The 57,671-nt window shown below is 54.3% G+C and carries 45 protein-coding genes, 1 tRNA gene and 2 pseudogenes (2 of these 48 only partly in view); 25 read left to right on the forward strand and 23 right to left on the reverse strand.

Going from position 1 to position 57,671, the window contains the following annotated elements:
* On the reverse strand, nt 1–471 hold the start of the coding sequence (gene gabD / locus IYV58_RS05310; RefSeq protein ID WP_004129222.1) for an NADP-dependent succinate-semialdehyde dehydrogenase. 978 nt of this gene lie to the left of the window's left edge; the window shows 471 of its 1,449 coding nt (coding positions 1–471); its start codon is at nt 469–471; the stop codon falls past the left edge of the window.
* 297 nt (nt 472–768) lie between these two features.
* On the opposite strand from gabD, the gene IYV58_RS05315 reads away from it, so the two are divergent.
* Entirely contained in the window at nt 769–978 is a 210-nt protein-coding gene (locus IYV58_RS05315; RefSeq protein WP_232391403.1) for a hypothetical protein, read from the forward strand.
* 40 nt (nt 979–1,018) lie between these two features.
* Here IYV58_RS05315 and foxA read toward each other — a convergent pair whose 3' ends face one another.
* The 5 genes from foxA to uxuA form a co-directional block, all read right to left on the reverse strand.
* On the reverse strand, nt 1,019–3,127 hold the full coding sequence (gene foxA / locus IYV58_RS05320; protein WP_195729463.1) for a ferrioxamine B receptor FoxA: 2,109 nt from the start codon (nt 3,125–3,127) through the stop codon (nt 1,019–1,021).
* Nucleotides 3,128–3,248: 121 nt separating this feature from the next.
* Nucleotides 3,249–4,241, reverse strand: coding sequence for a helix-turn-helix transcriptional regulator (locus IYV58_RS05325; RefSeq protein ID WP_049115082.1), 993 nt, complete (start codon nt 4,239–4,241; stop codon nt 3,249–3,251).
* A gap of 154 nt (nt 4,242–4,395) precedes the next feature.
* Nucleotides 4,396–5,172, reverse strand: coding sequence for a Uxu operon transcriptional regulator (gene uxuR, locus IYV58_RS05330; RefSeq protein WP_142469810.1), 777 nt, complete (start codon nt 5,170–5,172; stop codon nt 4,396–4,398).
* Nucleotides 5,173–5,309: 137 nt separating this feature from the next.
* Nucleotides 5,310–6,785, reverse strand: coding sequence for a fructuronate reductase (locus IYV58_RS05335; protein WP_142481789.1), 1,476 nt, complete (start codon nt 6,783–6,785; stop codon nt 5,310–5,312).
* A 76-nt stretch (nt 6,786–6,861) separates the two neighbouring features.
* Nucleotides 6,862–8,046: a mannonate dehydratase gene (gene uxuA / locus IYV58_RS05340; protein WP_004129234.1), complete on the reverse strand. Its 1,185-nt coding sequence runs from the start codon at nt 8,044–8,046 to the stop codon at nt 6,862–6,864.
* A 583-nt stretch (nt 8,047–8,629) separates the two neighbouring features.
* On the opposite strand from uxuA, the gene IYV58_RS05345 reads away from it, so the two are divergent.
* The 5 genes and pseudogenes from IYV58_RS05345 (at nt 8,630) to IYV58_RS05360 (ending at nt 12,537) form a co-directional block, all read left to right on the forward strand.
* Nucleotides 8,630–8,887, forward strand: a complete 258-nt coding sequence (locus tag IYV58_RS05345) for a YjhX family toxin (RefSeq protein WP_004129235.1) — start codon at nt 8,630–8,632, stop codon at nt 8,885–8,887.
* A 10-nt stretch (nt 8,888–8,897) separates the two neighbouring features.
* Entirely contained in the window at nt 8,898–9,449 is a 552-nt protein-coding gene (locus IYV58_RS05350; protein ID WP_142446300.1) for a GNAT family N-acetyltransferase, read from the forward strand.
* Nucleotides 9,450–9,562: 113 nt separating this feature from the next.
* Nucleotides 9,563–9,940, forward strand: a pseudogene (locus IYV58_RS28245) (class I SAM-dependent methyltransferase); the annotation flags it as partial.
* A 408-nt stretch (nt 9,941–10,348) separates the two neighbouring features.
* On the forward strand, nt 10,349–11,095 hold the full coding sequence (locus tag IYV58_RS28250) for an SAM-dependent methyltransferase (RefSeq protein WP_117085590.1): 747 nt from the start codon (nt 10,349–10,351) through the stop codon (nt 11,093–11,095).
* Between the two features lie 395 nt (nt 11,096–11,490).
* Nucleotides 11,491–12,537 (forward strand): LacI family DNA-binding transcriptional regulator, encoded by a 1,047-nt coding sequence (locus IYV58_RS05360; RefSeq protein WP_004129248.1) that lies wholly within the window; start codon nt 11,491–11,493, stop codon nt 12,535–12,537.
* A gap of 43 nt (nt 12,538–12,580) precedes the next feature.
* Here the strand turns inward: IYV58_RS05360 and IYV58_RS05365 are convergent, their stop codons facing one another.
* The 6 genes from IYV58_RS05365 to IYV58_RS05390 form a co-directional block, all read right to left on the reverse strand.
* On the reverse strand, nt 12,581–13,000 hold the full coding sequence (locus IYV58_RS05365; protein WP_049115076.1) for an RbsD/FucU family protein: 420 nt from the start codon (nt 12,998–13,000) through the stop codon (nt 12,581–12,583).
* Between the two features lie 47 nt (nt 13,001–13,047).
* Nucleotides 13,048–13,812: an SDR family NAD(P)-dependent oxidoreductase gene (locus IYV58_RS05370; protein WP_049115075.1), complete on the reverse strand. Its 765-nt coding sequence runs from the start codon at nt 13,810–13,812 to the stop codon at nt 13,048–13,050.
* Between the two features lie 119 nt (nt 13,813–13,931).
* Complete coding sequence (locus tag IYV58_RS05375; protein WP_112165893.1) at nt 13,932–15,806, reverse strand: TRAP transporter large permease; 1,875 nt, start codon at nt 15,804–15,806, stop codon at nt 13,932–13,934.
* Between the two features lie 70 nt (nt 15,807–15,876).
* Complete coding sequence (locus tag IYV58_RS05380) at nt 15,877–16,920, reverse strand: TRAP transporter substrate-binding protein (RefSeq protein ID WP_112165891.1); 1,044 nt, start codon at nt 16,918–16,920, stop codon at nt 15,877–15,879.
* A 696-nt stretch (nt 16,921–17,616) separates the two neighbouring features.
* Nucleotides 17,617–18,957, reverse strand: coding sequence for a carbohydrate porin (locus IYV58_RS05385; protein ID WP_195729464.1), 1,341 nt, complete (start codon nt 18,955–18,957; stop codon nt 17,617–17,619).
* 122 nt (nt 18,958–19,079) lie between these two features.
* Nucleotides 19,080–20,477: an MFS transporter gene (locus IYV58_RS05390; RefSeq protein WP_077259729.1), complete on the reverse strand. Its 1,398-nt coding sequence runs from the start codon at nt 20,475–20,477 to the stop codon at nt 19,080–19,082.
* Between the two features lie 437 nt (nt 20,478–20,914).
* Here IYV58_RS05390 and IYV58_RS05395 point away from each other — a divergent pair, with 437 nt between their 5' ends.
* The 4 genes from IYV58_RS05395 to IYV58_RS05410 all read left to right on the forward strand — a co-directional run bounded on the left by IYV58_RS05395 (nt 20,915) and on the right by IYV58_RS05410 (nt 25,521).
* Entirely contained in the window at nt 20,915–21,946 is a 1,032-nt protein-coding gene (locus IYV58_RS05395) for a LacI family DNA-binding transcriptional regulator (protein WP_004129304.1), read from the forward strand.
* Between the two features lie 251 nt (nt 21,947–22,197).
* On the forward strand, nt 22,198–23,127 hold the full coding sequence (locus IYV58_RS05400) for a dihydrodipicolinate synthase family protein (protein WP_004129307.1): 930 nt from the start codon (nt 22,198–22,200) through the stop codon (nt 23,125–23,127).
* Nucleotides 23,128–23,270: 143 nt separating this feature from the next.
* On the forward strand, nt 23,271–24,119 hold the full coding sequence (locus IYV58_RS05405) for a fumarylacetoacetate hydrolase family protein (protein WP_154902340.1): 849 nt from the start codon (nt 23,271–23,273) through the stop codon (nt 24,117–24,119).
* A gap of 112 nt (nt 24,120–24,231) precedes the next feature.
* Nucleotides 24,232–25,521: an anaerobic C4-dicarboxylate transporter family protein gene (locus IYV58_RS05410; protein WP_142469181.1), complete on the forward strand. Its 1,290-nt coding sequence runs from the start codon at nt 24,232–24,234 to the stop codon at nt 25,519–25,521.
* Nucleotides 25,522–25,736: 215 nt separating this feature from the next.
* Here the strand turns inward: IYV58_RS05410 and IYV58_RS05415 are convergent, their stop codons facing one another.
* Entirely contained in the window at nt 25,737–25,964 is a 228-nt protein-coding gene (locus IYV58_RS05415; protein WP_195729465.1) for a hypothetical protein, read from the reverse strand.
* A gap of 347 nt (nt 25,965–26,311) precedes the next feature.
* On the opposite strand from IYV58_RS05415, the pseudogene IYV58_RS05420 reads away from it, so the two are divergent.
* The 7 genes and pseudogenes from IYV58_RS05420 (at nt 26,312) to IYV58_RS05450 (ending at nt 38,391) form a co-directional block, all read left to right on the forward strand.
* Nucleotides 26,312–26,924: pseudogene (locus tag IYV58_RS05420) on the forward strand (TetR/AcrR family transcriptional regulator).
* A 74-nt stretch (nt 26,925–26,998) separates the two neighbouring features.
* The gene (locus tag IYV58_RS05425) at nt 26,999–28,108 is read left to right on the forward strand and encodes an efflux RND transporter periplasmic adaptor subunit (RefSeq protein WP_195729466.1); all 1,110 of its coding nucleotides are present in this window, start codon (nt 26,999–27,001) and stop codon (nt 28,106–28,108) included.
* Nucleotides 28,105–31,194 (forward strand): efflux RND transporter permease subunit, encoded by a 3,090-nt coding sequence (locus tag IYV58_RS05430; protein ID WP_195729467.1) that lies wholly within the window; start codon nt 28,105–28,107, stop codon nt 31,192–31,194. Before IYV58_RS05425 ends, IYV58_RS05430 begins: the two co-directional genes overlap by 4 nt.
* 1,096 nt (nt 31,195–32,290) lie before the next feature.
* On the forward strand, nt 32,291–33,856 hold the full coding sequence (locus tag IYV58_RS05435) for a carbohydrate porin (RefSeq protein WP_139529279.1): 1,566 nt from the start codon (nt 32,291–32,293) through the stop codon (nt 33,854–33,856).
* Nucleotides 33,857–34,198: 342 nt separating this feature from the next.
* Nucleotides 34,199–36,067: a beta-glucoside-specific PTS transporter subunit IIABC gene (locus tag IYV58_RS05440; protein WP_004129330.1), complete on the forward strand. Its 1,869-nt coding sequence runs from the start codon at nt 34,199–34,201 to the stop codon at nt 36,065–36,067.
* 5 nt (nt 36,068–36,072) lie between these two features.
* Nucleotides 36,073–37,533 (forward strand): glycoside hydrolase family 1 protein, encoded by a 1,461-nt coding sequence (locus IYV58_RS05445; protein WP_195729468.1) that lies wholly within the window; start codon nt 36,073–36,075, stop codon nt 37,531–37,533.
* A 24-nt stretch (nt 37,534–37,557) separates the two neighbouring features.
* Nucleotides 37,558–38,391 carry a PRD domain-containing protein gene (locus IYV58_RS05450; protein WP_004129338.1) on the forward strand — a complete coding sequence of 278 codons (834 nt, stop codon included), beginning with the start codon at nt 37,558–37,560 and terminating at the stop codon, nt 38,389–38,391.
* Between the two features lie 852 nt (nt 38,392–39,243).
* On the opposite strand, the gene IYV58_RS05455 is transcribed toward IYV58_RS05450, so the two are convergent.
* The 7 genes from IYV58_RS05455 to proB form a co-directional block, all read right to left on the reverse strand.
* Nucleotides 39,244–39,960 (reverse strand): glutamine amidotransferase, encoded by a 717-nt coding sequence (locus IYV58_RS05455; protein ID WP_128349302.1) that lies wholly within the window; start codon nt 39,958–39,960, stop codon nt 39,244–39,246.
* A 1-nt stretch (nt 39,961) separates the two neighbouring features.
* Nucleotides 39,962–41,656 (reverse strand): assimilatory sulfite reductase (NADPH) hemoprotein subunit, encoded by a 1,695-nt coding sequence (gene cysI / locus IYV58_RS05460; RefSeq protein ID WP_112165881.1) that lies wholly within the window; start codon nt 41,654–41,656, stop codon nt 39,962–39,964.
* Nucleotides 41,657–41,913: 257 nt separating this feature from the next.
* A complete protein-coding gene (locus tag IYV58_RS05465) occupies nt 41,914–42,291 on the reverse strand; it encodes a helix-turn-helix domain-containing protein (protein ID WP_004129346.1) in 378 nt (125 codons plus the stop codon).
* Between the two features lie 232 nt (nt 42,292–42,523).
* A complete protein-coding gene (locus IYV58_RS05470) occupies nt 42,524–42,718 on the reverse strand; it encodes a helix-turn-helix domain-containing protein (RefSeq protein WP_224326421.1) in 195 nt (64 codons plus the stop codon).
* 214 nt (nt 42,719–42,932) lie between these two features.
* Nucleotides 42,933–43,005 (reverse strand) — tRNA-Thr (locus IYV58_RS05475).
* A gap of 112 nt (nt 43,006–43,117) precedes the next feature.
* Nucleotides 43,118–44,371 (reverse strand): glutamate-5-semialdehyde dehydrogenase, encoded by a 1,254-nt coding sequence (gene proA, locus IYV58_RS05480; RefSeq protein WP_004129420.1) that lies wholly within the window; start codon nt 44,369–44,371, stop codon nt 43,118–43,120.
* 10 nt (nt 44,372–44,381) lie between these two features.
* The gene (gene proB / locus IYV58_RS05485; RefSeq protein WP_004099297.1) at nt 44,382–45,485 is read right to left on the reverse strand and encodes a glutamate 5-kinase; all 1,104 of its coding nucleotides are present in this window, start codon (nt 45,483–45,485) and stop codon (nt 44,382–44,384) included.
* 290 nt (nt 45,486–45,775) lie between these two features.
* On the opposite strand from proB, the gene phoE reads away from it, so the two are divergent.
* Nucleotides 45,776–46,828: a phosphoporin PhoE gene (gene phoE / locus IYV58_RS05490; protein ID WP_172880598.1), complete on the forward strand. Its 1,053-nt coding sequence runs from the start codon at nt 45,776–45,778 to the stop codon at nt 46,826–46,828.
* A 53-nt stretch (nt 46,829–46,881) separates the two neighbouring features.
* On the opposite strand, the gene IYV58_RS05495 is transcribed toward phoE, so the two are convergent.
* Complete coding sequence (locus IYV58_RS05495; RefSeq protein ID WP_004099299.1) at nt 46,882–47,445, reverse strand: C40 family peptidase; 564 nt, start codon at nt 47,443–47,445, stop codon at nt 46,882–46,884.
* A 329-nt stretch (nt 47,446–47,774) separates the two neighbouring features.
* Here IYV58_RS05495 and IYV58_RS05500 point away from each other — a divergent pair, with 329 nt between their 5' ends.
* A complete protein-coding gene (locus tag IYV58_RS05500; RefSeq protein WP_195729469.1) occupies nt 47,775–48,719 on the forward strand; it encodes a LysR family transcriptional regulator in 945 nt (314 codons plus the stop codon).
* Here IYV58_RS05500 and IYV58_RS05505 read toward each other — a convergent pair.
* Complete coding sequence (locus IYV58_RS05505; protein WP_195729470.1) at nt 48,716–49,783, reverse strand: ABC transporter substrate-binding protein; 1,068 nt, start codon at nt 49,781–49,783, stop codon at nt 48,716–48,718. The two genes, IYV58_RS05500 and IYV58_RS05505, sit on opposite strands and share 4 nt — an antisense overlap.
* 222 nt (nt 49,784–50,005) lie before the next feature.
* On the opposite strand from IYV58_RS05505, the gene IYV58_RS05510 reads away from it, so the two are divergent.
* From IYV58_RS05510 to IYV58_RS05520, 3 genes are read left to right on the forward strand one after another with little or no spacing between them, the layout of a single operon-like run.
* Nucleotides 50,006–51,574 (forward strand): ABC transporter permease, encoded by a 1,569-nt coding sequence (locus tag IYV58_RS05510; RefSeq protein ID WP_004129431.1) that lies wholly within the window; start codon nt 50,006–50,008, stop codon nt 51,572–51,574.
* Nucleotides 51,571–52,314 carry an ABC transporter ATP-binding protein gene (locus IYV58_RS05515; protein ID WP_004129433.1) on the forward strand — a complete coding sequence of 248 codons (744 nt, stop codon included), beginning with the start codon at nt 51,571–51,573 and terminating at the stop codon, nt 52,312–52,314. The genes IYV58_RS05510 and IYV58_RS05515 overlap by 4 nt, the downstream gene beginning before the upstream one ends.
* 23 nt (nt 52,315–52,337) lie before the next feature.
* Nucleotides 52,338–54,125, forward strand: a complete 1,788-nt coding sequence (locus tag IYV58_RS05520) for an aryl-sulfate sulfotransferase (RefSeq protein WP_123828426.1) — start codon at nt 52,338–52,340, stop codon at nt 54,123–54,125.
* A 7-nt stretch (nt 54,126–54,132) separates the two neighbouring features.
* Here the strand turns inward: IYV58_RS05520 and IYV58_RS05525 are convergent, their stop codons facing one another.
* Nucleotides 54,133–54,930 carry an AraC family transcriptional regulator gene (locus IYV58_RS05525; RefSeq protein WP_004129436.1) on the reverse strand — a complete coding sequence of 266 codons (798 nt, stop codon included), beginning with the start codon at nt 54,928–54,930 and terminating at the stop codon, nt 54,133–54,135.
* 100 nt (nt 54,931–55,030) lie between these two features.
* On the opposite strand from IYV58_RS05525, the gene IYV58_RS05530 reads away from it, so the two are divergent.
* From IYV58_RS05530 to IYV58_RS05540, 3 genes are all read left to right on the forward strand, one after another.
* A complete protein-coding gene (locus tag IYV58_RS05530) occupies nt 55,031–55,840 on the forward strand; it encodes a sulfite exporter TauE/SafE family protein (protein ID WP_004129438.1) in 810 nt (269 codons plus the stop codon).
* 409 nt (nt 55,841–56,249) lie between these two features.
* Nucleotides 56,250–57,119: a DMT family transporter gene (locus IYV58_RS05535; protein ID WP_195729471.1), complete on the forward strand. Its 870-nt coding sequence runs from the start codon at nt 56,250–56,252 to the stop codon at nt 57,117–57,119.
* Nucleotides 57,120–57,213: 94 nt separating this feature from the next.
* Nucleotides 57,214–57,671: the 5' portion of an HAD family hydrolase gene (locus IYV58_RS05540; RefSeq protein WP_195729472.1), read on the forward strand. Its footprint extends 205 nt past the window's final position; only the first 458 of its 663 coding nucleotides appear in the window; its start codon is at nt 57,214–57,216; the stop codon falls past the right edge of the window.

Here is a 57,671-nt window from a genome sequence, read left to right on the forward strand (position 1 = left end):
ATTCCACGGGGTGATAGCGGCGGTCACGCCGATCGGCTGCTTAATCACCAGCAGCCGCTTATCAGCCTGATGGCCGGGAATGGTGTCGCCGTAGATGCGTTTGCCCTCTTCCGCGAACCACTCGATAAAGGAGGCGGCGTAGCTGATTTCACCTTTTGCTTCCGCCAGCGGTTTTCCCTGTTCCAGCGTCATCAGGCGCGCCAAATCGTCCTGATGTTCCATCATCAGCTCAAACCAGCGGCGCAGGATGCTGGAGCGTTCTTTGGCGGTAAGGGCGCGCCATGCGGGCAGCGCGCGGGCGGCGGCATCGATAGCCTCATGGGTTTCCCCGGCGCCCATTTTGGGCACGCTGCCCAGCTGCTGGCCGTTGGCGGGGTTCGTGACCACAAGGGTCTCTTTGCTGCTGGCGTCGCGCCAACGTCCATTAATCATTGCCTGCTGGCGAAAAAGGGTAGGGTCGTTAAGTTGCATGGTTGCGTCCTGTCTTAATCTGTTTTAGCAGTGAATGCGTCCGGCTCGGCGGGGGCTGCCATCGATTGATACTCCCGGCAGACCCAGCGGCGTCAAACATCTGTCCCTGCTTAGTGTAGTCGAACGCGTTCAGGAAGCCGGGGGTTCTACGGCTGCAATAACCATCATTAATTTACGGTTATTTGAACTGGCGGTACGTTATTGTGCAAAAAATGCGGTATTTTTTATGCTCAACTGGCAAGAAAGGAGCGCTCTATGTCACAGCAAGAAAGGTTTTGTCAGGCCTGTGGAATGCCGATGTCCGCCGAAGGTGCGAAAAGCGCAAGCGACGATTATTGCGCTTGGTGCTGCGATAGCGAGGGGAAGCTTAAGTCATGGGAAGATGCCGTCTCCGGCCTGGCTGAGTTCCTCGATTCCTGGCAGAAGGTCGGGCCCGTGGAATCACGCAAGCGGGCGATGCGTTATTTAACCGCCATGCCCGCGTGGGCCCATAAAGCGGAAGATTAACCGGCTGCCCGGAGCCAAAAACTCCGGGCTTTTAACGTTATCAGAACTTCCAGGAGACGCTGCCGACGATGCTGCGCTCCGCGCCAAAGTAGCAGTAGGAGAGCGAGTTACAGGCGGCAATGTAGCTCTTGTCGGTCAGGTTATTGACGTTCAGCTGGGCGCTGAGGCCTTTAATTCCCACCTTCGACAGGTCATAGCCAATCGCCATATCCACCAGCGTATAGGACGGTAGAGTGTGCGTATTCAGGCGGTCGCTGGTAATGCCATTGACGTAGCGCATACCGGAACCCAGCGTCAGACCATCCAGCGGGCCGCTTTTCACATCATAGCTCAGCCAGGCGCTGGCCTGATTGCGCGGCGCGTAAACGGCACGCTTACCTTGCTCTTCAGGGCTGCTTTTCTTATAGCGAATGTCGGTGTAGGTATAGGCGGCCTGCAGGCGGAAGCTGTCCGTTAGCTGGCTAATCGCTTCCAGCTCCACCCCTTTCGACTCAATTTCACCAATCGAACGATACGGATCGGTCGGCTCTTCTTTGGTGGCGATATTGGTCTGATTGATGCGGAATACCGAGGCGCTGAACTGGCTATTCATTCCTTCCGGCTCATACTTCAGCCCGGCTTCCCACTGCTTGCCTTTCATCGGATCCAGCACGTTGCCGTTTTCGTCGGCGAAGCTGGTGGGCGTAAAGGCGGTGGAGTAGCTGATGTACGGGGCAAACCCGTTATCGAACAGATACAGCAGCGCGGCGCGGGTGCTGAAGTTGTTCTTATCCAGATCGCTGCGCGTTTGATTGAGCTTATCGATATTCGACACGCTGACCTGGTCGTAGCGCCCGCCGAGGGTGAAGCGCCAGCGCTCCCAGGACATCTGATCCTGCAGATAGTAGCCGGTCTGACGCAGCTTGTGCTTCTCGCGGCTGTACATGGTGATGTAATCCGGCTTCGCGCCGTAGACCGGATTAAAGGCGTCGATGGCCGGAAATGCGCCATAGTAGCCGGTAGTGTCGTTGCTGCGGTCCTGATAGTCGATCCCCATCAGCAGGCGATGGTTGACGGCCCAGGTATCGACGCTGCCGTCGAGCTGGTTATCAAGGGTGATGGCGTTCATCTTTTCGTCCGAGCCAGAATAGCCGCGGTTCAGCTCGCTTTCGTTCAGCCAGCCCGCGGCATAGACCTGATTCAGCTCGACTTTGGTGTGCAGGTAGCGCAGCTTCTGCCGCACCGACCAGCCGTTATCAAACATATGCTCGAAGTTGTAGCCGACCATGTTTTCGCGGCGGTCATACTTATCGTAATCATCTTCGCCCTCAAAGAAGGTGTTAGCGATTTTTTTACCGTAGTGCGGTACCACGGTGCCTTCATAAGGGAGGCCAGAGTGGCTGCCGCCTTCCGGGTCGCGATGCAAATAGGCCATTAAATCAAGCCGCGTCTGGTCGGTGATGCGCCAGGTCAGGCTGGGCATAATCGCATAGCGCTGCTCTTTTAAGGTATCAAACTGTGAGTCCGCATAGCGGGTCATGCCGCTTAAGCGCGCCGCCACGCGATCGTTATCGTCCAGCGCCCCGGTGACGTCAAACGCCGCCCCGCGCTGGTTGTTATTCCCGGCAAACAGCTTGATTTCACCGCCGGGATCGAATGAAGGTTTACGCGAGGTGAGGGCGACGATGCCGCCGGGCGAAGAGCGGCCGTACAGCACTGAGGCCGGGCCGCGCACCACTTCGATATTTTCGAGGAACCACGGATCGACCACCAGCGAGCTATGGGAGTTGGTATCGCCCATCATTTTCAGGCCGTCAAGATAGACGTTATCCAGGCTGCCGTCGGAGAAGCCGCGCAGGACGATATAGTCAAAGCGGTTGGAGGCGCCAATCTGGTTGCTGTAAACCCCGGGGGTATAGCTCACGGCCTGGCGGACGCTGATTGCGCCCTGTTCTTCAAACTGCTCGCGCGTGATAATCGACACCGACTGCGGCGTCTCAATATCCGGTGTGGCAATTTTGGTCGCGCCGCTCTGCATCTGCGAAGTGACCACGATGGTTTCATTCTTAGTTGTTTCCTGGGCCAGCAGCGGGAAAGCGACGCCGCCGGTCACCCATCCTACCAGTAGCGCCAGGCGAGTTTTCGCAAACATGAACATCTCCAAAGGCATTTCTAATTGTTAATAAGAATTATTACCTTTTTGATGCTCTCTATAACTATGCGCAATGCCAGGATACGTATGCGCGCTGCCAAAGCCGCTGACTATTTTTCGCAAAAAGAGGAAAAATGGATTAGCCCGCCTTTTGCACATCGCAGGGCGAGATGCCGTAGCGCCGACGAAAAGCGGTCGAGAAGTTGGTGGCGTGCTGATAGCCCGACATCCAGGCCGCCTGCTGTACGCTATAGCCCTCAAGCAGATAGCCTCTTGCCCGTGCCAGGCGGCAGTCGCGCAGGTAGTCGAAGACCGAGCAGCCGTATGCCTGGCGAAACTTACTGCGTAAGCTGCTGGAGCTCATCGCCGCCCGCTGGGCCAGCTCGTTCAGGGTGTAGTCGTTTTCCGGCGCCTGTTCCAGCAGGCGGCGAACCCTTTCCAGCCGCTGCCGTTCGCCGCCCGCCGGGGCGATATGCTTCGTGCTTTCGTCCTGGCATACGCTCAGCCCGTGACCAAACAGCTGAAGAATCAGCCCCTCCAGCATCAGCTGGCGGGAAACGCGGCCAGGCGAACTCTGCTGCGCGTACTCTAGCCCGCTCAGCAGAAAACCCGGTATCTGCCAGATCAGCGTTGGCGTCTGGCATCTTTCCCATTCGCGCATCAATGAATTGAGCAGGCCGTCGCGCCACGCGCCGTCCGGGTAGAGTCCGAGGGAGAGCGTACGTAGTCGACTGTCGGCATCGTGGCGGGCGCGCATCGTCTGCTGTTCGCTAAGACGCGAAGTGAACGCCATCCCGGAACGGACGAGGTGCTGCTCCCCGTTGAGGGTCAGGGCGACACAGCCTTCCAGCACCACCAGCATATAGAGCGGGCTGCTGTGGCGGGAGGTGGTCTCATAGGGCTGCAACACGTGAACATCAGAATGGGTGACGCACATTCCGCAGGGCAGCGTCATCTCTTCCACTTCTCCCCGCAGCACAGGGCTGGCGTACGAGGGCTCTGGCGTTTGCCGCAGCAGCGGGAAGCGGTAGTCGATACCGTATCGTTCACCAAACGCCATAAACTCGCTGACGGAGAACGTTTTTCTCGGCGCCTGGCGGGCGGGTTCGTTGTGCGTCGTTGTCTTGTTCATGCGGTTGTCGGCACCGGAGAGGGGGCGTCATCAGATAGGGTAACTTTACCATTACGCGGGCAGAGCGACAATAAAATGAGAATCATTATCAATGATTGCGGCGTCGCGGCAAGGGGCGCGTGGATGGGCGATGTCCGCGCGCTTGTAGAAGAGGTCAGGCGTCCGCGTTGTCCAGCGGCCAGGAGTCAAAAAGGTAGCCGTCGAAGTAAATATCGTCGACGTTGGAGAACTCCAGCAGGCGCCGTTTAACGTTTTCCAGATGTTGCCACATGGCGAGCTTGGCCGCCCGGGCGTCTTTTTTGATTAAGGCGGCGAGGATCCGTTTATGATCCACCAGCCACTCCTGGCGGTAGTGAGTATCGCCGAGATGGCGGTGCAGCTGGATCCACATGGGATTATTCTCCCGCCACTGCCATGACTGGCGGAACAGCTCTACCAGCATACTGTTATGAGTCGCTTCGGCGATGGCGAGGTGAAACTGCATATCGCCGCTTTCGGAGCCGCCCGGCGCGCTGCTGGCCAGTTCGCGCTCTTCCAGCTGTAAGGCCTGGCGCATTTTGATGATATCTTCCCGGGTCGCCTGCAGGGCGGCAAACTCGGCGATATTGCTTTCCAGCAGCTGGCGGGCCTGCAGCAGTTCAAACGGACCGGCGTCATTGCAGTGGTTCATGTCCGCGCTCTCCGCCGCACCTTCTCCGGCGGCGTTATCGAGCACGTAGATCCCGGCGCCGCGGCGCACTTCGATCAGCCCTTTAATTTCCAGCATGATCAGCGCTTCACGAACTACGGTACGGGTGACGTCCAGCATCTCGGCGATCTCGCGCTCCGGCGGTAAGCGATCGCCGGGGCGATAGGGCGTCTTGATGATCAGATCGCGGATCAACGCGCCGACTTCCTGGTAGGGTCTGTGCTGAGAAGTTTGTGATTTCATGATGTTATGTTGTGAGATGCGATAGCCCGGTGGCTGACTATAGCATCTGGCCGCCGGGTTGGCATCTCTCTGCGCTGAGAGAGGGAAAACGGGTCAACCACGCTGTTGTTCAGTTGACCCGTGACAGGGAGAGGTGATTACAGGCCGGCGCCGAGCGTCGCCACGCACGCGCGGGCGCCGCGTTCGCACAGCTGCTGGTACGCCTGCGCCACCGCCGCCACGAAATCGCTGTTGTCCGGCAGATCGTGGGCAAAAATTCCGCTTAGCGCTAGCAGCGCCGGGACGCGTTCCGCGCCCTGATAACGCTGGTTGATCGATTGGATATCCGCCAGCAGCGGGTCGACGACATCAATCGGCTGCCCCTGTTCGTCGATCGCCTGGGTGTAGCGCATCCAGCCCGCCACGCCGAGCGCCAGGTGACGCCAGCTGCTGCCGTTTTGCAGATGCAGACGGATTGGGTCAAGCAGGCGCTGCGGCAACTTCTGGCTACCGTCCATGGCGATCTGCCAGGTACGATGGCGCAGAGACGGGTTGCTGAAGCGGGCAATCAGCAGGGTGGCGTAGGCCTGAAGATCGGTGCCTTCCGGCATCGACAGCGTCGGAGCCTGCTCCTGCATCATCAGGGCGAAAGCCGCTTCGCGGTATGCCGGGTTGGTCATGGTCTCGGCAATGGTTTCATAGCCGCCGAGGTAGCCAAGATAGGCGAGGAAAGAGTGGCTGCCGTTGAGCATCCGTAGCTTCATCATTTCAAACGGCACCACGTCTTCAACGAACTGGGCGCCGACTTTGTCCCACTCCGGGCGGCCGTTGACGAAACTATCTTCAATCACCCACTGGCGGAACGGTTCGCAGGCGATAGCGCACGGATCGTAGACGCCAAGCTGGTCGGCAATCTCCTGTAGGGTTTCGGGCGTCGCTGCGGGCACGATGCGGTCAACCATGGTGCACGGAAAGGTGGCATGGGCTTCAATCCACGCCGCCAGCTGCGGGTCGCGCGCCTGGGCCAGGCCAAGCACCGCCACTTTCGCCACGTGGCCATTCTCGCGGACGTTATCGCAGGACATCACCGTAAAGGCCGCAAGCCCCTGCTCGCGGCGCAGGCGCAGCGCTTCGACGATATAGCCTATGGCGGATTTCGGCGTCGCCGGATGGGCGAGGTCGTGTTGAATCAGCGGGTTGTTGAGATCGAGCTGGCCGCTGGCCGCATCGGTGCAGTAACCTTTTTCCGTTACCGTCAGGGAGACGATAGCCGTGTGCGGGCGCGTCATGGCACGCAGTATGCCCTCGCAGCCGTCGATTTCCGGATGCAGCGCCTCTTTCATCGAGCCGATAATTTTCAGCGCGGTGCTGTCAGCGCCTTTCTCCGCCACGGTATAAAGCAGATGCTGATTTTTCAGATTCTCAATCAGGACACGGTCGTTGCCCGGCATCAAGTTGACTTCGCAGATGCCCCAGTCGCTGTCGCTGGTTTCCAGCAGATGATGGGTGTAAAGCGCTTGATGCGCGCGGTGAAACGCGCCGCAGCCCAGGTGTACGATGCGGGATTCCAGGCGAGAACGATCCCACGCAGGGCGTGTAACCGGCAGGTTGCTGTCGGCAAGGGTGGCAGTCATAGCAAACTCCAGGATGGGCCGCAACAGGCGACCGAAGGGATAAAGGCGGGGCGCTGTCGGCCCCACCAGTCAGGAATTAGCGGCTAAAAAAAGCGCGCTGAATCGCCAGCTCAACGCCGCGGACCTCAGCCAGCCCTTTCAGGCGCCCAATCGCGGAATAGCCGGGGTTGGTTTTCTTTTTCAGGTCGTCGAGCATCTGGTGGCCGTGGTCAGGACGCATCGGGATAAGATCCTCTTTGCCTTCCGCTTTACGGCGGTGCTCTTCTTCAACAATCGCCTTCACCACTTCGTACATGTCCACGTCGCCATGCAGATGCGCGGCTTCGTGGAAGGTTTTCGGGTTCTCTTCGCGCAGCGTAGATCGCAGGTGGGTGAAGTAAATGCGCGGGCCAAACTGCTTAATCATATCAACCAGATCGTTGTCGGCGCGGACCCCGTAGGAGCCGGTGCACATGGTAAAGCCGTTCGCCATGCTGTTCACCGTATCAACCATCCACTGCATATCTTCAATGGTCGAGACGATGCGCGGCAGGCCGAGAATCGGGCGCGGCGGATCGTCCGGGTGTACCGCCATACGTACGCCAACCTCTTCGGCGACGGGGATAATCGCCTTCAGGAAGACGGCGAAATTCTCGCGCAACGCGGCTTTATCGATATCTTTATAGGTCGCAAGGTGCTGGCGGAACTGGTCGAGGGTATAACCCTCTTCCGCACCCGGCAGACCGGCGATGATGTTGCGGGTCAGGCGCGCTTTATCTTCATCGCTCATGGCGGCGAAACGCTGATTCGCCTGGGCGACTTCTTCGGCGGTGTAGTCCGCTTCCGCGCCCGGACGCTTGAGGATATGCAGCTCAAAGGCGGCGAATTCAATCTGATCGAAGCGCAGGGCTTTGGAGCCATCCGGCAGGACGTACTCAAGGTCGGTACGGGTCCAGTCGAGGACCGGCATAAAGTTGTAGCACACGGTGCGAATACCACACTGGGCCAGATTGCGCAGGCTCTGCTGATAGTTAGCGATCCACTGCGCGTAGTTGCCGGTATGGGTTTTGATCTCTTCGTGAATCGGTACGCTTTCGACCACCGACCATACCAGGCCGGCTTCTTCCACGATGGCTTTACGCTTGAGGATCTCGTCAACCGTCCACACTTCGCCGTTCGGAATATGGTGCAGGGCGGTAACCACCCCGGTCGCGCCTGCCTGACGGACGTCAGCTAAAGTGACTGGATCGTTAGGGCCATACCAGCGCCATGTCTGTTCCATGCTTAACCTCTTCACGTTGTTGACCTGCTTCAGGCCGCTGCTTTGATGGGAGCGTCGGTTCCGGTCAACCATCGTAACGGAGGAGAAACCAGACGATATGGCGTATAAGTTCCTCCAATTGGTCGAACAAGTCAACCGTGTAAGGTGAATTGGTAAACCAAAATGTGATGGAGATTCGCTAATGGCATAGGTGAAGGGCCCGACGTCATTTCAGACCCGTTGAGTAGCGCCTATAGATCCTGCTGAAGCTCAGAAAGGTATAGGGCCCCGCGCGTCATGCCTGTATAAATGGTTAACCAATGGCGTCAACATGTCGACCATAAGCGCCAGGAAGCGTACGGGCTCGCTGCAGATCACACTTTTTGACTATAACGATTTCCATATAAAAACTGCGTGTTATTATTTCGCTGGTAAATACCTTTTCAACTCTCACCGAGGCTTTGATGCTGGAGAATGTCATCATCAGATAATCAGCTTCCCGACCTTTTCAGGCCGGACTGGTTATCGCTGCGCTTAAACCTTACGCGAACACCTGCGGGTGTTGGCTCGTTTTTACGCATGATGATTAACAGGTTTCTTCAGTATGAATCTATCCCGTCAGGAACAACGTACCTTACACGTTCTCGCTAAAGGTGGCCGGATCGCGCACGTTCGCGATACATCAGGCCGCGTCACCTCTGTTGAATGCTACAGCCGCGAAGGGCTCCTGCTCAGCGACTGCACGCTCGCCGTTTTCAAAAAACTCAAAACCAAAAAGCTGATTAAGTCCGTCAACGGACAGCCCTACCGCATCAATACCACCGGGCTGAACAACGTCCGCGCACAGCTGGACAATCGCTAAGGAGCCTCTGATGACAAACCACAGCTTCACTTTTCATGTCGCCTCTGAAGGCGATACCGATGACATTCTCAATGTCGAAACCCGGGCTTTCGGCTACAGCAAAGAGGCCAGGCTGGTGGCCTCTTTGCTCAACGATGAGAGCGCCTGCCCGACGTTATCGCTGCTGGCCAGGCATAACGGAAAGGCGGTTGGGCATATTTTATTCACCCGGGCGATGTTCAAAGGGGAGCCGGACTCGCCGATGATGCACATCCTTGCTCCCCTGGCGGTGGTGCCGGAATACCAGGGCGCGGGCGTTGGCGGAGCGCTTATCCGGCACGGCATTGAGCAGTTGAAAGCCATAGGAAGCCAGACGGTATTTGTTCTGGGCCACGCCACTTACTACCCCAGGCACGGGTTTGAGCCATGCGCGGGAGATAAAGGCTATCCGGCGCCTTATCCGATTCCCGAGGCGCATAAAGCCTGCTGGATGCTACAGCGGCTTTCGTCTCAGCCGCTGGGGCGAACGGGCCAGATACAGTGCGCCCGGGCGTTAATGAAACCCGAGCACTGGCGCGAGTAATCAATAAGGAGATGATGATGACTATTGGCACGATTATTACAGGTTCCAGGCATATCACGTTGTCATCCCAGGAGCGCAAAATCCCCTGGGATGAACCGGCGTTTAGCCAGCGTATGCTGGAGAACCATCTGTCGCAGGAGCACGACTGGGCCAGCCGCAGGCAGGCGGTTATAGAACAACAGGTGGCGTGGATTGCCGGACAGCTGCCCGCCGGCGCCCGCATTCTCGACCTCGGCTGCGGGCCGGGTCTTTACACGCGCCTGCTGGCCGAGCGCGGCTTCTGCTGTACGGGCGTGGATTTTTCACCAGCGTCGATCGCCTGGGCCCGGCAGCAGGCGCAGGCGGCCGGGCTTGATATTGTCTATCACCAGCAGGACGTTCGCGACTACGCGCCGGAAACACAGTTTGATTTCATCATGATGACCTTCGGTGAACTGAACGTGTTCAGCGCAGCTGAGGCTCGCTCGCTGGTCAACCGCTGCGCGCAGTGGCTGGTTCCGTGGGGAAAGCTGCTCATCGAGGTTCATACCTATGCGGAAGTTAAACGTCAGGGAATGGCCGAGCCCGGCTGGCAGCGCTGTCCGCAGGGGCTGTTTCTGGATATTCCGCACCTGCTTCTGACCGAGCACGCCTGGGATCCGGCGGAGCAAACCAGCTCCACGCTGTTCATGGCGATTGAAGAGAGCGGCAAGGTGACGCGTTTCGGTAGTCAGATGACCGCATGGCGTGATGATGCTTATCTCGATCTGCTGCGTACGGCGGGTTTGACCACCATTACCCGTCCGGATGAGGCGGAATGGCCGGTCAGCGAAACCTTTGCCGGTAAGCTGTACGCGCTGCTGGCCGAAAAAAACGTTCCCGGTTCTCTTTCCGCAACACCCATAAAAGGAATTCAACCATTGGATATCCCACGTATTTTCACCATTAGTGAAAGCGCTCACCGCATCCATAACCCGTTTACGCCGGAAAAATATGCCGCCCTTGGCCGCGTGCTGCGGATGAAGGCCGGAACCCGCATACTCGACCTCGGCAGCGGATCGGGGGAGATGCTCTGTACCTGGGCGCGCGATCACGGCATTCGCGGCATCGGCGTCGACATGAGCGCGCTGTTCAGCCAGCAGGCTAAGCTGCGGGCAGAAGAGCTCGGCGTTGCTGACCGCGTGATGTTTATTCACCAGGACGCCGCCGGTTATGTGGCCGAGGAAAAATGCGACATCGCCGCCTGCGTGGGCGCGACCTGGATCGGCGGCGGCGTCGCCGGGACTATCGCGCTGCTGAGCAAAAGCCTCAAGCCCGGCGGTATGCTGCTGATCGGCGAACCGTACTGGCGGCAGGTACCGGCAACGGAAGAGATAGCACAGGCCTGTGGCGCCTCTTCGCTCGCCGACTTTCTGACGCTTGCCGATCTGGTCTCCTCTTACGATGCGCTTGGCTATGACCTCGTCGAAATGGTACTGGCGGACCAGGAAGGTTGGGACCGCTACGAAGCGGCGAAATGGCTCACCATGCGCCGTTGGTTAGAGGAAAACCCCGATGATGACTTTGCGTCAGAAGTCAGGGCGGAGCTGACGATGGCGCCAAAACGCCATGCGACTTATACGCGTGAATACTTTGGCTGGGGCGTGTTTGCGTTAATCAAGCGGTAGTTGAAAGACCCGGCATAGCAGGAAGGCTATGCCGGGGTATCGCGCTTAATGTTGCGGATGTTCTTTAATAAACAATGTCTGTACGAAGAAAATTGCCCCAAAAGTGATAATCAAAGCGACTCATGGCGTGAAGGGATGAGTCATCCGTAAGCTCTGCAAAAAGCGAATGAACTTCGTGCGGAATGATGGCGGACTCGCCCATCGACGATCCGCCTGTAAGCAAGTTTGAAGAGCATATGGCCTGGTATAACAGAATTTTTCTCCCGTCCAGGCAATAGCATTGACAGCATCGTCTGTAACGTTACACTAAACCGTTGTAGTGCATAATTTATAATAAGATGGCAGCGTTGACCGTTATGCCTGATGCCATTCATTCATTGCCGTAAAGGAGAGGTATGGCGAATATTCGTGATGTCGCAAAACACGCAGGCGTATCCGTGAGCACCGTATCCAATGTGCTGAACGGTCGTACCGATCAAATGCGGGCTGAAACGCTGACTCGCATCCAGCAGAGCATGCAGACGCTGAACTACTTTCCGAATCGTGTGGCGCAACAGTTAAAGACCGGCCAGGCCAAAATGATTGGTTTACTGGTGCCATCGATAGTTAATCCGAGTTTCGCGGCGCTGGCGCGTGAAGTGGACCTGGCAGCGAAAGAGCGGCACTATCGAGTACTGATTGGTAATACCTATCGGCAAATCGAAGAAGAAGAAGCATTTCTGGATGATATGTTCTCCCATGGCGTTCGGGGGATTATCGTCGCCGCATGCGATATCGAAAAACCGCATTTTGCTCGCGCGGTAGAGCAGGGCATGGTGATGGTGAACTATGATGGCCGTATGCCTGCGCGGGCACAGACGGGTAATTTTTCCCTCGACAGCATCTCAATGGACAATATTGCTGCGGGGCGAATGGCCGCAGAACATCTTATCGCGCAGGGGTGTCGTCGTCTGGCGTTTGCCACCGTGGCCGGAATGACGCCGAGCCGCGCACACAAAATAGAAGGGTTTCTTTGCGCGGTAAAAGAGCAGGGGTTATACCGCGATGGGATGATCGTGGAAGGACAGGCGATGGCGGCCTATGGCGACACAGAAATGACAGAGCTGGGGCGCGCGCTGGCGTTAAAAATCAGCCAGCAATCCAACCTCCCGGATGGTATCGTGGCGATTAACGATGCGCTCGGTATCGGACTGATGACCGGCCTGCACCAGGCGGGAATCAATATACCCCAGCAAATATCTATTGTAGGCATCGATAACATCTCACTTTCCGGGCTGATTTTCCCAGGGCTCACTTCTATCATGCCGCCGCTGAAAACGATGGCAGAGGTGATGGTAGACCGATTGATTATGCGGATAGATAACGCATCTATCCCGCCTGCCGAGTTTTTATTCCCTCCATCGCTGGTTTCCCGGCAATCTGTGCGTAGTGCAGATACCTGAGGTTAGTACGACAAGAGAAGAACAGCCTGTTCTTCTCTTTATTTCATACCAGCGTTGGGGCGACAGTCAGCAGAATATTGGCGAAGCGGCGCGTTTCACCGGAAGCGATGACCAGGATCGTGTCCGACGTTTTCGCCTGTAAATAAAATGCATTGCGCTCAACATGTTCAAATTCGATAGTTGCTGCTAGCAGGCTCCGATACTCACGCTCGATAGTATTATCGAAATCCGCCGGACTATTCATCAACGTAGCTTTTTCAACATTTATATACTGGAGGATTTTCTCGAGAATAATCACGCTACCAATCAGTCCCGGTGAAAAATTAAGCCATATAATACGTGCCTGCGCGGAGGTATTGGTTAAAAAAGAGTAGTTAGCGTCAGCGATTAAAATGTTCGCCTTATGCCCGCATTGTGCCAGTGCCTGTAATAAATCAGGATGAATAATATCTGCCTTGATCATATACCCTACCTTTTATACGCTGGCGGGTATGCATACCCGCCATATTTTTAAGCCCGATAAACCCCGCCATTGATATCGATGGTCGCGCCGGAAACAAAACCACCATATTCGGACGCGAGGAAGCAAATGACCCTTGCCACATCTTCCGGCGTGCCCGCCCGTCCCAGAGGGATCTCCTGAATTGTCCGATCGGCTGAGGCCTGGGTCGTATGCTGGTTATGAAAACGCGTTCCCAGAATTAACCCTGGCGCAACGGCATTAACGCGTATGCCATATTCACCTAATTCCGCGGCCAGCGAGCGTGTCCATGTCAGTACGGCACCCTTGGTAGTGGAATAAACCAGAGAGCCGGCATGCCCGCCAGAACGTCCGGCCAGGGAAGCCAGGTTAACGATACTTGCGCCCTCAGGGGCCGCTTTCAGCCAGGGCAGCGCCTGTTGGGTGACGTTCATCATCGTTGTCATATTCACATCGATAACTGTACGCCAGAAATGCGGTTCAATCTCTCCCAGCCATTTGCGGGCAATAATACCGCCGACGTTATTGACCAGAATATCAATGCCTCCCAAAAATTCCGCCGCATTCGCCACGCAGCGTGCGGCATCTTCCTCATTGGTTAAATCAGCGAAACCGCAGGCCGCGCGAGAACCCTGCTGTTCGGCTAAAGCGATTAACTCCTGTGGGCCCTCTTCACCACTGAAATAATGTATATAAATATCACATCCGGCCTCGATCAGTTTTCTCGCACTCTCTTTGCCAATACCTTGTTCGGCACCGGTAATAAAGGCTTTCTTACCCGTTAATATTCCCATTGTATACTCCCGTTATACAGCGTTAGACGGTGCCAGATTTTTTATCTGGCATGGTGTTAGCGTTTTATTTGCATGGGTGTCCCTGCCATCTGAGCGTGGCAAATAGCAGGATCTAATAATTAATAGCCGGCGAGCCCTGGCAACCAGGTGGTTAAAGGAGGGGCCATGGCGACAATAATGATGCCGACAAAAACCACCGCCAGATATTTCGCCATGGGTTTAATCACATGTTTCATCTCCACGCCGCAAATAGCGCAGGTGGTATATAACCCCAAGCCGATAGGCGGGGAAAACAAGCCAAAACCCATCGCCATGATCATCACGATGCCAAAGTGCAAGGGATTAAAACCAAGCTGAATGGCAATAGGCACCAGGATGGGAGCGAAGATAATCAGCGCTGGCGCGCCTTCGAGAACTGCGCCAAAGATAATCAGAATCACAATGGTTAATATCAGGAACAGCCAGGCACCTTGCTCCATACCAATTCCGACCAGCAGTTCAGCGATCTGCTGGGGGATCATTTGTATCGTCAGGGCATAGGACAAGCTGGTAGCGCAGGCCACGATGAACAGTAAGACACCCGACATCGCTGCAATATCAACAAACATTTTTATCGTCGCTTTCAGCGTCAGCTCACGAAACGCCAGTCGGCCCACTACAATGGCGTAGATGACGGCAAAAGCTGAAATTTCCGTTGATGTGGCAATCCCCATCATCACTCCGCGACCAATCATGAATATCATAACCAGACCGACGGCGGCGCCGAGATAAAGCTGGGTGCGCGGGCGCAATACCGGGTACGCTTCGCTGACGTTGATTTTCCCGCCAAAGCGGTTGGCGGCCACCATTAACAGCACCAACAGGCAGGCTGCCGGCACCAGACCGGCGATAAACAGCGCGCCGATAGAGATATTGGCGACGAACCCCATTACAATCAGGTTCACACAGGGTGGAATGGTTTCTGCCATTACCGCAGATGCAGCAAAGACCCCGGCGGCCTCTTCACCGTCTTGTTTCGCCCGGCGTACTGCGGGCATTAACACGCCGCCTACTGCTGCCACATCTGCCAGCTTTGAACCCGAGATGCCGGAGAAGAAGGCCATCGACAGCACGGTTGTCATATTCAGCCCGCCGCGAAAGCGCCCCATGCCACGCACAATAAGCTCCACCAGACGCGTTGACATGCCGTTGATTTCCATCGCCGCACCGGCAAGTAAGAAGAATGGAATTGCCAGCAGGACAAAGTGATCAACGCCTGCCGCGACCTGCTGTGAAAAGAAAACAAACGGCAGGGAAGGGTCGCAGATAAAAAATACCATTGCCGACATGCCGAGCGTGAAGGCAATGGGCACACCGGCCAGGATGCCTAAGACAAAGCAAATCAGCATGAGTCCGGCAGCCGCGCTGGCTGGATCGGCCATCAGCGAGAGTTTCAGATACCCCAGTGCCGCCAGCGCCAGGATCCCCGCACCGCTGAGCAGAACGATCTTCGCACGTTCGCGTAGGGCATGTTCCAGCGCAGCCACCATCATCACCACGGAGCCGATCAGGACCGGGATCACATAGATGGTTTGCGGTAAGCCCGTTTCGGTGGTTTGTAGCCGTGCAGCCTGGACGAGATCGTAGCTGGAGATGACCAGGCCGACGGAGACCAGGAACAGGATCCAGCGACTGGCATGCACGACATACGGTCGAATGGCATCAGGTAGAAAGCGCAGGAAAAGATCGACGCCAATATGTCCTCCTCTGCCGGTTGAGGTGGCGACACCAAAAAAGACCAGGGCAATCATCAGCGCGCGCGCCACCTCTTCCGCCCAATGAATGGGCGAATGCAGCGCATAACGCCAGATAACGGAAGCAAATACCACCAGGACGTTGATAAATAATACCAGCGCTCCGGCCCAGGAGGTGAAGCAGGTTAGGCCTTTGCTTATCTGCCCCAATAGCGTCAACAAAGTATTTTCATCCTTTGTTTTCATAGAGATATCAGCCATGATGAACTCCTCACATGGTTTATAGCTATATCGTCGTCCCGGCTGAACCGCGTGGGCGACGCTCCCCGACTTATGGTTTAGCGCTCAACGCCGTAGCGCTGAACTCATCCATCATCGGTTTTAAATCAGGATATTTATCAAGGAAGGTTTTCCAGATGGGCTGTACGGCGTGCGCAAAGTAAGCGCGATCGGTTTCCCGGAAGGTCACTCCTTTAGCCTGGAGGTTTTTAATCGCCTCAAGCTCTTTTTGACTGGCCTGCTGACGTTCGTACTCGGTGGCTTCTTTTGCCGCGGCCAGCACGTCTGCGCGTAAGGGTTGCGGAATTTGCTCGAAGCTTTTCTTGTTCATGGCAATCATCAGCGGGTTATAGCTGTGGCGAGTCAGTGTACCGTTTTTGATAATTTCATAGTATTTGCTGGCGTAGATGGTTGGGGCATCGTGTTCCACTCCGTCGATAACGCCCATTTGTAGGCTGGAGTAAACTTCCCCGCCCGGCATGGGAATGGCAACGGCACCCATGTGATTTAGCGTGGCGATAAAGTTGGGAACCGGCAGCACGCGGATTTTCAGGTTTTTTAAATCCGCCGGTTTTTCAATCACCTTTTTGGTATACACGTTACGTGCGCCGAGGTTATAGCCATAGCCCAGTACCATAACGTTTGCTTTATCCATCATCAGGCTGGAAAGCTTTTCGCCGACTTTGCCATCCAGTGCTTTTCCGACCTGATCGTAATCTTTAAACAGGTACCCCAAATCAAGAACGCCAATTTCGGGTACCAGCGTCGCCCAGATTGAAGTGCCTGAAATCATCATGTTAATGGCGCCGATTCGCACCTGCTGAGTGGCATCAGCCTCTTTGCCCAGCATCGCGTTTGCGAAGTAATTGAGCTTAATCTGGCCTTTTAACCTCTCGTTTTTATTGATATTTTCCTGGAAACGGTTGAACCAAATATAGTGTGCGGAAGAATCATCAGCCGGCAAAGAAGAGTACACACGAAAATTGATGGCGGCCTGTGCTGAAGCGGTCAGCGCACTACCAGCTATGAGTGCGGTACCGAGGCAAGCGAATGCCAGAAAAAGTCTGGCGGAACGAAGCAGTTTTGTTTTCATCATGATTATCCTTTCTCACAGTGTAGGGGTCGCGATAAGGCTCTCTGGCATGGCTAAATCAGCCAGTAGGTTTAACGAAAAAGGGGTGTTTCTTTCTTCTGTAACGTTTTAGTGTAACGTTACAGACGCTAACGGACTCATTCTGCAAATGCAAGATGCTTGCTATATCATTGGGAGTGATATGTGAATTTTGTGGCGGGTATCGCTAATTTGCCAAGGTGTGTTACAAAATGGAAATGAGGATTCCACTGTTTAGTCACTGTTTAGTTGAGCTGGCCCGCTATTGATATATACGGGTAGGCGGTAGCTCCTGATAAGCAGTCGATGCGCAGCGCCGCGCGAGATGCCTTTGCTTGATTTATCCTGCCATGATTTGCAAGATATCAGCTTGGTTATTCGGGAAAATTATCATGAAGCTTAAAACAGCCTAATTTTTCGCTACTATCCCATGTGATTTAAAAAGTCAGGAATACGTTTAACTTCGTCTTTCGATACTCAGCAGAAATCTGATGTCTGACTCAATTTGCATCCAGAGAAAAAGGAGTGCGATGATTTCTTACCACACTCCGCATTTATTTGGCCATCCCGTCGGGTCTGGACCCAATACCCGGCGCTTAAAATTGATAAAGTAAGCCCATATTTTGATTGTTCGCCATTGTTGCTTATTCTGATTAGTCCTGACGGCGGCCGCCTGTTTTATCAGAATTTAACGGTCACCTGATTGCCGATCACCCACGCGTTTTTAATCTCCTCGCTTCCTCCCGGATGGGCCAGCAGCTGCAGGTTAGGGCGCACGGTCAGCCATGGCGTCGCGCGAAAGCTATAATGCAGCTCTGCGGCATACTCGGCTCTGCGAACCGGAACATACAGTGGGTTATCATAATCATCGATCCCCCGCATCTGGTTCAGGAGCTGAGCCCGACGGGCGACTCTGTCGTTGGCGTGCATTTTACTGACGCCGAAGCTGATAAAGTCCTGCGGACGGCTGGCGAAAGGGCCTTGATAAATGGCGCCTGCCTGCATCTGATAGTCCATTGTCGCCGTATCTTTATCATTCATTGCCAGATGCCCGAAAAGGCTAAGGCCACGTTGGCGCTGGCTGCTCGAGTAGGTCAGCTGCTGGACGATATAGAGATAACCTCCGTAGCGGCCGTCGTGTCGCCGGGCGGCCTGGTGGGTGATAACATAGGGGTCGCCATTGTCATCATCCAGCACATCGTTGGCCTCCGCCGTGTTGTACCATCCCCCGAGTTTCCAGATGCCGGGGAGTTTTGCCGCGCCGAGGGTGGGTGAGTATCCCAGTTCAAAAAGGTACATGTACCCCAGATGCCCGGTTCCATCGAGCTCGAAACTTCCGTGGCGGGTGGCGTAGTTAGGATTGTACTGAAACGCCCCGGCCTGGACGTAAAGCGCTGGGGCAGGGCTGTATTTGACGCGGCCACCCCACTGGCCTATAGGGGTGTTATACCAGACGCCGCTGCCGTGTCCGGCTAAAGAACCGCACAGCGACAGGTTTTGAAAAAAGCAGCCGTTGTTATCAAAATCCTCTCCTGGCGGCATCAGGCCCACCTTGATATCCAGCTTCTTCTCCCACCCGATTTTTTTGAACCAAAACTGCGTCGCGTGCCATGTTTGACCCCGGCCATAGTTGCTCTGAACACCGGAGCCTATTACCGGCGCGCGCGGATCCTGAAGGCGATCCTGAGTCAGATCTCGCCCATTACGATTATTCACCGACGCTTTAAATTCACCGTCGCGAATACCTAAAATCTTTTCCAGATCCATATCTATGCCGAGAATATACTGGTCGCTGTAGCGCAGGGTTTTATCGCGATCGTAACCGCCGGAAACATTCGTGGCCGTCATCGCGCTATATTCCAGCGTAAAATCATAACCATGACGGCGCAGATCCGTCCGCATGCCTCCCCACTCTCCGGTCATGTTTTTTGCTGTTGGAGAAAAAAGTGTATCGTTGGCCAGAGCCAGTAAAGGGTAGAGAAATGCCAGCAGCATCGTGCCGCTTTTAATGAGTGTGTTCATGTTTTTCACCGCCCGTTGATGAGCCAGGTCTATGAAGTGTTCCCGATAAGGCGCAGCTGAATCAGCCGACTAGCCGGCCTCCTGTCAGAGGTGGCTCCGCGATTGCCGGAGCCACAGGCCGTCTATGGCGACAGCTCTTCTAATGATTTCCCTTTGGTTTCAATGGCAAAAATCCACGTAATCAAGCCGCCAATCAGTGCGATGACCGCGAACGTGACAAACACAAAACGGATCCCGAAGCCGCTGACGATAAACCCGACCATTAATGGGCCAATGGATGACCCCGCGCGGAGCCATGCGCTGGAGTACGCGGTGCCAATAGCGCGCAGCCGGGTGGGATAAAGCTCAGCCGCGTACAGATAAAGCGAGAAGGCGATGGTCTGAAGAATGGCGTAGGTCATGCTGCCCAGAATCAGAATTTCAACGGCGGATTTCGCGCCCAGAACAGAAAGCGTAATCAGCGGAACGACGGCCAGTAAAAAGGCCCATGTGTACCAGCGCTTGCGCCCGACGCGGTCGATCAGCAAGGCGCAGATCACCGAAGCGACGACGCCGCAGGAGGAGGTGATCCAGCCGTAGGCCAGACTGGTATCGAGGGAGAGATTAAACCAGGTTTTGTACAGAGTCGGGAACCAGGTGATCATTCCATTGTTGACGCTGTAAACCGTCAGCCACAGCCCCCACAGCATAAAGGTGCGGGATTTATAAATACCGCCGAAGAGGGCCTTAACCCCTTCCGGAGCCGCTTTTTGCACCGCGGGGGCTTTTATTTCAGGTTCGGGCAACGTCATTCCACGCCTGATGACTTCAGATTCCAGCGTCGATACGACGTTGTCCGCTTCCTTCAGCCGACCTTTTGAAGCCAGCCAGCGCGGTGATTCAGGCATCAGCCAGCGCAGTGGAACGGTCAGCGCTGAGGGAACTAAGCCAATTAAAAACATGACCTTCCATCCATAGATAGGCACAAGAAAATACCCGACCAGACCGGCAAACATCATGCCGATAGGGAAAATCACCTCATACAACAAAAAGAAACGCCCGCGCTTCTTTGCTCCGACAAATTCATTGATATAGGCGCTGGCAACGGGAACTTCCGCACCGATACCCACCCCCTGTAAAAAGCGAATAACAAGAATTGACCAGCCGTTCCAGGCAAAAAGGCACGCCGCATCCATCAGGACGAACATGATGATGGTGATACGCAATACGCCGATACGGCCTATTTTTTCCGCCAGCGAGCCGAAAAATAGGGCGCCGCACAACTGACCCACGTAGCTGGCCGCAATAATAAGACCGACAAACGTCGGCGTGAGGCCCCACTCTTGAGTAAGCTGGGGAAGCGCAAAAGCGATAGCAATAATGGTATAGGCATCGAAAAACGTTGATAAGCCGACGATAACGCGGATCGCCTTCAGCCGCCGGGTGATGGGCAGACGTTCCAGTCTTGCCAGCAGCGCGTCCGGGGTTGACGCCGTTCCGCTGGCAACGGCGTAATCTGAAGCAATGGCCTGAGTTGACATAGTATTACCCTGTTAAACGTTGTCTGGGGCATACACGTAAAATTCTGAATAACAACAGGGCAACGAACCCTTATTCATCGACGTGCTGCATATAATGCTGTCCTGATGTGTTTATGATAACGTTACTGCAATCGATTTCATTTGCAGCTAATCCTTTGCTGGATTCGTCGCTAAGTCAATTACGCCTGTTGTATAAATGTCGAGCAGTTCACAATCTGAAAAAACTCACGCGCAAAAAGGCGAAGCGGCGAATGCAAAGCAAAATGGATAAGAAATGTGAATTAACGACCAGCCGAATGAACCAGGCAAAGTGAAGCACCATTCCTTTTGTCCGGACGAGGTTTGACGTAAGATCCTTTAACCCCACGGTTTGCACGATGGTATCCGTTGAACGGGCAACACGGATTTTTACCCGCATTGATGAGTTGGAGCAGCAGATGGATCAAGAAAGTGAACTGAACGATTTGCCGGAAAAAAAGCTGGCGACAATGCGGGATGTTGCTCGCGCCGCGGGCGTTAGCGTCTCGACCGTTTCACGGGTACTCGATGAAAGATTACCCACCTCGCGCAGCGCCTCGGCAGATAAAATTCGCCAGGTTGCCCGAGAGCTGGGCTACCGTCGGGACTATGTTGCTTCCAGCCTGCGGCGCGGCGATACCGGGACGCTTGGCGTCCTGGTTCCCAGGCTAACCGATGCCGTCACCGCCATGCTTTTCGAAGAGATAGCCAGGGCCGCAGCCAGACGGGGTTATTTCGCGATTGTAGCGACCTGCGGTGATAGCAAGGAGCAGGAGAAAAACGCCGTTGAGTCGCTGCTGGATCGCCGCGTGGATGGGCTGATCATGTCCACCTGCCGGCTGGACGATCCGTTGCCGCAAGCCCTGCGTGAACGAGACGTTCCCCACGTACTGGCGCTGCGTACCGACGGTTTTAGCCCCTCATCGGTGGGCGACGATGAGCTTGGCGGCTATCTGGCAACCCGGCACCTGATTGATTTAGGTCACCGCGATATTGGCCTGATTGGCGGCCCTGATTTTGCCTCCAACGCGCGCAACCGGCGTAAGGGCTTTGAGCGGGCAATGCAGGAAGCCGGGCTCCGGATCGAAGCGGACTGGTGCTGTCATTCAGATTTTAACATCGCCTCGGGAGAGCAGCAGGGAATGAAAATTCTCAGCCAGCCTCACCGCCCAAGCGCGCTGTTTGCCGTCAATGACGAACTGGCGATTGGCGTCCTCGCGGCCGCGCACCAGCAGGGCCTGGTGATTGGCGAAGATCTCTCGCTGGTGGGATACAACGATATTCCGCTGGTGAGCAGACTGCCCGTGGCGCTGACTTCGGTCAGAACGCCGCTGGAGCATATCGCCAGCAATGCGGTTGATATGTTATTGAATCCAGAGATAAATAATAATATGCGGATTACCACGCCTTCCCTTATTCCCCGTAAGTCTACCTCGTCTCCACGTAAATAATCCGCCAGCGATCCTTCCCGGCTTTCCTGGAGAAAGCGGGGAGGGTTGAATTTTGTATAACGGATCTCATCCCGGATGCAGATTGCTGTTTAGTTTGTGATCTGCGTTGCATTTTTAACCAACGTGGCGTTGACGGTTTTATTTTTGAGGTTCAATGTCAATTACGTGAAAACGATTGCAGAAACGATTTCACTTCCGTTTCAAATAATCGCTTAACCGTAAACAAATGCTTACTCATCAAGGGGATATTTATGATTAACATCGATCTGAGAGGTTTGACTCCGGCTCCGGTTACACCATTCACTCGCGATGGACGCGTAGACTATGATGCCATTCAGCGCCTTGGTAACTGGCTCGGCAGCATCGACGGCGTGAAAGGTCTGGTGGTTCTGGGACACGCGGGGGAAGGGACTTTTCTGACCCAGGAAGAGCAGGCGAATGTGATCCGCGCATTTGTGAAGTCGGTGGATGATAAGCTTCCTATCATTGCCGGTATCACCGGGGAAGGGACCGAAGTGGCTGCGCTGGAGGCGAAGCGCGCCGTTGCCGCCGGGGCATCCGCAGGTTTGCTCTATCCTTCTCACGGTTGGCTGCGTTTTGGCTATCAGGATGGCGCCCCCCAGGATCGCTACCGCGTGGTGTATGAAGAAAGCGGCCTGCCGCTGATTCTTTTCCAGTATCCGGATGTCACTAAAGCCACCTACAACCTGAAGACCCTGCTGGATATCTCCGCGCAGCCTGGCGTATTTGCCATGAAAAATGGCGTACGTAATATGCGCCGCTGGGATACTGAGATTCCGGTGATCCGTCGCGAACGTCCTGATCTGCAAATCTTAAGCTGCCACGATGAATACCTGCTGCATACCGCGTTTGATGTGGATGGCTTCCTGGTCGGCTACGGTAATATCGCGCCTGAGCCGTTAATTGAAATGATTAAGGCGGGTAAAGCGGGCGATTACGTTAAAGCGCGTCAGCTGCACGATCGTCTGCTGCCGGTGACCAAAAGCGTCTACCATCGCGGTTCTCACATGGAAGGCACCGTGGCCCTTAAGCATGCGTTGGTTGCGCGAGGGATCCTTGAACATGCCACCGTTCGCTCTCCGCTGCTGCCGCTCGAAAATGGGGCTGAAAAAGAGATCCACGACGCCATGCGCGCCGCTGAGTTGGGCCGCGTTCGTTAATTCATTCTGAGTCAGTTGTGAATCCGCAATGCAGAAATAGGCCTTACTGTATTGCGGATAATCGGTTACTTCGCCCCGGTATCATTTCCTTCTCTTCATCATCACGTCGGGGCTTTCACCTCTGTCTATTCCCAAGGTGATTTATGAAACTATTAAGCTTTCGCGTTAATGATAAAAATAAATATGGTCTGGCGACCGCCGATGGCGTCATCGATCTGCAGGCGCTGTTCCCTCAATATGGCAGCCTGCTTGAATTTTTGCCCCACCTTCATCTGCTTGATGCTCTGCCGCCGTCCGCGAAAAAAACGCATTATTCCTTCAACGAGATTGCTTTCCTGCCGGTCATTACTGAACCGAAAAAAATCATCTGCGCTGGGGTGAATTATCGCGATAAAAACGTTGCGGGGAACGAGAAGCTCGCGAATCCTGTGCTATTCATCCGCTTTGCGGATTCGCAGACCGGGCATCTGGCGCCGCTCCTCAAGCCGGAATGCAGCAATGAGTTTGACTATGAAGGCGAAATGGCGCTGGTGATCGGCCGTGGAGGGCGCAATATCCCAGAGCAGGAGGCGCTGCAGTATGTTGCCGGCTACAGCTGCTATATGGATGGCTCCGTGCGCGACTGGCAGCATGCCTGCTTTACCGGCGGGAAAAACTGGCCTGCAACGGGCGGCTTCGGCCCCTGGCTGGTGACGGCGGATGATATCCCCGACCCGCAAAATCTGAATATTACCACCCGTCTCAATGGTCAGACGGTGCAGCAGGATAATACGGGCAGCATGTTGCATTCAATCGCCGGGCTTATTGCCTATATCAGCACCTTCAGCGCGCTCTCTCCGGGAGACGTGATCCTGACCGGCACCCCCGGCGGTATCGGAAAAAAACGTACGCCGCCGCTCTTTATGCAGCCCGGGGACAGGGTGGAAGTTGAGATTGAGCAGATCGGATGTCTGATTCACACCGTGTGCAGCGACGCCGCTGTATCGCGATAAATTGTCGTTCACCGGCAGGTGACATCCAAAGATATGGTGAGCGCGCGTTTGCCCGGCGGCCATGTCATCTTGCGAAGGGTTAATGCCGGACAGGGAGCCGTGGAGGCAATATATGATATTGGTCCAGTTTCTGGTGGTGCTGCTGTTTCTGTACATCGGCATGCGGGTTGGGGGGATCGGCGTAGGGTTTGCCGGCGGCGCTGGCGTGATTGTGCTCAGCGCGCTCGGCGCGACGCCGGGCGATATGCCGATGCTGGTTATCGTGTTTATCATGGTGGTGATCGTGGCGATTGCCGCCATGCAGGAGGCCGGCGGTATTGAATATCTTGTTGACCTCACCGAGCGGCTGCTGCGCCGCTATCCGCGACTGTTAGTCATCACCGCGCCGCTTTCCACCTGGCTATTAACTATGATGGCCAGCACCGGGCAGGTCTCCTTTGCCTGTATGCCGGTTATTGTCGGCGTGGCGAAAGAGAACAATATAAAACCCACCCGCGCGCTTGCTCTCTCCGTCAGCGCGTCTTTGCTGGGGATTGTGGCGTCGCCCATTTCCGCTGCGGTGATTTTTTTCTCGGGGATACTGGAAAAAGGGCATGACGGCTGGGGCTATATTGAGCTCATCGCGGTATCAATACCGTCCACCTTTCTTGCGCTGCTGGTTACCTCCGTTTTTTACCTGTTCTGGGACAGAATCCGCCAGCAGGATCGGCTCAATGACAATCCGGTGCAGGTTAAGGCACGGACTGAGCGGGCTATCCCGCCCTACGCCGGCCGTTCGGTGCTGATCTTTATCGTTGGGCTGGTTGCGGTTCTGGCCTATGCGATTGTCACCAGTCCAAAGTTAGGGCTGATTGCCCATCCGGTCATGAGCAGCGGGCAGGCGCGGGTTGGGGTAATGATGGGCGTTGCGCTGCTGATTGTGGTGTGCTGCCGGGTTAACGTACACAAAGTCCCGTCCGGCTCGGTGTTTAAAACCGGGATGACCTCCTGCATCTGTATCCTTGGCGTCGCCTGGCTGGGTTCCACCTTTATGGACAGCAATCAACAGTGGCTGCAAAGCGCGGTCTCGTCACACTTATTGGATTCGCCCATTATGTTGGCGCTCATTATTATGGCCGCGTCATGTTTCTTGTATTCGCAGGCGGCTTCAACAAAAATTTTATTCCCTGCCGCGCTGAGTATGGGCGTTGCTCCCGGTATCCTGGTCGCCTGCTTTCCGGCTACGGCTTCTCTTTTTATTTTGCCAAATTACCCGACGTTACTGGCAGCGGTAGAGCTGGACGATACCGGCTCCACCAAACTGGGCCGACATATTATTGATCATCCTTTTCTACTGCCTGGCCTGGCATCGGTGCTGCTTTCTATTCTCTTCGCCGCGGGGCTGGCTTTTTTGATTCGGTGAATCACGCCAATCCGGCCTGCGATAGGTTGGGGAGCAGGCCGGTGATTATCTCTAAAACATGGCGAAAATTGTCACGTTTATTTGAGGGGGCAGATGAGCCGTTTTCAGGGAGTGATTATTCCCGTGCTGGTCAGAGTGATTGAAAAACCAAATAGAAATCACCGCTCAGGCAGGGCCTCCGGTTGGTGAATCAAAATCCGATTCGTCGGCAGCCACTAAGAGCGGGCCTGGCGAGGCAAACAGGCGCTAAATTTTTCATCCGCTTCATCAAGGACGGCCTGGTGATTGTCCAGGGTCCAGCAGGGAAATTCTCTTGCCAGCCTTTGAGCTCGTTCGCTGTTTGCCGGGAACAGAAACACCTGGGCGCCCGTTTCCGCCTGAAAGAATCCTGCGATCAGTTTTTCGCTTAACGCATCAACGCCCAGAACGCCTATTCTTTTCATCCCTACTCCCGGTACGCGCATGAAAGGCGGCGAGATGACGCTCCGCCACGATAATATCCGGTCTCCGGCGAAGCAGGTCGGCCGCCCCAAGTCCGGCGTGGGCCTGGGCCATCCACGAGGCACTTCTTTGCTGGACGGCAGGCTGAGAATGATATTGCTTTAAAAGCGGTACATCGGGACGATGATAATCCGGCCCGACGGCACAGCCCGCCAGTAAGCCGGCCGTTACGGCCAGGACAAGCCTACCCAGGAGAAACATGATGTGCCTTGAGTCAACATTTCTTTGTGACTATATTACAAATTGGTCACAAGTTTTCAATCGAGGCCTTCTGGGCTAAGCTGGAAAAATGACAAAATTCACAAATGCATACTCCTCGCGGGGGCCGTCGGATCATTGCGTCCGCGATCGGATTGTGGAAGCCGCTACGGAGCACTTCGGGTATTTCGGCTACGAGAAGACCACCGTGTCAGATCTGGCGAAAACGATTGGTTTTTCAAAAACCTATATACAAATTCTTCGATTCAAAACAGGCGATTGGAGAAGCCATTTGTGCTAACAGGCTGGCGAAAATCTCTGTGGTCGTCTATGACGCGATTGCCGATGCGCCTACCGCCTCCGAGAAGCTGAGGCGTTTATTAAACGCGCTGATCGAAGCCGGTAACGATCTGTTCTTTCACGATTGCAAGCTTTATGACATTGCTGCCGTTGCCTCCCGGGAGCGCTGACCTTCCGCCGCCGTCTATCAGCAGCAGCTGCGTCAGCTGATACAGCACGTCATTCAGGAAGGCTGGCAGGCAGGGGAGTTTGAACGCAAAACCCCGCTGGATGAGACTGCGGATGCCATCTGTCTGGTCATGCAGTCTTATATTTGCCCTTTACAGCTGCAATTTAACCTCGATACCGCACCCACTGCGGCCATACTGCTGTCCTCATTAATACTCAAAAGTTTTGCAACCTGAATGTGACCATTGACTTAATTGGTCACATGAAAGAGTATGGTTCAACTGTCCTGTCAAAATGATTAAGGAACTCCATGCTCAGGCTCAAATCCGCCTCTTTTGCCGTTTGCCTGCTGCCGTTTGCCCTCGCGGCCTGCGGTGACGTTTCCGGCACAGACGATCCCCGCACTCAGCCTCCTCTGGTCAGGTCTGCGACCATAGTGAGTGCGATGGATGCCTCCCGCGCATTTACCGGCGTTGTTGTCGCCCGGGTTCAAAGCGATCTCGGTTTCAGAGTGCAGGGCAAAATTCTTGAACGTCTGGTCGATACCGGCCAGAACGTCAAGCGCGGCCAGCCGATGATGCGTCTGGATCCCGCGGACCTCGGCCTGCAGGCACAGGCTCAGCAACAGGCGGTCGCGGCCGCACGGGCCCGAGCAAAACAAGCTGCGGCGGATGAGGTGCGTTACCGCGGTCTGGTCTCGACAGGGGCGGTGTCGGTATCGGCCTACGACCAGATAAAAGCGGCCGCCGATACGGCCAAAGCTGAACTCAATGCGGCTCAGGCCCAGGCGAATGTGGCGCAAAACGCGACGGGCTACGCGGTGCTGCTGGCTGACGCAGACGGCGTGGTCATGGAGACTCTGGCTGAACCCGGTCAGGTGGTTAGCGCTGGTCAGCCGGTGGTTCGTCTGGCTAGAGCGGGCCAGCGTGAGGCCAGCGTGCAGTTACCCGAGACGTTACGTCCGGCTCCTGAAAGCGAGGCCGAGGCCATGTTGTACGGCACCGGTAAACTGACGGTCCCGGCGAAACTGCGTCTCCTTTCCGATGCGGCCGATCCGGTAACCCGCACCTTCGAGGCGAGATATGTGCTTGAAGGGGCGCTGGCGAATGCGCCGCTGGGATCCACCGTAACGCTGCACATTGCAGACGGTAAATTACCGAACCAGGTGATGCAGGTACCATTAGCCTCGCTCTACGATCCGGGTAAAGGGCCGGGCGTCTGGCAGATTTCAGGTCAGCCAGCCAAAGTGTCGTGGCGGTCCGTTCAGGTGCTGGGATTGAGTGATGATGTGGCGCAGGTATCCGGTAACCTCCAGCCTGGCGAGAAGGTGGTCGCCCTCGGGGCGCATCTGCTGCATGACGGTGAGGCTGTACGCATGGCTGTACAGAACGATGCCCGCGTCGCCGGGAGTCGGCCATGAGCGACGGCAAATTCAATCTTTCAGCGCTGGCTGTTCGCGAGCGTTCCATCACCCTGTTCCTCATTATTCTGATTACCGTGGCCGGGGTTCTGTCATTTTTCGAACTGGGGCGCGCGGAAGACCCGCCGTTTACCGTCAAGCAGATGACGATTATTTCTGCCTGGCCGGGCGCTACCGCGCAGGAGATGCAGGATCAGGTTGCTGAACCGCTTGAAAAGCGAATGCAGGAGCTCAAGTGGTATGACCGTAGTGAAACCTACACCCGACCCGGTCTGGCTTATACCATGCTTTCACTGCAAGACAGCACGCCGCCTTCACAGGTGCAGGAAGAGTTCTATCAGGCGCGCAAGAAGCTCGGCGATGAGGCCAAAAACCTGCCGGCAGGCGTTATCGGACCGATGTTCAATGACGAATTCTCCGACGTCACCTTCGCGCTCTTTGCGCTGAAGGCGAAAGGAGAGCCGCAGCGGCTACTGGTTCGCGATGCGGAATCGCTGCGTCAGCGTCTTCTGCACGTGCCGGGGGTGAAGAAGGTCAATATTATCGGTGAACAGGCCGAACGCATCTTTGTTTCGTTCTCGCATGACCGGCTGGCCACGCTGGGCGTTTCCCCTCAGGATATTTTCTCCGCCCTCAACAGCCAGAACGTACTGACACCCGCTGGCTCGATTGACACCAAAGGACCGCAGGTCTTTATCCGCCTGGATGGCGCTTTTGACAAACTGGAGAAAATCCGCGAAACCCCCATTGTTGTTCAGGGCCGGACACTGCAGCTATCGGACGTGGCGACCGTTGAGCGGGGCTACGAAGATCCGGCGACCTTCCTGATCCGCAATCAGGGGGAAACGGCGCTGCTGTTGGGCATCGTGATGCGGGACGGCTGGAACGGACTGGATCTGGGGAAGGCGCTGGATGCGGAAACCGCCAAAATTAATGCGGGTATGCCGCTCGGCATGACTCTGACCAAGGTCACCGACCAATCGGTCAACATCAGCTCCGCCGTTGACGAGTTTATGATCAAGTTCTTTGTCGCGCTGCTGGTGGTGATGGTGGTCTGTTTCGTCAGCATGGGGTGGCGCGTGGGCGTCGTGGTCGCCGCTGCCGTACCGTTAACGCTGGCGATTGTCTTCGTTGTGATGGAGGCTTCCGGCAAAAACTTTGACCGTATCACCCTGGGCTCGCTGATCCTGGCGCTCGGGCTGCTGGTCGATGATGCCATCATCGCCATCGAAATGATGGTGGTGAAAATGGAAGAGGGCTACGACCGCATAAAAGCCTCCGCCTATGCCTGGAGCCACACCGCCGCCCCGATGCTCGCCGGTACGCTGGTCACCGCCGTTGGTTTCATGCCTAACGGTTTTGCCCAGTCCACCGCCGGCGAATATACCAGCAATATGTTCTGGATCGTCGGTATCGCCCTTATTGCCTCCTGGATTGTCGCGGTGGTGTTCACGCCTTATCTGGGCGTGAAGATGCTGCCCGATATCAAAAAGGTAGAGGGGGGACACGCAGCGATTTACAACACCCGTCATTACAATCGTTTTCGCCGATTGCTGGGCTGGGTTATCGCGCGCAAGTGGATCGTGGCGGGTACTGTGATAGCCGTCTTTACGGTTGCGATACTCGGCTTAGGGCTGGTGAAAAAACAATTTTTCCCCACCTCCGACCGTCCTGAGGTACTGGTTGAAGTGCAGATGCCCTATGGCACCGCTATTGAGCAGACCAATGCCACCGCGGCGAAAATCGAAGCCTGGCTGAGAAAACAGAAAGAGGCAAAAATCGTCACCTCCTACATCGGGCAGGGGGCGCCGCGTTTCTTTCTGGCCATGGCCCCCGAGCTGCCTGACCCGTCATTTGCGAAAATAGTCGTGCTGACGGACAACCCGGAAGCCCGCGAGGCGCTTAAGTTCAGATTGCGTGAAGCGGTGGCCGGTGGACTGACGCCCGAGGCGCGCGTGCGCGTGACCCAGTTGGTGTTTGGCCCGTATTCACCCTATCCGGTGGCTTATCGCGTCATGGGGCCTGATCCTACCACGCTGCGCGAAATCGCAGATAAGGTGGAAAAAGTGATGCAGGCCAGTCCGATGATGAGAACCGTCAACACCGACTGGGGGCCGCGGGTACCGGCGCTGCACTTCACGCTCAATCAGGATCGCCTGCAGGCGGTGGGGCTGACCTCGAATGCCGCCGCGCAGCAGCTTCAGTTTCTGCTTTCAGGCATTCCAATCACCTCAGTACGGGAAGATATCCGTTCGGTACAGGTCATGGGACGCGCGGCGGGGGATATCCGGCTTGACCCGGCAAAAATAGCCGGTTTTACCCTGGTGGGGGCTGCCGGGCAGCGCATTCCGCTGTCTCAGATTGGGGAGGTTGAGGTGCAAATGGAAGAGCCGGTTATGCGCCGTCGCGATCGTATTCCGACCATAACTGTCAGGGGAGATATAGCCGAAAATCTGCAGCCGCCGGATGTTTCTGCCGCCATCACGAAGGCGCTGCAGCCGGTCATCGATACGCTGCCGGCCGGATACCGCATCGAGCAGGCGGGTTCGATTGAAGAGTCCGGGAAAGCCACCAAAGCGATGGTGCCGCTGTTCCCTATCATGATTGCCATGACGCTGTTGATTATCATCCTCCAGGTGCGGTCGATGGCGGCGATGGTGATGGTCTTCCTCACCGCGCCGCTGGGGCTGATTGGGGTGGTGCCAACGCTGCTGCTCTTCAACCAGCCTTTTGGCATCAATACCCTCGTCGGGCTGATTGCGCTGTCCGGCATTCTGATGCGCAACACCCTGATCCTGATAGGCCAGATCCATCACAACGAGCAGGAGGGGCTGGCGCCCTTCCATGCGGTGGTGGAGGCGACGGTGCAGCGTGCCCGGCCGGTATTGTTGACGGCGATGGCGGCCATACTGGCGTTTATCCCGCTGACGCACTCGGTGTTCTGGGGGACGCTGGCCTACACGCTGATTGGCGGGACCTTTGGCGGCACCATTATCACGCTGGTGTTCCTGCCCGCCATGTATGCCATCTGGTTCAAAATACGTCCTGATACGCAGAAACCTGCGGAACCGCAGGCTGCAGTTTGACCGTGACGGACTACAGAAGAGGTCGCCAGACGACGTTCCGGCGGCCCTGAAAATATCGACCCGAATGATGAGGATTGGACTGACCCCACCCCGGCAGACGATTCTGTCTAAATATAAATCCATACTGGTTCTAATAGCGGTCCATTATACCAGGCAATATTTACTTGCGAAAATTATGATAAAACAAGGTATTCTTATTTTTTGAATTTTAAGGGCGTCGTTTCAGTATGGAGTGATAGATGTTGGGGAAATAGAGTTTAATAGGAGTGATGTTAATGCACTACACAAATAAAAGAAACAGTTGTTTATATGTAAAGCAAGCTGATTCAACCTATAAACAGAATGATGGGGCTTTTTATTATTTGTTGGGACTGAATCCAGGAAAATATTGGTTGTATTATGATTTAAGAACATAATCTAGAAGGTTTCTCTGAGGTAGTCATCTATCCCTGGGAGGTCAATAGAGCCGGCCTCCCCTTAAAATAGAAGGTGAAAATAAGCTATCTGTGATGGATGAATGCTAGAGGGAAAGCGAGCAATTGTTAAGTAGATCACAATTTTCAAACGACTCAAAATTTCCCGTTGTCAAATTCATATTAAATATGTATTAATATGTGAATTGATATACAGGCGTGTAACTGCAAGAGCAGGCAAGACCTGAGTGCACTTTCGAATTCATTTAGATTCGAAAATGTCCTCGGGTCTTTTTTTTTGGTTTTTTTGGGCTTTATTCATGAAACGAAAATAAAAGTTTAATCTTCATTATACATTTCATTGGTCTCTCAATTAATTATTGAGCAGGGAACGTCTGCTCGTTAGTTTTAAAAATTGCTGAGATATGTCTGGGTGGGGTGAATATGTTTTATTTTGAGAGGAGAAAATTATGTGTTCATAAAATAAATTTCAGTGCGCCGGTGAAAAAGGACTTAATCTTTTATAGCTATACACTATATCAAAATTCTGATGAAGACATTTTGCTTGTTAAACCAAAGCGATATAAATAGGTACCTGGTGCCACTAATATCTATGAGCACTTAAAACATCTCTAAACAAAGTATTTAGTTTATGCGCGAGTGTAACTAAAGAGGGTTTTATAATGAAAAAAAGAGTTTTGTTTATTTTTATATCCGTAATATGCAGCAACTCACATGCTCAAAGCCTAACAATGGAAGAACGCATTGCTATACTTGAAAAAAAATTGCAAGAAAATACAAAAGAACTATATGATACCAGGGCTGAGTTAAAAAAATACAAGCTCAATGATACTGGGTTTACTAAACCAATGTATGCAGAGAATCAGGTATTAGTCAAAAATGTAGACATTACTACCTCCGAAAAAAAGACCATACAAAAAGATGCGGTGAGTAATGATTTGACGTTGAAAGATATAAGTAACTTTGTAAAAAATGATATTGGTTTTTCTTATAATGGTTACTTCCGGTCCGGTTGGGGAACTGCAAACCATGGTTCTCCAAAGGAGTATGCGATTGGTTCACTTGGTAGGTTTGGCAATGAATATACATCCTGGTTTGATTTACAACTAAAACAAAAAGTCTATGATTTGGATGGAAAAACCGCACACGCAGTTGTTATGCTGGATGGTAATGTCGGTGAGCAATACAGCAATGCTGTGTTTGATAAAAATTCAGAGAGTAACTTACAGTTTTCTGATATCTATCTCACAACTAAGGGTTTCCTGAGTTTTGCTCCAGAAGCCGATTTCTGGGTAGGTAAGCACTATCTGCCTAAATATGAGATACAGATGCTTGACTGGAAAAGTATCAGAACTGAAAGTGGCGCAGGGCTCGGTATAGAAAACTGGAAAATTGGCCCAGGAAAATTCAACGTTGCTGTTGTGCGCCAGGATCTGAACGCACGCGCGCTTGATTACAAAACATCAGGAAATTCACTACAACTCAATACTAACGCTCTGGATATTCGTTATCGCGAAATTCCATTATGGGATAAGGCAACACTGGAACTCAATGGTCGCTATAATATGGCGAATAAATCAGACGTTGTTAAGTCAGGAGAGTCTGATGGTCAGTATTATCAAGTAAAAGATGCATGGCTGGCGGCTGCGATTTTAAGGCAGAAATTTAAAACTGGTGGGTATGGAGAATTAACACTACAGGTTGCCGATAATTCTATTGCCAGTTCATTTGCAAAAATTTCAGGAGCAAATCCAACATATGGAAATGGTGACTATTATTATGGGAATCACACGAATGGAAAGGCATTCAGAATTATTTCCCAAGGAGAGTTTTATCCCTCCGAGGACACTATAATGGCACACGCTCTGGTTTATTCAAATGGCCATGATATATTCAGCTATGATACCGGCGCCCATACTGATTTTCAAAGCTACCGAAGTGTCATACGACCTGCTTATATCTGGGATAAATTCAATCAAAGCGGTGTTGAGCTTGGATGGTTTAGACAAGACAACAAATCACAAGGACAAACATTTAGTGAGTCCGGTTACAAAACAACGTTATATCATGCACTCAAAATTGATACGTCAATCTTAACCTCAAGGCCGGAAATTCGTTTCTATACAACTTACATCAGAGCAAATCAGACTGAACTCTCCAATTTTAAATTCAATGATAATAAGAAAGACCAATTTTCGATTGGCGCTCAGGCTGAGGTGTGGTGGTAACTATGTTGAAAACTAAATTATCATCATAAAATCAATTAAGTAATGAGTTGTCGTTTTTTTAGGGTATAGATAATCAAGTTGTTCTTACTAAATGTTATTAAACGAAGGGAGTGCAACTGCCGGCATTTTTATGCAGTAAGTATCTACAAGGGGCATTATGTTATAGCTGTCACATTTTCATAAAACATGGTTTAAATTTGTTGTCTGTAACTATGTATAGAGTATACTGTCAATAGATATGTAGTACAGGCGTGTCACTGGTAATGCAGGCAAGACCTGAAACTCTCCCCCCTTTTTCGGGGCAAGAGTTTCGGGTCTTTTTTTTTGCTCATGGGGCAACTTATGGATCATCTAAATACTGGGCGTACAATTCTTGAATTAGTCGGTGGAGTAGGAAACATCGAACACCTCGAACATTGCTCAACCAGATTACGACTAAGCTTGTATGATAACTCTAAAGTGGAGGTATCTGAACTCAAAAAAATGCCTGGGATAATGGGGGTCGTGACAAATGTGCAGTGTCAGATTGTCATTGGCAAAGACGTTGTAAAAGTGTTTGATGCTATTAAATCATTGATGGGTAATAACTCTGCCGAGAAACAGAAACCTGTTATCAAAAAAAAGTGGAGTGCCTGGCTGATTGATTTTGTTATCAGTATTTTCCAGCCGCTCATTCCTGCTATTGCAGGTGGTGGTGTGCTGAAATCTCTTCTGATCATCATGGACATGGCCGGATGGCTCACGAAGGACAGTTCTACTTATAAAATCTTGGATTGCATTGGAACCGCACCGATCTATTTTTTACCCTTACTTATAGCAATCACTACTGCGAATAAGCTTAAAGTGAATTCGTTAGTCGCATTAACAGCTGTGTCAGTCTTGTTGTTGCCCACGTTTACTACATTGGCAAAACAAGGGGCAACGTTAATGACGTTTGATATTACGAATGTCTCCTATGCGGCACAGGTATTTCCGGCAATACTTTGTGTGATTTTCTATGCACAAACTGAATCTCTTTTTAATCGTTACACACCTAATGCGTTACGCGGTTTTTTATCACCAATGTTATCGCTGGTCACAACAGTTCCTGTAACACTACTTATCCTTGGGCCTTTAGGTTTTGAAATGGGCTCTTTATTAACCCAACTGATTCTTTGGATGCATGGAAAATTTGGGTTCATCGCCACAGGATTACTGGCTGGCGGGTTACCATTTATTGTGGCTGCAGGAATGCATAAACCTTTTCTTCCTTATGCCATAATGTCGATGGGCCAAACCGGTAAAGAATCTTTATATAATCCAGCTTCCCTGGCACACAATATAGCTGAAGCAGGAGCCTGCTTTGCGGTTTCTCTTAAAAGTAAAAATAAAATGTTTAAAGGTACTGCACTTTCCTCCGGAATCTCAGCCCTCTTTGGTATTACTGAACCTGCACTGTATGGTATTACTTTACTCCATAGGCCTGTGCTTATTTCGGTGATGATAGGTGCAATGATCGGTGGGGCTTTCATGGGATTTACGATGGTCTCAGCTTACGCAATAGTAGCTCCGAGCCTTGCCAGCATCTCAATATTTGCTTCCCCGGATAATCCAACTAGCTTGATGTATGCAATCATAGGTGCTCTGATTTCTTTCAGCATGGCGTTTTTATCAACATTATTCTTTTGGAAAGAAAAGACGGCGACTCTGCCCTCTGATGAGGAAAAATCTAGTTTTGAGGATCCAGCGGCCATCGCTACTTCAAAATCAGTGAATGAATTTTTCTTCACCAGTCCGGTTGAAGGGAAAATAATCCCGTTAACGGATGTAAACGACGATGTATTTTCTGCAAAAATCATGGGCGATGGTATCGCTATCATTCCATCTGTCGGAGCTCTATATGCACCTGCCGATGGCGTTATAGAGCATGTGTTCGAAAGTGGCCATGCAGCAAGCATGATAACTGACCATGGAGTTGAGGTCATCTTTCATATCGGAATTGATACAATACAAATGAACGGAGCAGGCTTTCACCCGCAAATTACCGATGGCCAACGGGTTAAGGCTGGTGAGCTATTAATCGAATTTGAGATTGATAAAATCATTAAATCGGGTTACGACCCAGTCGTAGTAATGGTTGTTACAAATAGCGAACGTTTTAAGATGAAACCGTCAACCGAGCAAACCGAAGCAACACATCAGTTAAATATTCTTTCATTAAAAGAGGCTTAATCATTATGTCAAAATCTATTCTTCCCGAGAATTTTTTATGGGGTGCGGCCATTGCAGCGAATCAGGCAGAGGGAGCATGGAACGTTGACGGAAAAGGCCCTTCTGTTGCAGATGCAGTCGCCTATAAGGCTCATTTGAGCACAAGCGATTATGCCGGCCATATGTCCGTATCTGATGAAAACGTTAGCGATGCGCTTAAAGGTGAGAACGATAAAAATTATCCTAAACGCAGAGGTATCGATTTTTATCATCGCTATAAAGAGGATTTATCTCTTTTTGCCGAAATGGGGATAAAAGTACTCAGGGTATCAATAGCCTGGTCAAGAATCTTCCCTACAGGTGAAGATGATCAACCAAATGAAAGTGGTTTACAGTTTTATGAAAATATGTTCACTGAGATGCGCAGACTTGGCATCGAACCACTCGTTACGCTATCACACTATGAAATGCCATTAGTATTGAGTGAGAAATATAATGGCTGGGTCCACCGAAATGTTGTTGATGCGTTTCGGCGCTATTCAAATGTGTGCTTTGACCGTTACAAGAATCTGGTCCGTTACTGGTTAACATTCAATGAAATTGATAGCATTCATCGGCACCCCTTTACGACTGCAGGTGTTCGTGAAGAAAAAAGCTTACCAGGAGAAAGTACACAGGATATTTATCAGGCATTGCATCATCAGTTTGTTGCTTCGGCGTTAGCAACAAAGGACTGCCACGAAAAAATACCTGGTAGCCAGGTGGGATGCATGCTTACCAAGTTAACTACCTATCCTCTGACTTGTCATCCTGATGACGTGGAGGCTACTCTCAAAAAGAATTTAGAAAATTATTTTTATTCGGATGTTCAAATTAAGGGAGAATATCCACCGCTAATTAAGCGGGATCTCGAATTACGTAACATAAAGATAAAAATGCAGCCGGATGATTTGGATACGCTACGACGCTATACTGTAGACTTCCTTTCATTCAGCTATTATATGTCCATTACTGAATCAGTCCAGCCCGATGCAGAACGCACTGCAGGAAATACTATCATGGGTGTAAAAAACCCACATTTGCCTGCATCTGAATGGGGTTGGCAAATAGATCCCGTTGGGCTCAAAATATCGTTGCTGGAACTCTATGATCGATACCAAATTCCGTTATTTATTGTTGAAAATGGATTCGGTGCGAAAGATACAGTAGTTGATGGGAAAATTCATGACGATTACCGCATTAATTATTTTCGTGCGCATTTCGAACAGATGATTGAAGCTGTTAAAGAAGGTGTTGATTTGATAGGATATACAAGTTGGGGCACGATTGATATCATCAGTGCTGGAACATCGCAAATGACCAAACGCTATGGTTTTATATATGTAGATCAAGATGACGAGGGGCATGGTTCATTGAATAGATTACGCAAAGATTCCTTCTACTGGTATCGTAAGGTCATTGCGACCAACGGAACTGATTTAGGTTAATCATTTGTTATCGCGGGAATTGTGATGAAAATTAAAAAGTCCTTAAATAACAGTATGCTGCTTGCTGTTAATGATGGAAAAGAGATTATACTTTTTGGCAAAGGCATTGGTTTTAATTCCAAGCCGGGCACAATGGTCGACTTGAAAAATGTTGAACAGGTATTTATCCCTTTAAATACGCTTAAAGCGCAGCATTACTTGTCCTTGACTGACACAATTCCCGCAGTTTTTTTTGAAATTACGCATGAAATAGTCAAGTTAGCTCAAGCGCATTACAATGAAAAGCTTAATACAGTGTTGCTATTTACATTGGCAGAGCACTTGCATTTCGCGGTTGAACGCTGTAAGGCAAATGTTAACATTGCGAATAAACTCACTTGGGAGATAAAAAGGTATTATCAGAAAGAATATAATATAGGTGAGTTAGCAAGAGATATGGTATCTGCTAAATTTTCTGTAAATCTTCCTGAAGATGAGGCTGTACATATTGCTTTTCACATTATTAATGCAAGTTCCCAATGTGATGAGACTAATGCGCATAAGCAAGTTGAATTAGTGAATAGAGTTGCCGAAATTGTTCGCTATAAACTTAATAAAAACATTGATATCAATTCAATTCACTACGCCAGATTTATTACACATTTAAGGTACTTCGCTGAAAGAGTCTTAAGTAATAACATTGAATTAGAAGAAACTGATGATTTCTATAATGAATTAATTCGCTTCCATCCAAGAGCTATGGTTGTTGCAGAAGCAATTCGTGATTATATAAAAAATAATTACGCTATATTTATTCCAAACGACGAGCTTACCTGGTTAGGGATACATATCAGTAAGCTAAGTAAATATTCAATTTAGTATTGTTGGCTGAATTTATCTATTGGGAAGGTGAGTGTGGTAAGTCATTGATATCGCGGTGTTAAAATTGTTATGCTCTTCACTGTAGAACTGCTCTGCTACACATTGATTAACATACCGCGATATTAGTAATGCCTTGCTGCACATTCGACTTTATGACTTACGACGCGAAGATCCACGCTCATTCCATGTCCAACCAGCCAGCTAGTTGAATCAAAATCATACATGCAATTCACCTCATCAAGTCTGCTTTAAAACTCTACTAATTAGGTACTGTGAAGAGTATCACACGGAATGGTCCGGGAATTCCGTCACCAAAGCTATTTGCCAGAAGCTTGACGGTTGCACCGGTGCATTGATGCCTGAATGCGCCATTACTTATTCAACGGCAGACATGCTCCAGGACACTCTGCCCGTTGGCGTTGCAATTCTTACTTTCATAGTTAATCAGCCCATGCTGGTCCAGCTGAATTTTTTGTGTGATATCCCATCGAACGCGGATGAATAATAGAAGAGGCTGCTGAGTTGCACTTCCATCCAGTCTAGTGACGCTCGCTGTATAAATTACTGGCCGCCTGTGCTGCGAATAAAACGATAAATCTGACGTTCTGGATGAATGTATTGTTTCGCATTAGGTGGATGATTAGGTAATATATTATGCTGATTTTTCGAAATATATTGCAAAATTGTATGGACCGGAAACGGCCATGCGAATGACAGGTCTGACTGAAGACAACCAGGCAGAGACCTGCTATTCAATATTTTTTCCTGGTTGCCCGGCTATCAGCGAATACTGGTAGGGGAGGTAGGCGACCCTGCGCCTGATGTAGCGATTAAACAGCTTTCTCACGATTATGACTGGCATAAGCGGGGGGCATTATCCTTGCACCAGAGATAATAGAAGCGCCTGAGCAGCTCTTGTGGCCAGACTGGTTCGCCGGGCATCTCGGCCATTTCCAACTCTTCTCCGCGCTGTTTGAGGCAAGCGGCCATAATATCCCAGGTAAATTCCGGGTGGAACTGCACCGAATACGCCGTGTCGCTATAGCGCAGAATCTGGCAGGCGTCACGGGCGGAAAAAGCCATCACGCTGGCACCATCCGGCGGCCGTAGCACGGTTTGCCGGTGAGAAAGCCAGGCCGCGAAGCGACCGGGAAATGTCGTTAGCAGTGGGGCCGTACTGTTTTCGGCGATCTGGATCAGCTGAAGCCCGTGTTCGCTCCCCAGCGGGTTATCCGCAACCAGGCCTCCCAGTGCGTGGGAAATTAGCAGGTGGCCATAGCACACGCCCAGTAGTGGCAGGTTCAGGGCGTGGGCGCGTCGTATCCATTGCGCAGTCTCCTCGCTCCACGCTAACCGGTCGGTGACCATCGCCCAGGAGCCGCTGATGATGGCGCCGCAGATTGTGTCGATAGCGGGCAGGGGCTCCTGGCGATCCGGGTGAATAACCCGGTACTCCCCGCGGGATAAGGCGAGCGCCTGAACGAACCATTGGCTTTGCTCGCCAGCCTCCTCGCGGATTATCGCCGGCGGATCGCCCATTTGAATAATCGCCAACGGCCTGGCCATCTTAGTCCTGCAGATAAAAGTCGATGCTGGAGTTCAGTACCGGGCGAATAATCCCCGTCTGTACCGCAAAGTCGCCGAACGCCACATCATGGTTAGCCGCCTGCGCCCAGGCGCTCAGCAACGCGTCAAGGTCGCGGATAATCTCTTCAAGTGGCTGGTTCTCTTTATAGAGGCGAGGAATACGCGTTCCCTCGCGGTTGCCGCCGAGGTATACGTCATAGCGGCCCACGGCGCGGCCGACGAGGCCGATTTCGGCCAGCATCGCCCGGCCACAGCCGTTCGGGCAGCCGGTGACGCGAAATATCACGTCCCGATCGGCAATCCCGTTACGCATTAAGATAGCGTCAAGGCGATCGACTATGTCCGGCAGCACGCGTTCGGCCTCGGCCATTGCCAGCGGACAGGTGGGATAGGAGACGCAGGCCATCGCGCTTTTTCGCTGCGGCGATACCGTGTCATCAATCAAGGAATAGCGCTGTGCCAGTGCGTCAATCTGAGCTCGGTTGCGCTCGCTGACGCCGGCGATAATGATATTTTGATTGGGGGTTAAGCGAAAGTCACCGTCGTGGACGGCGGCGATGGCGGCCAGGCCCGACTTGAGAGGCTTGCCGGGCTTATCAATCAACCTGCCGCTGGGGATAAACAGGGTGAGATGGTGCTTACCGTCGATCCCTTCTACCCAGCCGATACGATCGCCGCGACTGCTGAAAGCGTAAGGCCGCAGCGGTTGGAATGCCATGCCTGCTCGCAGCTCGACTTCCGCTTTAAATACCTCAATGCCGAGTCGATCGATAGTATATTTAGTTTTAGCGTTGCGTCGATTTGCGCGGTTTCCACGGTCTCTTTGGGTGGCGACAACGGCGGTGGCAACCGCCAGCGTAGCGTTCAAAGGAATATACCCCAGCTCTGTCGCCAGGCGCGGATAGGTGCTCTGGTCGCCGTGGGTCATCGCCAGGCCGCCGCCTACAAGCACATTGAAGCCCGTCAGCTGTCCATTCTCGCCGATAGCGATAAAGTTAAGATCGTTGGCGTGCAAATCGACGTCGTTTTGCGGTGGAATGACCACCGCGGTTTTGAATTTGCGCGGCAGATAGCTGTTGCCCAGAATGGTCTCTTCTTCCGGCTGCGCGATCTTTTCACCGTCCAGCCAAACTTCGGCATAGGCGTTTGTTTTCGGCAACAGATGCTCCGATATCTTTTTAGCCCACTCGTAAGCCTGATGATGAAGCCCGGACTCCACCGGATTTGAAGTACACAGTACGTTACGGTTGACGTCGCCCGCCGTCGCCCGCGAATCGAGACCCAACTGATGCAATAGCCGATGAACCGGCTTGATATTACGCTTTAGCACGCCGTGCAGCTGCAGCGCCTGGCGGTTGGTGATGCGGATGCTGCCGTAAAGCGTATGCTGCGACGCAAACTCGTCGATCCCCAGCCACTGCTGCGGGCTGATGATCCCGCCAGGTAAACGCACCCGCAGCATCACCGTATGCAGGGGTTCTAGCATTTGCGCCGCTCTTTCCTGGCGAATATCGCGATCGTCCTGCTGGTACATGCCGTGAAAGCGGATCAGCTGAAAGTTATCGCCGAGAAATCCGCCGGTTAATTCGTTATGCAGATCTTCTTTAATCGTGCCGCGCAGAAGTTGGCTCTGCTGTTTTAATCGTTCATTATCTGAAAATTTATCATTGCTCATTATAGTGTTCTCAAATATGTGCAGGTTAATTCACCCAAAAATACCAGTGGATTACATCACAGCAGATCCTTAACCAACATGAACAGTTAGTTTGTTAATCGATATAACAGTTGTTATAACCGCTGGTTCTAATTAATAATTATTCGTCCTGAGTCATTTTACCGTTATACGTTAGTGATTATTTTGCTAATTGCTGAGCGCCCCACGGGGGGCATCAGGGAGGCAGTGATATTGAGGCTACCAGCGCGCGCAATGATTTATTTTTTATACGCTGCGAGCGCTGGTAGGCTATACAAGGCAGGCGTGGTGTGGATATAGTGCTGGATCTGGTCGACAAACGCATGTTTACTTTTGAAATTATATTTAAGGTAGGCCGAGTCGGTATCCTCAATCCCGAGAATGATATCCATTATTGCATATTCAATTTTTTTATTGCTGATGAATTTGTTGACAGTCACTCCGGTTTGTTTTTTAAAAATGCGATGCACATATTGCCGGGAAACCTGCAGATATTCAGAGATATCATAAACTGAAATGTTATTATTTATATTTTGATAAATGTACTGTATGGCGAAATTCACCAATGCCTGGCTATTGGATATTATGCTGTCGGAGAGTTGAACCTGGTGATGCATAGATACTACTTCTTTTTTGACTATATCTTTTTTATCGTAGACGATTTAAAACGGAACGAAATATACAATATAGTGGTTTTTATGGATAACAGTATTATGAGTGCCGTGATAATCGATATTTCAGCGCAGGCGGTTTGTCGGCGTCATTTCCGCTCGCACAGCAGGGCACGGCATGAAGCATGGCCGATCGCAATCAGCCATGCTGCGGCAGGGGTGAGCTAAACGATTTCGTTCATCTGCTGATAATTCTGGCCGTGAAATTGCTGAACGGTGGCGTTGTCCCGGCACTGTTGGCTGTAACGGCCGGGGGGACTCCTGTGATGCGTTGAAATGCGCGATTAAACGCGGCTTGGGATTGATAGCCGACTCGTTCCGCGGTCTGCGTCAGGCATACGCCGCCGGCGATGTGCTGGCAGGCCAGGGTCACGCGGAACTTTGCTAAGGGTTTTGGTATGAGGATTAGAGACGCTGGCGGCGTCTTCTGGCTTCAAAGGAAAATCTGTACAGGGTTGAGCCTGGTAACTACCTGCCCATATGTTGTACGATACCAAAGCCAGTACAACACACAGGCGTTTGGATGTGATTTTAGAAGATACAATTTCTTGGGTATTTTAACCTAAGTTATTGATTTTCTTAGAGAGTGCCGATAATAGGAGTCGAACCTACGACCTTCGCATTACGAATGCGCTGCTCTACCAACTGAGCTATATCGGCCCTGCAAGACGTGCTGACGAGCGTAAGCACGGGATAGAAGGTTAAAACTAAGTGGGTGATGCGTCAATGCCCTTGCGAATCAAACGGCTACTTTTGCATCACCCAATGAGCATTAAGCACGAATGGTATCGTCGCCGAAACCAATCCACTTATAGGTCGTCAGGGCTTCCAGCCCCATCGGGCCGCGCGCGTGCAGCTTCTGGGTGCTGACCGCCACTTCCGCGCCGAGGCCGAACTGGCCGCCGTCGGTAAAGCGGGTAGAAGCGTTGACGTACACCGCCGAGGAGTCCACCTCGTTGATAAAGCGGTTCGCATTGCCCAGGGTACGCGTCAGGATGGCGTCGGAATGCTGGGTGCCGTGCTCGCGAATATGCGCCACCGCTTCATCCTGATCGGCCACCACCTTCACGTTCAGATCCAGCGACAGGTACTCGTTGTCATACTGCTCCGCTTTCACCGGCTCTACGCTGGCCGGGCCGTTTTGCAGCGCGGGCAGGGAGGCCGCATCGGCGTGCAGGCTGACGCCGCTTTCCGCCATCTGCTTGCTCAGCGCGGGCAGGAAGCGTTCGGCGATATCCTGATGTACCAGCAGCGTTTCGACCGAATTACAGGCGCTCGGGCGCTGCACTTTGGCGTTAACGATCACTTTCAGCGCTTCGGCAACGTCAGCGGAGTGGTCGATATAAATATGGCAAACGCCGATACCGCCGGTGATCACCGGGATCGTCGACTGCTCGCGGCATAGCTTGTGCAAACCTGCGCCGCCGCGCGGGATTAGCATATCGATATACTTATCCATCTTCAGCATCTCGCCGACCAGCGCGCGATCCGGACTCTCAATCGCCTGCACGGTGGCAGCCGGTAAGCCGCACTCCTGCAGCGCCTGCTGAATCACTTTCACCGTGGCGGCGTTGGTGCGCCAGGTCTCTTTGCCGCCGCGCAGAATCGCCGCGTTGCCGGTTTTCAGGCACAAAGAGGCGACGTCGACGGTCACGTTCGGACGGGCTTCGTAAATCACGCCCACTACGCCCAGCGGCACGCGGCGACGCTCGATACGCAGGCCGCTGTCCAGCAGGCCGCCGTCGATCACCTGACCGACCGGATCAGCCAGGCTGCAGACCTGACGAACATCGTTAGCAATCCCGGTCAGGCGAGCCGGATTGAGCGCCAGGCGATCGAGCAGCGCTTCGCTCAAACCGTTGGCGCGCGCTTCCGCCAGATCCTCAGCGTTAGCCCGCAGAATCGCGTCGGTCTGCGCTTCAAGATAGTCGGCAATCTTTTCCAGCACCTGGTTCTTTTCGCGGCTGGAAAGCTGCGCGAGTTTATACGAGGCCGCTTTGGCAGCAATGCCCATTTGTTCCAGCATTTTCAGCTCCTTAACGGATAATCATGTCGTCACGGTGGACGGCGACCGGGCCGTATTCATAGCCCAGAATGGCATCGATCTGCTGCGAGTGCTGCCCGGCGATGCGGCGCAGCGCATCGCTGTTATAACGGCTGACGCCGTGGGCGATATCGCGGCCTTCAAGGCTGCGAATGCGGATCACTTCGCCGCGCGAGAAGTTGCCGGTGATGGTTTTAATCCCTTTCGGCAGCAGGGAGCTGCCGCGTTCGAGAATGGCCTGGGTCGCACCGGCGTCCACGGTAATTTCGCCCGCCGGCGGCGCGCCGAAAATCCAGCGCTTGCGGTTTTCCAACGGCGACTCCTGGGCGTGGAAGCGGGTGCCAACGGAAACCCCCTCCATCACGTCGCCAATCACGCCCGGACGGCTACCGGCGGCGATGATCGTGTCGATGCCCGCGCGGCAGGCGACATCGGCGGCCTGCAGCTTGGTGCCCATACCGCCGGTACCTAAACCCGATACGCTGTCGCCCGCGATCGCGCGCAGGGCGTCATCGATACCGTACACGTCTTTAATCAGTTCGGCCTGCGGGTTGTTGCGCGGGTCGGCGGTGAACAGTCCCTGCTGATCGGTCAGCAGCAGCAGTTTATCGGCGCCCGCGAGAATCGCCGCCAGCGCCGAAAGATTATCGTTATCGCCGACTTTAATCTCGGCGGTGGCCACGGCGTCATTTTCATTAATTACCGGCACGATGTTGTTATCCAGCAGCGCGCGCAGGGTATCGCGGGCATTAAGGAAACGCTCGCGGTCTTCCATATCGGCGCGGGTCAGCAGCATCTGGCCGACGTGAATGCCATAAATAGAAAACAGCTGTTCCCACAGCTGGATAAGACGGCTCTGGCCAACCGCCGCCAGCAGCTGTTTGGACGCGATGGTCGCGGGCAATTCCGGGTAGCCGAGGTGTTCACGTCCGGCGGCGATCGCCCCGGAGGTCACTATCACAATTCGGTGGCCCATCGCGTGCAGCTGTGCGCACTGGCGCACTAATTCAACGATATGGGCGCGGTTCAGGCGGCGGGATCCGCCCGTTAAAACACTGGTGCCCAGTTTTACCACCAGCGTCTGGCTATCACTCATGATTCTCTGCCGTTCAAAAAGGAGTTTCGATATCGAATTGATGTTGTAACAGGAGTCAGCCCGCTTGCCAACACCTGGCGTGGTGGACGAACCACTTCATTGCGCGGATCGGGCATTCTGGCGGGGAAACGTGACACATTCATGACGGAAATAATTAAATACGCTTTTTTATCAAAAGTTCCATGTTGTCATAAATTTTTAATATTAGAGCGTTAAAAAACCTGCAGTTTTTGACAGGGCTTCCGCCCGGAATTGATTAGCGCGTATAAATAAATCACCAGGACTAGATAATGAAAAAGAGCTCACTGGCATTAATGATGATGGGTCTTATTGCTTCTTCGGCTACCCAGGCGGCAGAAGTTTATAATAAAAACGGCAATAAACTGGACGTCTACGGCAAAGTCAAAGCGATGCACTATATGAGCGACTATGACAGCAAAGATGGCGACCAGACCTACGTTCGTTTCGGCATCAAAGGCGAAACGCAGATTAACGACGATCTGACCGGCTACGGCCGCTGGGAATCAGAGTTCTCCGGCAACAAAACCGAAAGCGACTCTTCGCAGAAAACGCGCCTGGCGTTCGCCGGGGTGAAAGTTAAAAACTACGGTTCATTTGACTACGGTCGTAACCTCGGCGCGCTGTACGACGTCGAAGCCTGGACCGATATGTTCCCGGAATTCGGCGGCGACTCTTCCGCGCAGACTGATAACTTTATGACCAAACGCGCCAGCGGCCTGGCAACCTACCGCAATACCGACTTCTTCGGCGTGGTGGATGGCCTGGATATGACCCTGCAGTACCAGGGCAAAAACGAAGGCCGTGAAGCCAAAAAACAGAACGGCGACGGCTTTGGCACCGCGTTAAGCTATGACTTCGGAGGCAGCGATTTCGCCGTCAGCGCGGCCTACACCAGCTCCGATCGTACGAACGATCAGAACCTGCTGGCCCGCGGTACGGGTAAAAAAGCGGAAGCCTGGGCGACCGGCCTGAAATATGACGCCAATAATATCTACCTGGCGACCATGTACTCCGAAACCCGCAAAATGACGCCAATCAGCGGCGGTTTTGCCAATAAAGCGCAGAACTTTGAAGCCGTGGCGCAATACCAGTTCGACTTCGGCCTGCGTCCGTCCCTGGGCTACGTGCTGTCAAAAGGCAAGGATATTGAGGGCGTGGGAAGCGAAGACCTGGTCAACTACATTGATGTTGGCGTGACCTATTACTTCAACAAAAACATGAACGCCTTTGTTGATTATAAAATCAACCAGCTGAAGAGCGATAATAAGCTCGGGATCAACGATGACGATATCGTCGCTGTCGGTATGACCTACCAGTTCTAAGACTGATCGACAATAAAGCCGCCGTGGTAACAGGGCGGCTTTATTATTTGTGATTAACGGTTTTTCGCCAGGTGCAGATTATCGTTATTCATCGTGATCTGCGCGTTATATTCCTTCGGCAGACGGCGCGCCTGGTAGAATACCGATTGCCAGTACGGATTATCCAGCGAAGAGCGCATCACGCCCTGGCTGGTGGAAGCGTGAAGGAAATTACGGTCGGTATCATAGAAGCCGACGTGCATGCCGCCTTTAATTCGGAAGAAAACCAAATCCCCCGGCCGTAGCTGGCGCGGACTCACGCGCTCACCCATGTGCAGCAGTTCGCGAGTGGTGATGCGCTCCATCGGCAGGTTAAAGCGATCTTTGAGCGTACGCCAGACAAACCCGGAGCAGTCGACGCCGCTTTGCTCCGTCCCGCCCCATTCGTAGGGCGTTCCCTCCCAGGTATGCATCTGATCGTGCAGCGCGGCGATCACCGGGATCAGATCGTCAGAACCTCCGTCAATGGTCGAGTGGCTACTCTGGGCGGCGGTTTTATGCGGTTTCGATGAGGATGAACATCCTGCCAAAAGCAAAAAAGGAACAAATAATAGCGCGTGAGAGAGTCTGGGCTTCATATCATTGTTTTTCGTCACTGAAAACGGGCCGTGATATTTTATAGCCGATTCGCTACGGCCTCAGAATGACCAAACGCAAAATTTACGAAACCTTACGTAAATAATATAGGCCGGTTCGCTGCGTGAGAATTAACGCTGATTATTTATGGCAAAACCGAACCCGCCATATTAATAATTTTTTTCTCCTTGAAACAATATTTCACAAATATACGGATGCTGGACGTTCCTTCTGCTTCCGTGCTGGGTGAAAAATCCTCATCATTCCGCCATTGCGCCGCCTGGCTGCGCTCCAGTACTTTTGTAGCCAAAAAGAGAGAGTGGGGCGGCCAATGCATCTGGATTTTCGCCAACTGCGCAACTTTGTGGCGCTAGTTGAATACGGCAGTTTTAATCGCGCGGCGGAGGCGGTGTGCCTGTCGCAGTCGGCCTTCAGCCGCAGCATTCAGGCGCTGGAGCAGAGCGTCGGCCATCCGTTATTCGATCGTCAGAGTAAGCTACCGACGCTCACCCTGCACGGGCAAAAGCTGCTGCCCTACGCCCGCCGCTTTCAGGAGCTGAACGTGGAGCTCAGCAGCCAGCTGCGCGAAGCGGACGATGCGCAAAACGGCGAGGTCGCTTTTGGCTGCGGCCCGGCCCCTGCCGCGAGGCTGATTCCGGCCGCCGTCGGCGGGTTTCATCGCCTTTTACCGCAGGCGAGGGTGCGCTTTCAAATCGATAACTGGCTGGCGCTGCATCAGGCGCTGAACTCCCAGCTTTACCCTTTTGTGGTCGCCGACAGCTGGCAGGCCGAGCTCGACCCGCAGCTGCGCGTGCAGCCGCTCAGCCCGCAGCGCTGCTTTTTCGTCTGCCATGCCGACCATCCGCTGGCCAAACAGGGGCCGGTCTCTATTCAGGCGATGCTGCGCTACCCCTTTGCGGCGCCCTATTTGCCGCCGGGCGTGCGCAAGGTGCTGGCGACCCTTAGCCAGCAGCAGGATTTTACCCCGGCGATTCAGTGTGACCATATCTACGCGCTGCTTGCCACCCTCGCGCAGACCAACGCGATTAGCTTCGCCAGCGAGGACGGCTTCGCGCTGTGCCAGCACAGCCATCGGCTGGTTAAGCTGGAGCTCAGCGATCTGCCTGAGGAGTGGCGGCTGATGCAGACCCGGTTTGCCATTATCTCTCCGGTTCACGCGGCGCAGCCGCCGCTGGTGGAGAAGCTAATTGAGATTATTCTTCATACCGATCGTCAGCATCAGCTGCAGCTGCTGGTGCAGGAGGAGAGCGGTTAACCGGCGTTTTTCGCCAGGCCTTTGGCATCATACTGCGGCCAGCGATTTTCCAGCCGCAGGGATTTCAGCGCCTGCTCGACAAACTGGCCGTCCACCCACTGGCTGACGTCAAAAGCGCTGCGGATCAGGCGTCCCGATTTCGCCTGTTCGACGCTAAGGCTAAAGCTGTCGGTCAGGAAGGGGTCGATACGCGGCGAGGTGGTAAAGTTCAGATCCTGCGGCTGCAGCTCTTCGAGAAACAACGCCTGCGGGATCTGGCTCTGCTGCGCCATCTCGGCGGACCAGGCGTCGCGATTGGCCGGGTCGCTGATTTCCGCGGCGTTCTTCACCAGTACGTTAATCATCTGCTGGGTCGCCTGCGGCCAGGCGTCAATAAACGTCTGCGTGCCGAGGAATCCCGCCTGAGTCGTGTTCTGACGGCCGGAATCGCCGCTTTTGACGACCACATCAATCTTATCGCCACGCAGCGCCAGCAGCGAAACGCCGCCCCACACCGCATCGACGCGACCGGCCGCCAGCGCCGCTTTGCCGGCGTTCCAGTCGAGGTTGATTACCTGCAGGCTACGCTCATTGAGGCCGACGGTTTGCAGCGCGCGGTCAAAGGCCAGCTGGTCCGCCGTGCCGCGATATACCGCCACCCGTTTGCCTTGCAGATCGGCCAGCGTTTTAATCCCCGAGGCTTTGGTCACCGCAAGGTAAGATTCCGAGCCGCGGCTGCCCAGCAGCAGGCGCGTCGGCAGTCCGTTGGCTTTACCGATAATCGCCGCCAGATCGCCGAGGTAGACAAAATCCAGCTGGCGGTTGGCTAACGCTTCATTTACCGCCGGGCCAGCGCCTTTGAAAAACTGCCACTGCACTTCTACGCCCTGCGGTTTAAACGTTTCTTCCAGCTGGTGGCGGATAAACGCCATGCCGACCGGACCCTCAATAAAGGGTTTACTGCCTGCGCTCTGGTCCGGCACGCCGATGCGAATGGTGCGCAGCGCTTCGGCCTGGACGCTTGCAGCCAGGCCGATAACCGCCGCCAGCGCCAGCAAGGTGCGGCTAAAAAATGCTTTCATCATAACGTATTGCTCCCTTGAGTTTTTTCTCACCCTAAAGAGCCCACGGGCCGCGTGTTAAATGCTTTTATTCGCCAAGCTTGGGTGAAAAAAAGCTAAATCAGACGCCGCGCGGCCGGCAGGCTCAAATGCATTCGATGCATCGGGATTATTCGCCTTACGCAATGGCGGCGAAGGGGAAGTCACGTTTTGATAGCGACATAACTTGCCGAAAAGTGGACCGATATGTCGCAGATGATCTTAAGAACCGATGCCCCAGCCAGGCCGGGCTTCAGGCTTAACGGCTGGCCGTGGCTACTGCCAGCGTTGCTGCTGCTGCTGTGGTACGTCGCCGCTCGCGAAGGATGGATGCCGGAGCAAATTTTGCCCGCGCCGTCGGTGGTTGCCGATACCGCGCTATCGCTGCTGAGCGGCGACCTGCTGGCGCAGTGGGGATTCAGCCTTCAGCATCTGGCGCTTGGCCTGCTGTTGGGGGCCACTGCCGGCACGCTGCTTGGCGCGCTGTTCGGCCTGGTCCCGGCCGCCGCGCAGCGCGTGGAGCCGCTGTTCTACGCCCTGGCGCAAATCCCGACGCTCGGCTGGATCCCGCTGTTTATGGTGCTGTTCGGCATTGATAACGGCCTCAAGCTGGCGGTTATCGTCAAAACCACCGTGGTGCCGATGACCATTAATACGCAGCAGGCGGTGGCCGGCGTGCCGCTGACCCTGAGCGAAGCCGCAAGGGTGATGAACTTTTCCCGCTGGCAGCGGCTGCGCTGGCTGGTGATCCCGGCAAGCCTGCCGGGCTGGTTTACCGGCCTGCGTCTGGCGCTGTCCCAGGCTTGGGTATCGCTTATCGTCGTTGAACTGCTGGCTTCTTCGGAAGGCATTGGCTACCTGATGGTCTGGGGCCGCCAGCTGTTTCAGCTGGATATCGTCTTCGTCACCATTGCGGTGGTTGGCCTGAGCGGCATGCTGATGGAGTGGGCGGCGAACCGCGCCTGTGCCCGGCTGGTGTTCTGGCCGCAGCCAGCCGCCGGACGCCTGGCGTGGAAACCGCAGGCCAGCTGGCGGGCGCTGCAGCTGCCGTTGGTCCTGCTGGCGCTGTGGCAGCTGGCAAGCTCGTGGGGCTGGATCGATGGCGCGTTGTTCTCTTCGCCGCTGGCGGTGGCGGCGCGTTTTATGCAGGGCGCCCTGAGCGGGGAGCTGACCGCGGCGATGCTGGCAAGCCTCGGGCGAGCCTTTGTCGGCGGCGCGCTGGGGATTGCGGGGGGCCTGCTCTGCGGACTGCTGCTGGCGCTGCGCCCGCGCGCCGGGCAAATTTTCACGCCTACGCTCAACGTGCTGCGTCATATCGCCCTGTTTGCCTGGCTGCCGCTGCTGACCGCGTGGGTGGGCAACGATAACGGCGGCAAAATCGTTTTTATCGCGCTGGCGTCGTTCTTTCCGATGTTCTTCAGCACCCTGCAGGCCGTGCTGCAGCGCAACCCGCAGCTCGATGAGGTTGCCAGAGTGCTGCGGTTAGGTGAAGTAGCGCGCCTGCGCAGGGTCATTCTTCCCGGCGCGGCGCCGGGGATCTTCGCCGGTCTGCGGCTGGCGCTGATTTACGCCTGGCTTGGCAATATCGGCGCGGAATATTTCATGTCCTCCGGCGTCGGCATCGGCAGTCTGATGATCAATGCCCAGCAGCTGCTGGATATGCCCACCATTCTTTGCGGCATGGTGCTGGTCGGTATTACCGGCGCGGCGCTGGATAAAGCCGGACGTTTACTGGAAATGCGCGCCACCCGCTGGCGTCAACAGGAGCAGCTATGACCTCTTCGACTCTGGTCTCTTTTCGTCACGTGCGTAAATCCTGGCAACAGGTGACGGCGCTACAGAATTTCAGCCTGGATATCGCCGCCGGTGAACTGGTGGCGCTGGTGGGCAGCAGCGGCTGCGGCAAATCGACGCTGCTGCGGATGCTGGTAGGCCTTGAGTCAGCGACCCAGGGCGAAATTCGCATTAACGGCGAGCGGGTCACCGGCGTGGGCAAAGAGCGCGGCATCGTATTTCAGGAGCCGCGCCTGTTTCCGTGGCTTAACGTGCTCGACAACGTGATGCTCGGCCTGGCGGATGAAAAGCTCAGCCGGGCGGCGAAGCGCCAGCGGGCGCTGGAAATGCTGGAACGCGTGCAGCTCAGCGAATTCGCCAACGCGTTGCCCGCGCAGCTCTCCGGCGGGATGGCCCAGCGGGTGGCCATTGCCCGCGGCCTGGTGGCCCGTCCGCAGATCCTGATGCTCGATGAGCCTTTCGGCGCGCTGGATGCCCTGACGCGCCACACTCTGCAGCAGGAACTTTTACAGATTCACCAGCGCGCGGGAACCACCACGCTGCTGGTGACGCACGATGTGGAAGAGGCCGTCGCTCTGGCCGACCGGGTCGTTGTGCTCTCGCCGCGTCCGGGGCGGATACGGGAAGTGGTGAGCCTGGCGCTGCCCCATCCGCGCCAGCGCGATGATGCTTCGTTTAGCGCCGCCTGCCGCCAGATTCGCAACCTGATTACCTCTGCCTGATTCTTTTATTTAAGGAGCAATATATGGGATATCCTTCCGTCTACCCGACCGGCGCCACCCTCTACGATCCGTCGCGCGCCTGGAGCGGCTACACCCTTTTCCAGGCCACCGAACACGGCGCGGTGCTGGTGGATATGAACGGCCGCGTGGTGCGCGAATGGCCTGAACTGCACGGGTTTCCCAATAAAATCCTGCCCGGCGGCGCGATCCTCGGCCACAGCGGCGAGCGCGACCCGCGCTACGGTATGCAGGATATGCTCGACCTGATCCAGGTGGACTGGGAAGGCAACGTCACCTGGAAATTCGATCGCTACGAGCAGGTGAGCGATCCGGGTAATGAAACGCGCTGGATGGCGCGCGCGCATCACGACTATCAGCGCGCGGGTAACCCGGTGGGCTACTACGCGCCGGGGCTGGAGCCGCAGGTGGATGGCGGCAATACCCTGATCCTCGCCCACACCAATCTGGTTAATGAAGCGATTTCCGACAAGCTGCTGCTGGACGACACCATTATTGAAGTTGACTGGCAGGGCAACGTGGTGTGGGAGTGGCGCTGCAGCGACCATTTCCACGAGCTGGGTTTCGACGACGCGGCGCGTACCGCGCTGTACAACAACCCGAATATGCGCGCCAGCGGCGGCGGTATGGGCGACTGGATGCATATCAATTCGATGTCGGCGCTGGGGCCGAATAAGTGGTATGACGCCGGCGATGCGCGTTTTCACCCCGACAATATTATCTGGGACGCCCGCGAATCCAACATTATCGCCATTATCGACAAACAGAGCGGCAAGATCGTCTGGCAGCTGGGCCCGGACTACAGCAAGCCGGAGCTGAAGCACATCGGCTGGATCATCGGCCAGCACCATGCGCATATGATCCCGCAGGGGCTACCGGGCGCGGGTAATATCCTGATTTTCGATAACGGCGGCTGGGCCGGATACGGCGCGCCGAATCCGGCATCGGCGGACGGCGTGAAAAACGCCTGGCGCGATTACTCCCGGATCCTGGAGATCAATCCGCTGACCCTCGATATCGAATGGCGCTACTCGCCCTATGAAGCAGATCTGCCGCAGCCGACCGATTCGTACCGCTTTTACAGCCCCTATATCAGCAATATGCAGCGCCTGGAAAACGGCAATACCCTGATTAACGAAGGATCGAACGGGCGCATTTTCGAAGTGACCCGCGACCACGAAATTGTCTGGGAATATATTTCGCCGTTCTGGGGCAAGACCCTGAACAACAATATGGTCTATCGCGCCTACCGCATTCCCTATGGCTGGATCCCGCAGCTGGCGCAGCCGCAGGAGACGCCGATTGCGGCGGTGGATGTGCGTACCCTGCGCCAGCCTGGGGCGGCGGGGGCCGGTCCGGCGCAGAGCGTGGTGCGGGTGGCAGGCGTGAAGCCGTACAGTAAAAGTGCCGATGCGCTGTGCGTGGCAACTGATAACGATACCCTGCGCCGCAGTCCGAAGCTGTTCCGCGTCGCGGAAAGCGCGTTCACGCCGATAAGCGCGGCGAGCGAGCTGGAGAGTGAACGGCCGGTGCTGCTGTTCGTTGGCGCGGAACGCTGCGTGCACTGCCGCAAGCTCTGGCAGCTGCTGGCGCATGAGAAACTCAGCTCGCGAATTGCTCAACTGGATACGCGTTATCTGGATGCCGATCGGCATCAGGCGCTGGCGAGCGACCTCGGCGTGCGCGGTCTGCCGACGCTGCTGCTGATTAAACCGGGACAGCCGGCATCGCGTGCGCCTGCGCAGCTCTCGGTGGACACGCTGTTTGACTGGCTGAATCGCGCAGCCGGGTAATCCGCGACTACGGCGGACTGGCGTGTGCCGGTCCGCCGTTTATCTGACGGATAAACGCCAGCGGCGAATAGCCCATCGCTTTGCGGAACATCGCGGTAAAGGCAGCCGGATACTCATAGCCCAGACTTAGCGCAACTTCGGTAATCGAACGTCCCTCACGCAGCGCCGTCATGGCGTACATCAGGCAGGCCTGCTGGCGCCAGTCGCAAAACGCCATCCCGGTCTCGCGACGAAACAGACGATTAAACGTGCGTACGCTCTTACTCAGCTTTTGCGCCCACTGCTGCGGCGTACTGCGGATACTCGGCTGGCGCTGAAAATCGCCGCATAACGCCGCGAGGCGGCTGTTCTGCGGAAGCGGCGTAAACATCGGCAGCGGCGCGGCGGCGCGCAGTTCATGGAGCAGCAGCGTAATCAGAGCGGCATCGCGCCCGCTCTCTTCATACAGCAGCGGTAGCCGACAGGCGGCCAGCAGCAGCTGATGGGCCAGCGGAGAAACCTGTAAGACTTCGCAGCGCTCGTTTTCCCGCGGGGCGTCCCGCGCGTCAATATACAGGCTGTGGGTGCTGACGCCGGGCATCCAGACGCGATGAGGTTTCGTCGCCGGGATCCAGACCCCGCTGAACGGCGGTACCAGCCACTGGCCGTCGTCCGTTTCGACCTTCATTAATCCGTTCATGGCGTACAGAAACTGCGCCCGGCGGTGGCTATGCCGCTCCAGAAGGGTGTTGGGCGGATAGTCGCTGCCCAGCGCCAGTACCGGGCGAGGAAGATGGTCGACGTCATCAATCGCAACGTTGCGCATAAGTGTAGCCCTGGCTGAAATTCGTAATAGATTGGCTTTAAAGCGTAAGCCGGCCATCGCCTTATTCTATATCGTTACCTCCTTTTGTGGAGGCGTTCCAATGAGCGACTGGCTTTTTCTGTGCGGCATACTTTCCGGCATCACGACCTGGCTCTTTGGCTTCGGCGGCGGTTTCGTTACTGTCCCGCTGCTCTATTTACTGGCGACCAACGGGTGGGGAGCGCAAAGCGCCGTCGGGCAACAGGCGATGCAGATCGCCGTCGCCACCTCGGCGCTGGTTATGCTCTGTTCCGCGCTGCTGGCGACCTGGCGGCACGCGCGTACCGGTATCCTCCGCTGGCGCCGCTTATGGGCGATGCTTACCGGCATTGCCGTGGGCGGAACGGCGGGCGCGATGCTGGCGCTTCAGGTGAACGGGGAGTGGATCCGCTGGCTGTTCGTTATCTACCTACTGGCGACCATTATCGATTGCTACTTTCGCGCCGGATTTATGACTCCGCCGTCCAGCCGGGTGGTGCCGACGGCGCCCCATGAGCTGACGGTAGGGGGCGTCATTGGCCTGATCGCCTCTTTTCTCGGCGTCGGAGGAAGCGTGATGACGGTTCCTTTAATGCGCCGTCGCGGCGTGCTGATGTCTGAAGCCGCGGCGATGGCCAACGTCCTGACCCTGCCGCTGGCGGCAACGGCGACGCTCACCTGGCTGTTGATGGCGTGGCTGTCGCCGGTGGCGCTGCCGGCTGGGTTTGTCGGCAATATCTGGCTGTCGGCGGCGGCGCAGCTGGTGGCGGGAAGCTGGCTGGGATTAAAAATCGCCTCCCGCTGGCTGGCGCGTTTACCGGATCGCTGGCATGTGCGAATTTATCCGCTATTGCTGATAGCGGTGCTGCTGGTCATGAGCTTGTGGGGATGAGGAGGGAAGCTACCTCGCCGCGTATCTGCCCGGGCGACCGCTCAGCACAATGCCGTGGAGGCGTAGCCCGGGTAAGCGTAGCGCGACCCGGGAAAACCCGCACTGATGCGTGAATCCCGGCGCATTCCCCGAGTCACGCGCTGTCTTGTAAATTTTTCGTTAACCATGCTAATGTTTATGCACGTTAACTAACAGGTGACCCCCGTGACGCATAGCGCCATCTCTGGACATTTCCTCTCCTGCGCTGATTTATCGGCGGGCCGGATGGTATCATCGCGTCGTCGCCTGTATTCCTGCGCCTGCCCTCCGCCTCCTGAATCCGTGGTAACCGGGGTCTGACCTCCGAACTTTATGGTACTCGTTGATAACGCGTACCGACCGCAACACATTCAGGATCTGGAACACATTTATGCATTCTCGATACGCTTTGCTCGCCTCGCAGGCGACAACGGCAACCTTTGTCCTGCTGTGGGGCAGCGCCGCGATTTTTACCCGCTGGGGGCTGGACAACGCATCGCCGATGGCGCTGCTGGTTTTCCGTTTTCTGATAGCCCTGCTGGCGCTGCTGCCGCTCGCTATTTTGCGCAAACGCTGGCTACCGGCGCGCGGGACGCGATTGCAGGTCATCATCAGCGGACTGATGCTGATTGGCGGCTATTCTGTCTGCTACTTTGAAGCGATGGCCCACGGCGTGACGCCGGGGCTGATTGCCACCATCATGGGCATTCAGCCGATTCTCACCCTCTGCGTCGTTGAGCGGCGGCTGCAGGGCATTCGGCTGCTGGGCCTGCTGCTGGCGCTGGCGGGGCTGGTTCTGCTGGTATGGCGGAGCCTGGCGGCTTCGCAGATGGCGGTCAGCGGCATTATTTTTGCCCTTGCCGCGCTGCTGCTGATGACCTTTGGCGCCATTTTGCAAAACCGTAGCCGCCAGGCGCCGGTTGACGTTCTGCCGCTACAGTATCTGGTTAGCCTGCTTTTGTGCTTATTTATGGCGCCGGTGAGCGGTTTTTATGTTCACTTTAGCGCAGGCTTTATCATCCCGGTGCTGTTCCTTGGCCTGCTGATTTCGGTCGTGGCTCAGCTGCTGCTCTATCGTTTGCTGAGCGCCGGGAATATCGTTAACGTCACCAGTCTGTTTTATCTGGTGCCGGTGATTACCGCGCTGCTGGACTATCTAATGCTGGGGAACCGACTCCCCTGGGCGGCGGTTGTCGGTATGGCGGCGATCCTTGGCGGAATTATGCTGGTGTTTCGCGCGCCGAAAGTTAGCGCCGCATAGCCAATGACCCGGGTATTTCTCCCGGGTCATTCTGCTGTCATTTTTCTTGCGCATGCTCTCGCGAGACGCCGTGGCCGATAAGGGAAAATAAACGATGGGTAAAACGCTGACCATTTTCGATCTGGATAATACGTTAATTAAGGGAGACAGCAGTACGCTGTGGAGCCGCTTTATGGTGCGCGAGGGCTGGGTAAACGATCTTGATTACCTGGCGCGGGAAGCGCGACTGATGGAGGACTACGACCGCGGCGAAATGAATATCGCCGATTATGTCGCCCTGATTCAGGCACCGCTGATTGGCGTACCAAAGCAGGACGTAGACGCGCTGCTGGCGCGCTGCGTACGCGAAGAGGTTATGCCGCGCGTGTATCCGCAGGCGTGGGATTTGATTCGGACTTTACAGGCGAAGGGCGAGCAGATGCTGGTGATCTCGGCGTCGGTCAGCCTGCTGGTACAGGCGGTTGCGGCGGAGCTGGGCATCGAGCAGGCGCTGGGAATTGACGTCGTAATGTCCGACGGTGGCGATAGCGGCGTGATTGCCGGTACGCCGAG

The organism is Klebsiella sp. BDA134-6 (assembly GCF_015601345.1).
GTDB lineage: Bacteria > Pseudomonadota > Gammaproteobacteria > Enterobacterales > Enterobacteriaceae > Klebsiella > Klebsiella grimontii.

What these genes read in the sequence shown, in the direction of transcription:
- IYV58_RS05315 (WP_232391403.1), top strand. Translation starts at nt 769, where the DNA reads ATGTCCGCCGAAGGTGCGAAAAGCGCAAGCGACGATTATTGCGCTTGG.
- foxA (WP_195729463.1), bottom strand. Translation starts at nt 3,127, where the DNA reads ATGCCTTTGGAGATGTTCATGTTTGCGAAAACTCGCCTGGCGCTACTG.
- IYV58_RS05325 (WP_049115082.1), bottom strand. Translation starts at nt 4,241, where the DNA reads ATGAACAAGACAACGACGCACAACGAACCCGCCCGCCAGGCGCCGAGA.
- uxuR (WP_142469810.1), bottom strand. Translation starts at nt 5,172, where the DNA reads ATGAAATCACAAACTTCTCAGCACAGACCCTACCAGGAAGTCGGCGCG.
- IYV58_RS05335 (WP_142481789.1), bottom strand. Translation starts at nt 6,785, where the DNA reads ATGACTGCCACCCTTGCCGACAGCAACCTGCCGGTTACACGCCCTGCG.
- uxuA (WP_004129234.1), bottom strand. Translation starts at nt 8,046, where the DNA reads ATGGAACAGACATGGCGCTGGTATGGCCCTAACGATCCAGTCACTTTA.
- IYV58_RS05345 (WP_004129235.1), top strand. Translation starts at nt 8,630, where the DNA reads ATGAATCTATCCCGTCAGGAACAACGTACCTTACACGTTCTCGCTAAA.
- IYV58_RS05350 (WP_142446300.1), top strand. Translation starts at nt 8,898, where the DNA reads ATGACAAACCACAGCTTCACTTTTCATGTCGCCTCTGAAGGCGATACC.
- IYV58_RS05360 (WP_004129248.1), top strand. Translation starts at nt 11,491, where the DNA reads ATGGCGAATATTCGTGATGTCGCAAAACACGCAGGCGTATCCGTGAGC.
- IYV58_RS05365 (WP_049115076.1), bottom strand. Translation starts at nt 13,000, where the DNA reads ATGATCAAGGCAGATATTATTCATCCTGATTTATTACAGGCACTGGCA.
- IYV58_RS05370 (WP_049115075.1), bottom strand. Translation starts at nt 13,812, where the DNA reads ATGGGAATATTAACGGGTAAGAAAGCCTTTATTACCGGTGCCGAACAA.
- IYV58_RS05375 (WP_112165893.1), bottom strand. Translation starts at nt 15,806, where the DNA reads ATGGCTGATATCTCTATGAAAACAAAGGATGAAAATACTTTGTTGACG.
- IYV58_RS05380 (WP_112165891.1), bottom strand. Translation starts at nt 16,920, where the DNA reads ATGATGAAAACAAAACTGCTTCGTTCCGCCAGACTTTTTCTGGCATTC.
- IYV58_RS05385 (WP_195729464.1), bottom strand. Translation starts at nt 18,957, where the DNA reads ATGAACACACTCATTAAAAGCGGCACGATGCTGCTGGCATTTCTCTAC.
- IYV58_RS05390 (WP_077259729.1), bottom strand. Translation starts at nt 20,477, where the DNA reads ATGTCAACTCAGGCCATTGCTTCAGATTACGCCGTTGCCAGCGGAACG.
- IYV58_RS05395 (WP_004129304.1), top strand. Translation starts at nt 20,915, where the DNA reads ATGGATCAAGAAAGTGAACTGAACGATTTGCCGGAAAAAAAGCTGGCG.
- IYV58_RS05400 (WP_004129307.1), top strand. Translation starts at nt 22,198, where the DNA reads ATGATTAACATCGATCTGAGAGGTTTGACTCCGGCTCCGGTTACACCA.
- IYV58_RS05405 (WP_154902340.1), top strand. Translation starts at nt 23,271, where the DNA reads ATGAAACTATTAAGCTTTCGCGTTAATGATAAAAATAAATATGGTCTG.
- IYV58_RS05410 (WP_142469181.1), top strand. Translation starts at nt 24,232, where the DNA reads ATGATATTGGTCCAGTTTCTGGTGGTGCTGCTGTTTCTGTACATCGGC.
- IYV58_RS05415 (WP_195729465.1), bottom strand. Translation starts at nt 25,964, where the DNA reads ATGAAAAGAATAGGCGTTCTGGGCGTTGATGCGTTAAGCGAAAAACTG.
- IYV58_RS05425 (WP_195729466.1), top strand. Translation starts at nt 26,999, where the DNA reads ATGCTCAGGCTCAAATCCGCCTCTTTTGCCGTTTGCCTGCTGCCGTTT.
- IYV58_RS05430 (WP_195729467.1), top strand. Translation starts at nt 28,105, where the DNA reads ATGAGCGACGGCAAATTCAATCTTTCAGCGCTGGCTGTTCGCGAGCGT.
- IYV58_RS05435 (WP_139529279.1), top strand. Translation starts at nt 32,291, where the DNA reads ATGAAAAAAAGAGTTTTGTTTATTTTTATATCCGTAATATGCAGCAAC.
- IYV58_RS05440 (WP_004129330.1), top strand. Translation starts at nt 34,199, where the DNA reads ATGGATCATCTAAATACTGGGCGTACAATTCTTGAATTAGTCGGTGGA.
- IYV58_RS05445 (WP_195729468.1), top strand. Translation starts at nt 36,073, where the DNA reads ATGTCAAAATCTATTCTTCCCGAGAATTTTTTATGGGGTGCGGCCATT.
- IYV58_RS05450 (WP_004129338.1), top strand. Translation starts at nt 37,558, where the DNA reads ATGAAAATTAAAAAGTCCTTAAATAACAGTATGCTGCTTGCTGTTAAT.
- IYV58_RS05455 (WP_128349302.1), bottom strand. Translation starts at nt 39,960, where the DNA reads ATGGCCAGGCCGTTGGCGATTATTCAAATGGGCGATCCGCCGGCGATA.
- cysI (WP_112165881.1), bottom strand. Translation starts at nt 41,656, where the DNA reads ATGAGCAATGATAAATTTTCAGATAATGAACGATTAAAACAGCAGAGC.
- IYV58_RS05465 (WP_004129346.1), bottom strand. Translation starts at nt 42,291, where the DNA reads ATGCATCACCAGGTTCAACTCTCCGACAGCATAATATCCAATAGCCAG.
- proA (WP_004129420.1), bottom strand. Translation starts at nt 44,371, where the DNA reads ATGCTGGAACAAATGGGCATTGCTGCCAAAGCGGCCTCGTATAAACTC.
- proB (WP_004099297.1), bottom strand. Translation starts at nt 45,485, where the DNA reads ATGAGTGATAGCCAGACGCTGGTGGTAAAACTGGGCACCAGTGTTTTA.
- phoE (WP_172880598.1), top strand. Translation starts at nt 45,776, where the DNA reads ATGAAAAAGAGCTCACTGGCATTAATGATGATGGGTCTTATTGCTTCT.
- IYV58_RS05495 (WP_004099299.1), bottom strand. Translation starts at nt 47,445, where the DNA reads ATGAAGCCCAGACTCTCTCACGCGCTATTATTTGTTCCTTTTTTGCTT.
- IYV58_RS05500 (WP_195729469.1), top strand. Translation starts at nt 47,775, where the DNA reads ATGCATCTGGATTTTCGCCAACTGCGCAACTTTGTGGCGCTAGTTGAA.
- IYV58_RS05505 (WP_195729470.1), bottom strand. Translation starts at nt 49,783, where the DNA reads ATGATGAAAGCATTTTTTAGCCGCACCTTGCTGGCGCTGGCGGCGGTT.
- IYV58_RS05510 (WP_004129431.1), top strand. Translation starts at nt 50,006, where the DNA reads ATGTCGCAGATGATCTTAAGAACCGATGCCCCAGCCAGGCCGGGCTTC.
- IYV58_RS05515 (WP_004129433.1), top strand. Translation starts at nt 51,571, where the DNA reads ATGACCTCTTCGACTCTGGTCTCTTTTCGTCACGTGCGTAAATCCTGG.
- IYV58_RS05520 (WP_123828426.1), top strand. Translation starts at nt 52,338, where the DNA reads ATGGGATATCCTTCCGTCTACCCGACCGGCGCCACCCTCTACGATCCG.
- IYV58_RS05525 (WP_004129436.1), bottom strand. Translation starts at nt 54,930, where the DNA reads ATGCGCAACGTTGCGATTGATGACGTCGACCATCTTCCTCGCCCGGTA.
- IYV58_RS05530 (WP_004129438.1), top strand. Translation starts at nt 55,031, where the DNA reads ATGAGCGACTGGCTTTTTCTGTGCGGCATACTTTCCGGCATCACGACC.
- IYV58_RS05535 (WP_195729471.1), top strand. Translation starts at nt 56,250, where the DNA reads ATGCATTCTCGATACGCTTTGCTCGCCTCGCAGGCGACAACGGCAACC.